66 protein-coding genes (2 of these 66 cut by a window edge) are annotated in these 55,100 nt (G+C 36.6%); 46 read left to right on the top strand and 20 right to left on the bottom strand.

Annotated features, from left to right (window positions below):
* The 3 genes from ACQ4QH_RS00240 to ACQ4QH_RS00250 all read left to right on the top strand — a co-directional run.
* On the top strand, positions 1-110 hold the final stretch of the coding sequence (locus ACQ4QH_RS00240; RefSeq protein ID WP_439818833.1) for a FusB/FusC family EF-G-binding protein. Its footprint begins 535 nt before the window's first position; the window shows 110 of its 645 coding nt (coding positions 536-645); its start codon lies beyond the left edge, outside the window; it ends in the stop codon at positions 108-110.
* Between the two features lie 386 nt (positions 111-496).
* Positions 497-1,405 (top strand): phosphatase PAP2 family protein, encoded by a 909-nt coding sequence (locus tag ACQ4QH_RS00245; protein ID WP_439818834.1) that lies wholly within the window; start codon positions 497-499, stop codon positions 1,403-1,405.
* Positions 1,406-1,648: 243 nt separating this feature from the next.
* Complete coding sequence (locus ACQ4QH_RS00250) at positions 1,649-1,924, top strand: hypothetical protein (RefSeq protein ID WP_439818835.1); 276 nt, start codon at positions 1,649-1,651, stop codon at positions 1,922-1,924.
* A gap of 140 nt (positions 1,925-2,064) precedes the next feature.
* On the opposite strand, the gene ACQ4QH_RS00255 is transcribed toward ACQ4QH_RS00250, so the two are convergent.
* On the bottom strand, positions 2,065-3,399 hold the full coding sequence (locus ACQ4QH_RS00255; protein WP_439818095.1) for an ISL3 family transposase: 1,335 nt from the start codon (positions 3,397-3,399) through the stop codon (positions 2,065-2,067).
* A gap of 273 nt (positions 3,400-3,672) precedes the next feature.
* Between ACQ4QH_RS00255 and ACQ4QH_RS00260 the strand changes: the two genes are divergently transcribed.
* The 3 genes from ACQ4QH_RS00260 to ACQ4QH_RS00270 all read left to right on the top strand — a co-directional run bounded on the left by ACQ4QH_RS00260 (position 3,673) and on the right by ACQ4QH_RS00270 (position 5,320).
* Positions 3,673-4,440 carry a threonine/serine exporter family protein gene (locus ACQ4QH_RS00260; protein WP_439818836.1) on the top strand — a complete coding sequence of 256 codons (768 nt, stop codon included), beginning with the start codon at positions 3,673-3,675 and terminating at the stop codon, positions 4,438-4,440.
* Positions 4,441-4,896, top strand: coding sequence for a threonine/serine exporter family protein (locus ACQ4QH_RS00265; protein ID WP_439818837.1), 456 nt, complete (start codon positions 4,441-4,443; stop codon positions 4,894-4,896).
* A 67-nt stretch (positions 4,897-4,963) separates the two neighbouring features.
* Positions 4,964-5,320: a DoxX family protein gene (locus tag ACQ4QH_RS00270; RefSeq protein ID WP_439818838.1), complete on the top strand. Its 357-nt coding sequence runs from the start codon at positions 4,964-4,966 to the stop codon at positions 5,318-5,320.
* A 68-nt stretch (positions 5,321-5,388) separates the two neighbouring features.
* Here ACQ4QH_RS00270 and ACQ4QH_RS00275 read toward each other — a convergent pair whose 3' ends face one another.
* On the bottom strand, positions 5,389-6,066 hold the full coding sequence (locus ACQ4QH_RS00275; protein WP_439818839.1) for a DUF554 domain-containing protein: 678 nt from the start codon (positions 6,064-6,066) through the stop codon (positions 5,389-5,391).
* A 118-nt stretch (positions 6,067-6,184) separates the two neighbouring features.
* Positions 6,185-6,463, bottom strand: a complete 279-nt coding sequence (locus ACQ4QH_RS00280) for a PspC domain-containing protein (RefSeq protein ID WP_002829206.1) — start codon at positions 6,461-6,463, stop codon at positions 6,185-6,187.
* Positions 6,464-6,581: 118 nt separating this feature from the next.
* On the opposite strand from ACQ4QH_RS00280, the gene ACQ4QH_RS00285 reads away from it, so the two are divergent.
* From ACQ4QH_RS00285 to ACQ4QH_RS00300, 4 genes are read left to right on the top strand one after another with little or no spacing between them, the layout of a single operon-like run.
* Positions 6,582-6,905: a PadR family transcriptional regulator gene (locus ACQ4QH_RS00285; RefSeq protein ID WP_002829205.1), complete on the top strand. Its 324-nt coding sequence runs from the start codon at positions 6,582-6,584 to the stop codon at positions 6,903-6,905.
* On the top strand, positions 6,895-7,530 hold the full coding sequence (locus tag ACQ4QH_RS00290) for a DUF1700 domain-containing protein (protein WP_439818840.1): 636 nt from the start codon (positions 6,895-6,897) through the stop codon (positions 7,528-7,530). The genes ACQ4QH_RS00285 and ACQ4QH_RS00290 overlap by 11 nt, the downstream gene beginning before the upstream one ends.
* On the top strand, positions 7,523-8,464 hold the full coding sequence (locus ACQ4QH_RS00295) for a DUF4097 family beta strand repeat-containing protein (RefSeq protein ID WP_439818841.1): 942 nt from the start codon (positions 7,523-7,525) through the stop codon (positions 8,462-8,464). Before ACQ4QH_RS00290 ends, ACQ4QH_RS00295 begins: the two co-directional genes overlap by 8 nt.
* Positions 8,465-8,483: 19 nt before the next feature.
* The gene (locus ACQ4QH_RS00300; RefSeq protein ID WP_439818842.1) at positions 8,484-9,047 is read left to right on the top strand and encodes a DNA-3-methyladenine glycosylase I; all 564 of its coding nucleotides are present in this window, start codon (positions 8,484-8,486) and stop codon (positions 9,045-9,047) included.
* Between the two features lie 257 nt (positions 9,048-9,304).
* Here ACQ4QH_RS00300 and ACQ4QH_RS00305 read toward each other — a convergent pair whose 3' ends face one another.
* Positions 9,305-10,204, bottom strand: a complete 900-nt coding sequence (locus ACQ4QH_RS00305) for a YihY/virulence factor BrkB family protein (protein ID WP_439818843.1) — start codon at positions 10,202-10,204, stop codon at positions 9,305-9,307.
* Positions 10,205-10,377: 173 nt separating this feature from the next.
* Between ACQ4QH_RS00305 and ACQ4QH_RS00310 the strand changes: the two genes are divergently transcribed.
* From ACQ4QH_RS00310 to ACQ4QH_RS00325, 4 genes are all read left to right on the top strand, one after another.
* Positions 10,378-10,776, top strand: coding sequence for a LysM peptidoglycan-binding domain-containing protein (locus ACQ4QH_RS00310; protein ID WP_439818844.1), 399 nt, complete (start codon positions 10,378-10,380; stop codon positions 10,774-10,776).
* Between the two features lie 269 nt (positions 10,777-11,045).
* Positions 11,046-12,431: an MFS transporter gene (locus ACQ4QH_RS00315; RefSeq protein WP_439818845.1), complete on the top strand. Its 1,386-nt coding sequence runs from the start codon at positions 11,046-11,048 to the stop codon at positions 12,429-12,431.
* An 81-nt stretch (positions 12,432-12,512) separates the two neighbouring features.
* Positions 12,513-12,962, top strand: coding sequence for a GNAT family N-acetyltransferase (locus tag ACQ4QH_RS00320; RefSeq protein ID WP_439818846.1), 450 nt, complete (start codon positions 12,513-12,515; stop codon positions 12,960-12,962).
* A gap of 69 nt (positions 12,963-13,031) precedes the next feature.
* The gene (locus ACQ4QH_RS00325; protein WP_439818847.1) at positions 13,032-13,277 is read left to right on the top strand and encodes a DUF5671 domain-containing protein; all 246 of its coding nucleotides are present in this window, start codon (positions 13,032-13,034) and stop codon (positions 13,275-13,277) included.
* 154 nt (positions 13,278-13,431) lie between these two features.
* Here ACQ4QH_RS00325 and ACQ4QH_RS00330 read toward each other — a convergent pair whose 3' ends face one another.
* Both ACQ4QH_RS00330 and ACQ4QH_RS00335 read right to left on the bottom strand, forming a co-directional pair.
* The gene (locus ACQ4QH_RS00330) at positions 13,432-14,763 is read right to left on the bottom strand and encodes a dihydrolipoyl dehydrogenase family protein (RefSeq protein ID WP_439818848.1); all 1,332 of its coding nucleotides are present in this window, start codon (positions 14,761-14,763) and stop codon (positions 13,432-13,434) included.
* A 98-nt stretch (positions 14,764-14,861) separates the two neighbouring features.
* On the bottom strand, positions 14,862-15,539 hold the full coding sequence (locus tag ACQ4QH_RS00335) for an HXXEE domain-containing protein (RefSeq protein ID WP_439818849.1): 678 nt from the start codon (positions 15,537-15,539) through the stop codon (positions 14,862-14,864).
* Positions 15,540-15,671: 132 nt separating this feature from the next.
* On the opposite strand from ACQ4QH_RS00335, the gene ACQ4QH_RS00340 reads away from it, so the two are divergent.
* The 3 genes from ACQ4QH_RS00340 to ACQ4QH_RS00350 are packed head-to-tail and all read left to right on the top strand — an operon-like array spanning position 15,672 to position 17,241.
* Positions 15,672-16,241 (top strand): TetR/AcrR family transcriptional regulator, encoded by a 570-nt coding sequence (locus ACQ4QH_RS00340; RefSeq protein WP_439818850.1) that lies wholly within the window; start codon positions 15,672-15,674, stop codon positions 16,239-16,241.
* 27 nt (positions 16,242-16,268) lie between these two features.
* On the top strand, positions 16,269-16,769 hold the full coding sequence (locus tag ACQ4QH_RS00345) for a YbaK/EbsC family protein (protein WP_439818851.1): 501 nt from the start codon (positions 16,269-16,271) through the stop codon (positions 16,767-16,769).
* A 4-nt stretch (positions 16,770-16,773) separates the two neighbouring features.
* Positions 16,774-17,241 carry a GNAT family N-acetyltransferase gene (locus ACQ4QH_RS00350; protein WP_439818852.1) on the top strand — a complete coding sequence of 156 codons (468 nt, stop codon included), beginning with the start codon at positions 16,774-16,776 and terminating at the stop codon, positions 17,239-17,241.
* Here ACQ4QH_RS00350 and ACQ4QH_RS00355 read toward each other — a convergent pair whose 3' ends face one another.
* A complete protein-coding gene (locus ACQ4QH_RS00355) occupies positions 17,242-18,144 on the bottom strand; it encodes a DMT family transporter (RefSeq protein WP_439818853.1) in 903 nt (300 codons plus the stop codon).
* Positions 18,145-18,437: 293 nt separating this feature from the next.
* Here ACQ4QH_RS00355 and ACQ4QH_RS00360 point away from each other — a divergent pair, with 293 nt between their 5' ends.
* The 9 genes from ACQ4QH_RS00360 (at position 18,438) to ACQ4QH_RS00400 (ending at position 27,103) form a co-directional block, all read left to right on the top strand.
* Positions 18,438-19,463: an ABC transporter ATP-binding protein gene (locus ACQ4QH_RS00360; protein ID WP_439818854.1), complete on the top strand. Its 1,026-nt coding sequence runs from the start codon at positions 18,438-18,440 to the stop codon at positions 19,461-19,463.
* Positions 19,460-20,407 carry an ABC transporter ATP-binding protein gene (locus ACQ4QH_RS00365; RefSeq protein WP_259703877.1) on the top strand — a complete coding sequence of 316 codons (948 nt, stop codon included), beginning with the start codon at positions 19,460-19,462 and terminating at the stop codon, positions 20,405-20,407. Before ACQ4QH_RS00360 ends, ACQ4QH_RS00365 begins: the two co-directional genes overlap by 4 nt.
* A 6-nt stretch (positions 20,408-20,413) precedes the next feature.
* Complete coding sequence (locus tag ACQ4QH_RS00370; protein WP_131473990.1) at positions 20,414-21,370, top strand: ABC transporter permease; 957 nt, start codon at positions 20,414-20,416, stop codon at positions 21,368-21,370.
* Between the two features lie 16 nt (positions 21,371-21,386).
* Complete coding sequence (locus tag ACQ4QH_RS00375) at positions 21,387-22,331, top strand: ABC transporter permease (RefSeq protein WP_439818855.1); 945 nt, start codon at positions 21,387-21,389, stop codon at positions 22,329-22,331.
* Positions 22,332-22,448: 117 nt separating this feature from the next.
* Positions 22,449-24,254 carry an oligopeptide ABC transporter substrate-binding protein gene (locus ACQ4QH_RS00380; RefSeq protein ID WP_439818856.1) on the top strand — a complete coding sequence of 602 codons (1,806 nt, stop codon included), beginning with the start codon at positions 22,449-22,451 and terminating at the stop codon, positions 24,252-24,254.
* Between the two features lie 254 nt (positions 24,255-24,508).
* Positions 24,509-25,321 carry an alpha/beta hydrolase gene (locus ACQ4QH_RS00385; RefSeq protein ID WP_439818857.1) on the top strand — a complete coding sequence of 271 codons (813 nt, stop codon included), beginning with the start codon at positions 24,509-24,511 and terminating at the stop codon, positions 25,319-25,321.
* Between the two features lie 45 nt (positions 25,322-25,366).
* Positions 25,367-25,609 (top strand): single-stranded DNA-binding protein, encoded by a 243-nt coding sequence (locus tag ACQ4QH_RS00390; protein WP_439818858.1) that lies wholly within the window; start codon positions 25,367-25,369, stop codon positions 25,607-25,609.
* Between the two features lie 128 nt (positions 25,610-25,737).
* Positions 25,738-26,409, top strand: coding sequence for a type 1 glutamine amidotransferase (locus ACQ4QH_RS00395; protein ID WP_131473986.1), 672 nt, complete (start codon positions 25,738-25,740; stop codon positions 26,407-26,409).
* Positions 26,410-26,458: 49 nt separating this feature from the next.
* The gene (locus ACQ4QH_RS00400; RefSeq protein WP_439818859.1) at positions 26,459-27,103 is read left to right on the top strand and encodes a GDSL-type esterase/lipase family protein; all 645 of its coding nucleotides are present in this window, start codon (positions 26,459-26,461) and stop codon (positions 27,101-27,103) included.
* Positions 27,104-27,211: 108 nt separating this feature from the next.
* On the opposite strand, the gene ACQ4QH_RS00405 is transcribed toward ACQ4QH_RS00400, so the two are convergent.
* A complete protein-coding gene (locus ACQ4QH_RS00405) occupies positions 27,212-27,649 on the bottom strand; it encodes a MerR family transcriptional regulator (RefSeq protein WP_439818860.1) in 438 nt (145 codons plus the stop codon).
* Positions 27,650-27,798: 149 nt separating this feature from the next.
* On the opposite strand from ACQ4QH_RS00405, the gene ACQ4QH_RS00410 reads away from it, so the two are divergent.
* From ACQ4QH_RS00410 to ACQ4QH_RS00425, 4 genes are read left to right on the top strand one after another with little or no spacing between them, the layout of a single operon-like run.
* On the top strand, positions 27,799-28,179 hold the full coding sequence (locus ACQ4QH_RS00410) for a DUF2255 family protein (RefSeq protein ID WP_439818861.1): 381 nt from the start codon (positions 27,799-27,801) through the stop codon (positions 28,177-28,179).
* A 33-nt stretch (positions 28,180-28,212) separates the two neighbouring features.
* Positions 28,213-28,536 (top strand): carboxymuconolactone decarboxylase family protein, encoded by a 324-nt coding sequence (locus ACQ4QH_RS00415; RefSeq protein WP_131473983.1) that lies wholly within the window; start codon positions 28,213-28,215, stop codon positions 28,534-28,536.
* Between the two features lie 24 nt (positions 28,537-28,560).
* Positions 28,561-28,971 carry a cupin domain-containing protein gene (locus ACQ4QH_RS00420; RefSeq protein ID WP_439818862.1) on the top strand — a complete coding sequence of 137 codons (411 nt, stop codon included), beginning with the start codon at positions 28,561-28,563 and terminating at the stop codon, positions 28,969-28,971.
* 36 nt (positions 28,972-29,007) lie between these two features.
* Positions 29,008-29,871, top strand: a complete 864-nt coding sequence (locus ACQ4QH_RS00425) for an aldo/keto reductase (protein ID WP_439818863.1) — start codon at positions 29,008-29,010, stop codon at positions 29,869-29,871.
* A 132-nt stretch (positions 29,872-30,003) separates the two neighbouring features.
* On the opposite strand, the gene ACQ4QH_RS00430 is transcribed toward ACQ4QH_RS00425, so the two are convergent.
* Positions 30,004-30,543: a TetR/AcrR family transcriptional regulator gene (locus tag ACQ4QH_RS00430; RefSeq protein WP_439818864.1), complete on the bottom strand. Its 540-nt coding sequence runs from the start codon at positions 30,541-30,543 to the stop codon at positions 30,004-30,006.
* A gap of 141 nt (positions 30,544-30,684) precedes the next feature.
* Here ACQ4QH_RS00430 and ACQ4QH_RS00435 point away from each other — a divergent pair, with 141 nt between their 5' ends.
* The gene (locus ACQ4QH_RS00435) at positions 30,685-32,166 is read left to right on the top strand and encodes a DHA2 family efflux MFS transporter permease subunit (protein ID WP_439818865.1); all 1,482 of its coding nucleotides are present in this window, start codon (positions 30,685-30,687) and stop codon (positions 32,164-32,166) included.
* Positions 32,166-32,699, top strand: a complete 534-nt coding sequence (locus tag ACQ4QH_RS00440) for a DUF4811 domain-containing protein (RefSeq protein ID WP_439818866.1) — start codon at positions 32,166-32,168, stop codon at positions 32,697-32,699. Before ACQ4QH_RS00435 ends, ACQ4QH_RS00440 begins: the two co-directional genes overlap by 1 nt.
* 87 nt (positions 32,700-32,786) lie before the next feature.
* On the opposite strand, the gene ACQ4QH_RS00445 is transcribed toward ACQ4QH_RS00440, so the two are convergent.
* Positions 32,787-33,158, bottom strand: coding sequence for a hypothetical protein (locus ACQ4QH_RS00445; RefSeq protein ID WP_439818867.1), 372 nt, complete (start codon positions 33,156-33,158; stop codon positions 32,787-32,789).
* A 40-nt stretch (positions 33,159-33,198) separates the two neighbouring features.
* Positions 33,199-34,185, bottom strand: coding sequence for a lipocalin-like domain-containing protein (locus tag ACQ4QH_RS00450; protein ID WP_439818868.1), 987 nt, complete (start codon positions 34,183-34,185; stop codon positions 33,199-33,201).
* A 162-nt stretch (positions 34,186-34,347) separates the two neighbouring features.
* Here ACQ4QH_RS00450 and ACQ4QH_RS00455 point away from each other — a divergent pair, with 162 nt between their 5' ends.
* Positions 34,348-34,917 (top strand): TetR/AcrR family transcriptional regulator, encoded by a 570-nt coding sequence (locus ACQ4QH_RS00455; protein ID WP_439818869.1) that lies wholly within the window; start codon positions 34,348-34,350, stop codon positions 34,915-34,917.
* 53 nt (positions 34,918-34,970) lie between these two features.
* On the opposite strand, the gene ACQ4QH_RS00460 is transcribed toward ACQ4QH_RS00455, so the two are convergent.
* From ACQ4QH_RS00460 to ACQ4QH_RS00475, 4 genes are all read right to left on the bottom strand, one after another.
* The gene (locus ACQ4QH_RS00460) at positions 34,971-35,993 is read right to left on the bottom strand and encodes a branched-chain amino acid aminotransferase (RefSeq protein WP_408068651.1); all 1,023 of its coding nucleotides are present in this window, start codon (positions 35,991-35,993) and stop codon (positions 34,971-34,973) included.
* 49 nt (positions 35,994-36,042) lie between these two features.
* Positions 36,043-37,062 carry a ketopantoate reductase family protein gene (locus tag ACQ4QH_RS00465; protein WP_439818870.1) on the bottom strand — a complete coding sequence of 340 codons (1,020 nt, stop codon included), beginning with the start codon at positions 37,060-37,062 and terminating at the stop codon, positions 36,043-36,045.
* Between the two features lie 525 nt (positions 37,063-37,587).
* On the bottom strand, positions 37,588-38,157 hold the full coding sequence (locus ACQ4QH_RS00470) for a TIGR00730 family Rossman fold protein (RefSeq protein ID WP_439818871.1): 570 nt from the start codon (positions 38,155-38,157) through the stop codon (positions 37,588-37,590).
* 22 nt (positions 38,158-38,179) lie between these two features.
* The gene (locus ACQ4QH_RS00475) at positions 38,180-38,740 is read right to left on the bottom strand and encodes a TetR/AcrR family transcriptional regulator (RefSeq protein WP_439818872.1); all 561 of its coding nucleotides are present in this window, start codon (positions 38,738-38,740) and stop codon (positions 38,180-38,182) included.
* A 172-nt stretch (positions 38,741-38,912) separates the two neighbouring features.
* Between ACQ4QH_RS00475 and ACQ4QH_RS00480 the strand changes: the two genes are divergently transcribed.
* Genes ACQ4QH_RS00480 through ACQ4QH_RS00490 form a run of 3 tightly spaced genes read left to right on the top strand, consistent with a single transcriptional unit; the run spans position 38,913 to position 41,758 of the window.
* Positions 38,913-39,914, top strand: a complete 1,002-nt coding sequence (locus ACQ4QH_RS00480) for an NADP-dependent oxidoreductase (RefSeq protein ID WP_439818873.1) — start codon at positions 38,913-38,915, stop codon at positions 39,912-39,914.
* A gap of 15 nt (positions 39,915-39,929) precedes the next feature.
* Positions 39,930-40,676, top strand: a complete 747-nt coding sequence (locus ACQ4QH_RS00485) for an SDR family NAD(P)-dependent oxidoreductase (RefSeq protein WP_439818874.1) — start codon at positions 39,930-39,932, stop codon at positions 40,674-40,676.
* A gap of 20 nt (positions 40,677-40,696) precedes the next feature.
* On the top strand, positions 40,697-41,758 hold the full coding sequence (locus ACQ4QH_RS00490; RefSeq protein ID WP_439818875.1) for an alkene reductase: 1,062 nt from the start codon (positions 40,697-40,699) through the stop codon (positions 41,756-41,758).
* A 102-nt stretch (positions 41,759-41,860) separates the two neighbouring features.
* Here ACQ4QH_RS00490 and spxB read toward each other — a convergent pair whose 3' ends face one another.
* Both spxB and ACQ4QH_RS00500 read right to left on the bottom strand, forming a co-directional pair.
* Positions 41,861-43,612, bottom strand: a complete 1,752-nt coding sequence (spxB, locus tag ACQ4QH_RS00495) for a pyruvate oxidase (protein WP_439818876.1) — start codon at positions 43,610-43,612, stop codon at positions 41,861-41,863.
* Positions 43,613-43,835: 223 nt separating this feature from the next.
* Positions 43,836-44,300, bottom strand: a complete 465-nt coding sequence (locus tag ACQ4QH_RS00500; RefSeq protein ID WP_439818877.1) for an Rrf2 family transcriptional regulator — start codon at positions 44,298-44,300, stop codon at positions 43,836-43,838.
* A gap of 128 nt (positions 44,301-44,428) precedes the next feature.
* On the opposite strand from ACQ4QH_RS00500, the gene ACQ4QH_RS00505 reads away from it, so the two are divergent.
* Positions 44,429-45,286 (top strand): NmrA family NAD(P)-binding protein, encoded by an 858-nt coding sequence (locus tag ACQ4QH_RS00505; RefSeq protein WP_439818878.1) that lies wholly within the window; start codon positions 44,429-44,431, stop codon positions 45,284-45,286.
* Positions 45,287-45,527: 241 nt separating this feature from the next.
* The gene (locus ACQ4QH_RS00510) at positions 45,528-46,211 is read left to right on the top strand and encodes a B3/B4 domain-containing protein (protein WP_439818879.1); all 684 of its coding nucleotides are present in this window, start codon (positions 45,528-45,530) and stop codon (positions 46,209-46,211) included.
* An 82-nt stretch (positions 46,212-46,293) separates the two neighbouring features.
* Here ACQ4QH_RS00510 and ACQ4QH_RS00515 read toward each other — a convergent pair whose 3' ends face one another.
* Entirely contained in the window at positions 46,294-46,791 is a 498-nt protein-coding gene (locus tag ACQ4QH_RS00515; RefSeq protein WP_439818880.1) for a GNAT family N-acetyltransferase, read from the bottom strand.
* A gap of 187 nt (positions 46,792-46,978) precedes the next feature.
* Between ACQ4QH_RS00515 and ACQ4QH_RS00520 the strand changes: the two genes are divergently transcribed.
* The 4 genes from ACQ4QH_RS00520 (at position 46,979) to ACQ4QH_RS00535 (ending at position 49,838) form a co-directional block, all read left to right on the top strand.
* Complete coding sequence (locus tag ACQ4QH_RS00520; protein WP_439818881.1) at positions 46,979-47,791, top strand: HAD family hydrolase; 813 nt, start codon at positions 46,979-46,981, stop codon at positions 47,789-47,791.
* Positions 47,792-47,810: 19 nt separating this feature from the next.
* On the top strand, positions 47,811-48,764 hold the full coding sequence (locus ACQ4QH_RS00525) for a LacI family DNA-binding transcriptional regulator (RefSeq protein WP_439818882.1): 954 nt from the start codon (positions 47,811-47,813) through the stop codon (positions 48,762-48,764).
* A 76-nt stretch (positions 48,765-48,840) separates the two neighbouring features.
* Positions 48,841-49,323, top strand: a complete 483-nt coding sequence (locus ACQ4QH_RS00530) for a YbaK/EbsC family protein (RefSeq protein WP_439818883.1) — start codon at positions 48,841-48,843, stop codon at positions 49,321-49,323.
* Positions 49,324-49,355: 32 nt separating this feature from the next.
* The gene (locus tag ACQ4QH_RS00535; protein WP_439818884.1) at positions 49,356-49,838 is read left to right on the top strand and encodes a GNAT family N-acetyltransferase; all 483 of its coding nucleotides are present in this window, start codon (positions 49,356-49,358) and stop codon (positions 49,836-49,838) included.
* A gap of 65 nt (positions 49,839-49,903) precedes the next feature.
* Here the strand turns inward: ACQ4QH_RS00535 and ACQ4QH_RS00540 are convergent, their stop codons facing one another.
* Positions 49,904-50,512, bottom strand: a complete 609-nt coding sequence (locus ACQ4QH_RS00540; RefSeq protein WP_439818885.1) for a TetR/AcrR family transcriptional regulator — start codon at positions 50,510-50,512, stop codon at positions 49,904-49,906.
* A gap of 124 nt (positions 50,513-50,636) precedes the next feature.
* Between ACQ4QH_RS00540 and ACQ4QH_RS00545 the strand changes: the two genes are divergently transcribed.
* The 4 genes from ACQ4QH_RS00545 to ACQ4QH_RS00560 all read left to right on the top strand — a co-directional run bounded on the left by ACQ4QH_RS00545 (position 50,637) and on the right by ACQ4QH_RS00560 (position 53,871).
* Positions 50,637-51,209, top strand: coding sequence for a cysteine hydrolase family protein (locus ACQ4QH_RS00545; protein ID WP_439818886.1), 573 nt, complete (start codon positions 50,637-50,639; stop codon positions 51,207-51,209).
* 62 nt (positions 51,210-51,271) lie between these two features.
* Positions 51,272-52,651 carry an MFS transporter gene (locus ACQ4QH_RS00550; RefSeq protein WP_439818887.1) on the top strand — a complete coding sequence of 460 codons (1,380 nt, stop codon included), beginning with the start codon at positions 51,272-51,274 and terminating at the stop codon, positions 52,649-52,651.
* Between the two features lie 120 nt (positions 52,652-52,771).
* Complete coding sequence (locus tag ACQ4QH_RS00555) at positions 52,772-53,221, top strand: DUF3290 family protein (protein WP_439818888.1); 450 nt, start codon at positions 52,772-52,774, stop codon at positions 53,219-53,221.
* A gap of 2 nt (positions 53,222-53,223) precedes the next feature.
* Complete coding sequence (locus ACQ4QH_RS00560; protein ID WP_439818889.1) at positions 53,224-53,871, top strand: DUF421 domain-containing protein; 648 nt, start codon at positions 53,224-53,226, stop codon at positions 53,869-53,871.
* On the opposite strand, the gene ACQ4QH_RS00565 is transcribed toward ACQ4QH_RS00560, so the two are convergent.
* Positions 53,856-55,100: the 3' portion of an oligosaccharide flippase family protein gene (locus tag ACQ4QH_RS00565; protein WP_439818890.1), read on the bottom strand. Its footprint extends 180 nt past the window's final position; only the last 1,245 of its 1,425 coding nucleotides appear in the window; its start codon lies beyond the right edge, outside the window; it ends in the stop codon at positions 53,856-53,858. The genes ACQ4QH_RS00560 and ACQ4QH_RS00565 overlap by 16 nt on opposite strands.

The following is a 55,100-nucleotide window of genomic DNA, read 5'->3' on the forward strand; positions in this document are numbered from 1 at the left end:
GGTATACAAAGAAGGGCAATTATATTTGTGTAGATAGTTCACAATGTAACCGTAATTTACATGAACGAGCTTTCTTTGATGAATTTGTGACGACAATAAAAAAACAGTAAAAGTGATATTTTATAGGAGAGAGCGAGACAACAGTCGTTTTGAAGTCGGTGTGACACGTGATTTGCGCCATTTTGGTCCGAAGCAAAGCGAAGGACGGGAATGGCGTAAATTGCGTTACATTGAGGCTTCAGACTTTTGGAACGCATTTATGCTATAAAAATCACAGGCTTATAAACTATACAATTTTAACAAGGAGAGGTTGGAGCATTTTATTTTGTTTCAATCTCTCTATTTTTATGAAGAAACTAATTTCAAAATACTTAAATTCATGTTTTCAATGAAACCTTTACATAACGCTTACGTAAAATCGGTTAATTCGTTACCTTAAAATTTTACGATTGACTTGTATAGGTGGTTTTCTTTGAACGTGAAAGGAGTATGTTGTATGTCAGTGGCTAGACAAAAGCAATTTTTTGGAATCAGTGTCATCATTTGTTTTGTTCTTTTATTTATTGCAGCATTTTCAGACTTACAGATTAGCAATACTTTTATCAATTATAATAGTGTATTTGGTACCATTTTTCAGAGTTTTGGTGAATTTCCACAGTATTTAATTTTTGTTGTTAGTGGACAAATTGCTGTTGCTTACGCATTAAAAGTACAAGAATCAATTCTTTTTAAAGGATTTTTGACAGTTGGCGGACTAGCATTATCGGGTTGGCAATTAAAACAGTATCTTAACGAAGTTGAAAGTTATCTTTTGTCAGTACAGTCGAACAGTGATCATCACAAAGCAATCGGTCTTGCAAATAGTGATAGTGCGACAACTGCTCTCAGTGTTGGTAAGGCTTATGGTATCTGGATCATTATTTTTATTGTTTTAACTTTGGCTTTGCAATATTGGTTTAATCGTCTTGAGTTAATGCGAATCAAACAATTATTAGTGATTGCTATTTTTGCTTCATTAACGGTGTGGTTTTCTTTGCAAGTTAATTTAGGATTAAAAGAAATATGGGGGCGGGTTCGTCCTTATGAGTTGAATAAAAGTCAAAGCAACTATACTAATTGGTTAACTATTAATGGTGTTAATGGCCATATGTCATTTCCTTCAGGACACACACAGGCGGCAACATTACTGATTGTTCTTTCTTGGTTTTTCCAAGGTAAGACGCAAAAGACATGGTGGATTATTGGGATTGTTTATGGCGCATTGATGGGAGTTGCGCGTGTAATTATTGGCGCCCATTTTATGGGGGATGTCGTTGCTTCGTTCTTTATCACAGCAACAATTATCTATATCTTTCGGCTTCTTTATTATCAGTATGTGGTTAAAGGACAAACGTTAGAAGAGTAAAACAAAAGTCGTCTTGAAGCCGGTTTGTAATACGTTTATGCTATAAAACTTATCGGCCGATAGCTAATACAATTTTGGCTAAAAAGAGTAGAATATCTTCTTTTGTCTTAACATCGGATCACACGAATTTTCCATGTTTTGCATATGTTAGATCAGACAAATAATAGAAATTGCGTTACAATCAACATCGAAGTTGAAGTAGAGTATTAACAATACTAATCGCAATCAGATATGGGTGGTAGTATGCTTAGACAAGATCTCAGACAATATTTATTAAAATTTGTGGTTAAACATCCAAAATTAACTGTTGATGAAGGTCGTATAATTAGTGAAGCAACTGATCGGTTGCAACATCAAAAACGCTCGCAAGAAAAAGAAATGATTGATATAATCAGGGTCTTACGAGGCCTATCTTATCAGCAGCAATTATCACAGGATGGGTGGCAGCTTCTGACAAAATTGCAACGCAAACAATGGATTTGGGGAATTGTTAATACATTTCAGTTCTTGGGTCATTAACAGTTTTTGTTGCAAAGCAATTCTGCTACTGAGTTCATATTATAAAATTAATTTTTAGGGCTCTATGTCAAATAGCGTGAAAAATCGTAAAATCGATCTAAAGAGTTTGTGAAATATAGCTTGTGAATCTGATGATTTTGTCAGACTCGCAAGCTTTTTTTAGTTAGTAGGTTCATAAAACTAGCGTTTATATGTTTGCGATTGAATAGTTGTAGACGTATTCTGAAAAAATAATTCAATGAATTACCATAGCCATATGCCGTACGGCCAATTTGTTTAATGCGACGATTAATGCCTTCAATACGTCCGTTAGAAGGTGTTTGTAAAAAGGCATTTCTGATACTTTTTAGATTTTTCTTGTAGGTTAAAATCACCTGGTCCATTGCTGAGTGATTGGGCTTGTATTGCGATAAAATTACTGAAAATTCATCAAACGAACGAGATCGTTGCGCACGTAAGACGGCTTGGTATATTTTATAATCTTGTTTGAATTTTGGTGATAGACCAAAGATAAGTTGTAGAGCATCTTGTGGATATAGGTACTCATTAATTCCTTTGAACCATCGTGGTTGCGTTGTGTCTATCTTTGACTGGTCTGTAATAAAGAATTGCCAGTTAGATTTTAGTAGTTTATATACACGACTACGCTTATTATTAATTGTTCGTTGTAGTGTGATACGTGTGGATTGTACAGCCTTCATGGCTAATTGAATGATATGAAAACGATCAATGATAATTTGAGCGTTAGGAAACATCACCCGTAAGGGTGCGCTATAATTAGCGTTCATATCAGTAACGACGTATTGTACACGTTGACGATTAGATAGGTCGTAGTTAGATAAATACCTACGAATATCTATACTGGTACGGGTTGGAAAAATCTCAATTAAATCACTCGTCGTGCCATTTATCATTTCAAAACCGTAATGATGCTTTGCATAGAGTACTTCATCAACACAAATGACCGTAGGTAATGATTTTGTATAATTCGTACGATATGCTTTAGCGGCATGATGCAGTAGTCGATTAACTTTGCTGTGTGATATATGCAAAATGTAAGCAATATCTTTTTCGGAAATATCACGTTTTGCTAAATCAATAATTTGATGTAACAATGGCCGTGAGATAGTTGAATTGGACATAAAATCTTTTGATTGTGCTATAAATGTGTTTTTACAACGTAGACATTGATAACGTTGCTTGGTTAACAATAAAATTTGTTGATAACCGTTTGCTGTGGGTAATTTGTATGATGCAGTATCGGTACCAGCCAGATAAAAATGTCCCGACAATAAGAAACCACATTGCGGACAATGCTCTGGAACTGTCGTTAACGTTGCGCGATAGCGTAAGATTTGGTGTTGATCATGACCTATGGTCATTAATTCATTAAAATCACCGTTATCAGAAATTAAAAATTTAATGTTTTTGTCTGTTAAACCAACTGAATTTAGGATAGAATCATTAATGGACATCAATAAATACCTCGTATCTGTTTTTTTCGTCGATTACATTTTACGCCGGTATATTATTGGTGTCTTTTTATATTTGTGAAAAAGGCGAAATAAAAAGCGTGAAATTTTTAGTTTCACGCTAGAAAGTATAGAGCCATTTTTAGTGGGTTGGAGTAGTTTATGCTGTTCTGGCCCTTTTTGTTTGTGTAGTTCTTCCAAAAGTAAAACTAGGTATAAAATACGATTTCTATGTGATATTATTTATTTACTAAATGGGTTTGTGGGGAAACAAATATGATTGAGAAACGTGTGAATAGTATCATTGATGTTTGTGGTTTGGTTGCAAAAATATTGCTTGAAAGTGGTGCAGAGACCACACGAGTAGAGTCAACAATTGCGTATATTGGTCAAGCAGCAGGCATAAATCTTAACTGTCATGCCACAATGACAGCAATATTTATCAGTACTGAAAGTGGCTCAACAACCCATCTTGTTAAGCCAAATGTATCGAGTTTTAATCTACAAAAGGTGGATGAAATAAATACGTTGTCTCGTCAATTTTCTGCTCATGAGATTGATTTTAATGAGTTAGAACGTAAGGTACATATCATTGATCATAAGGTAATTGATTTTACTTGGACTCAGAAAATTATTGGCGCTGGTTTTGTGTCAGTTGCGCCAATGCTGTTATTCAAAGCTTCTTGGACTGATCTTGCATTAGCATTCTTCGTTGGTATTTTAGGATATCTTGCTTCACAGTGGGGTAGTGCACACTCAACGGCACCTTATCTAAGTGCCATTGTTGGCGGTTTGGTTATCAGTTTATTAGCAACTTTATTACAAAACTTTGGTATTGCAGATAGTGCTGCCAATATTATGATCAGTTCGCTGATGCCGTTAGTCCCAGGTGTACCATTAACAAATTCATTACGAGAAATTATTGATCGAGACATTTTATCTGGTCTTGTTCGTGGTGTGGATGCAATTATGATTGCTGGTTCAATTGGGATTGGTGCCATTGTTGGTAGCTTTGTTGCCCACATGTTGATAGGAGGCCTTTAAATGGAACTTGTCTTAGGATTTATTTTTAGTTTTTTATCAACAGTTGGTTTCGGCATTATTACTAATGTACCCCGACGTGTCTTATTTTTAGCAGGTATAACCGGTGCGTGTGGCTGGACAGTTTATTTACTGACAGTTCAAGTAACAGGTAATATCATTCTACAAAATTTTTTGGCGGCGCTAACCATCGGTTTACTGGGTAATGTATCTGCCATTCTGACCAAAGCACCTGTAAATATGATGTACGTGCCTGGGTTGGTTTCACTCGTGCCAGGCATTGTCATTTATACGAGTCTAAAAGAATTTACGTTAGGTCATTATCTTAGTGCTGGACGAAGTTTAATTAAAACACTGGTGATTGCTATGGCAATTGATATTGGTTTCGCAATTGCGGAGGCAACTTTTCGGCGCATTCGGCGCGTATTTTCGCGGGGTAGCAGGAAAAGTAACTATTAAATCAGTACTTGCTTAGTTCTATATAATCCGTTATACTTACTTATAGTAAGTATAATAGGAGAAGCATATGAATATTTTTTTGTGGGTCGTACAAGTTTTAATTGCAATTATTTTCTTAATGTCAGGTTTTCAAAAAACTTTTCAATTCAGCACTAAGGGAGAAGAATTGAAAAAGATGGATCACCTTGATTCAGAATCATTTATAAAATTTATTGGAACAGCTGAACTTTTAGGTGCGCTTGGTCTTATTTTACCCTTAGCACTTAACATTCTGCCATTTTTAACACCACTAGCAGCAATTGGTTTAGCCATTATCATGGTTGGAGCAGCATTTACACACGGTCGTTACAAGGAATGGTCAGGGGTAGGATTTGTTAGTTTATTAACAATTTTGCTAATTATTATTGCTGTTTTCCGTTTCTAATAAACAACTACTAAAAAAGCTAAGCCAGAAAAATTTTGGCTTAGCTTTTTCGTTAAAATAATTTGCAATCAAATAAAGTGCATGAGGGCTAACACCACTGGTGGAACCAACAACGCAGGTAGTAGATTCAGTGTATTGATCTTTTTGATTTCTAGTACGCTTAAACCGGAAGCTAAAATCAATATACCACCAATAATTGTGAGCTCATTTAATAGGGTGGTGCTCAATGCCGTTTGGAATAGTAAAGCTAAGAGATACAGTCCACCTTGCCAACAAAATAAAACGACAGCAGCCCACATGATACCAAGACCAAAGGTAGCACTTAAGACAATTGAAGTAATAAAGTCTAAGCCCCCATTGGTCAACAGGAAGGTATAGTCATGCTGCAAGGCAGCTTTGATTGGACCTAAAATAGAGAGTGACCCAAAACAATAAAGTAAAATGGCTGTTGCTAGTCCAGTGGATAAGTCGCTGTTCGTAAATTTTTGAATGGTTTGGTCAAATCGAGCCTGAATATTAATGGCTGTCCCGATAATACCACCAATCGCCAAGCTGATAATAAAAAGTACAGGTAATGTACTTTGATCTAATGGTTTAATGACTGCGTGAATACCAATCACAATAGCAGACAGTCCAATGGCTTGCATTAACACAGTATGGTAGGCGGGTCTAATATATTTTTTGGTTAAACTACCGATTAGACTCCCTAGGATAATCATGGCCACATTAAAAAAAGTACCAAACATAGGTTTTGCTCCTTGATGTACAAATTATTAACACATTTTAAGCATAAAGGGGATGGAACGCCCATTGTCCCATCCCTTTAAAACGCTATTATTTCATTTAACTGAAGTAAGTCTGTTTTTAGATTTGGTCATCTTCATCAGGAGTAACGTCACGGCGCTTTTCTTCAGCATCTTCATCGAATCGATACTTATATTGGTGGGTATTTGGTGAATCGGGCATGATTACGACGGCAACAATGTAGATGAAAACAAATGGGAAGAACCCAGTAAAAATCGTCGCTGCAGCAAAGATTAAACGAACTAGTGAAGCATCTAAGTCAAAGTATTCTGACACACCTCCAAGGACACCACTTAGTACACGGTCGTTTGATTTTGTTAATTTCTTATCTTTAGCCATTGTATTTCTCACTTTCTCATAGAATATCGTGGGAATTAAAACACTTTACAGACAAGTTTCGATTCCCTATACTTGTATTATATTATATGACTTATAGTATTGTAAAGGAAGTTGAATTATGACAATGCAATTATCAAGTGACCTAATGGATGGGTTGGTATTGGCGCTACTTTCTAAAGAAGATTTATATGGTTACTCACTGACAAAACAAGTTCAGGAGCGCTTTGCAGTGTCGGAGTCAACAATGTATCCTGTTTTGCGTCGTTTAAAAAAACGTGATTGGGTAACAACATATGATGAACCTTTTGAAGGTCGTAATCGTCGATATTACAGTATCTCCGACTTGGGTTATAAAGAAATGACACGTATTCAAGATGAGTGGCGTGACTTTAGTCGTAAAATTAATGATTTGATGTTAGAGGGAGACGCTAATGGAAAATAGTATTTATTTTACGCAGGTTAAAGTCTATTTAAGCCAATTGACAGTGGACGAACAGGAAGATGTTATTCGTTTTTATCAGGAATATGCTGCAGATGCGCAGTTATCTGGCGAGCGTTTAATTTCAGAACTAGGAACACCCAAACAGCTGGCACGCCGTATTTTGGTTGACTATTCATTGCGCCTTGAAGAGGACGATATACATAATGCACAAGAACATGCAAGTACACGTCAAGATCGCCAAAATTGGATCAAACAAGAATTTAACTTAATCAGTATTGTTTTAGAAGGACTATTAACATCAATTGTCTGGTTACCTGCCATGTTGCTAATTCTAGTTTGTTTATTCGCGACAATCGGCGTTGCGGCAATTGTTATCGTGGCACTAATTTATTATCTATTGACGGGATTATTTCAAATCATTGGTGGCTTGGCAATCATGCCTAGTAATTGGGCCACCGGTTTATATCAAGGTGGTATCGGATTAATTATTGTCGGGCTACAGTTTGTTGCCTGGCCTGTCGGAGTAACCATTATTCGCACAGTCTTTAGAGCATTGATGCGTTTTGTTAAATATGTTGGGCGTCGATTCTCACATAAGGGTAAAGAGGTAACACATCATGCATAAAGGTTTTCGATTTGTTTTAACTGGATTCATTGTGATTTCTTTTGGTGTCATCATTATGATTGTTGGTCTGGCACATGGTGGTCAAAATAATTTAGGATGGCATAGTGGCCATTTTGAGGTTTCACAAATTAAATCTGTGCATCATTACGTAAAATCAGTGACTAAGATTGATGTAGAAACAGCAAATGTACCAGTTACTTTTCAAACAGGAACGCAACAAAGTATTGAAATTAAGGGACGCATCACCAATCCTAATTTTTTACATGTCAAACGAAATGGTAAGCAACTAAAGATTCGCTATGTACCTAATCAAGAAAAGGGTTATGAAGTGGGTTTTGGGAAGCATGAGCCAGAAAAATTGATTATTAGTGTACCAAAGAATGAAAAATTAACGGAATATCGGCAGTCATCTATGTATGGTGCCATGAATATTGCAAACCTACATGCAAATCGTGTGACACTAACTGCAACAGCTGCTGATATCCAAATGAATGATACACAATTACAAAATCTGTCAGTTGCTGCTCATGATTCAAAGATGTCACTAAATAATTTACAAGCTAATCAGACAACAGTAAATAGCAGTGATAGTCATATCAATACAAATAATTCACAGTTCGGTCGTCTGATGTTATCTGCAGATAGTAGTAAAACGATTTTACAAAAAACGACGATTGATGCCAGTGCCATTCAGGTAAATAAGGGAAATGTTAAGCTGGTCAACAGTCAACTTACAGGTCATAATATTATGACGATTATGGATGGTTCATTAAAAGCTTCAGGGTTAACCAATATTGGTTTACAGATGCAGGCATCAGCTGGGCGGGTCAAAGTTTATGGTACAAATTACGGTAATAGTTATCTGAATAGTAGTCAATCATTTGAAAATCAATTTAATGTTGATGTTTCGGATGGCGATATAACGATTAAATAGTATTGTAGGGGGATTTGTGATGGCTTCAAAACGTTGTCAATGGGTCGATGAAAAAGATGCACTGATGGTGCAGTATCATGATACTGAATGGGGGCATCCAGAGCATCGAGACCAGATGTTGTTTGAGTTGCTAAGCTTAGAAACTTATCAAGCAGGTTTGAGCTGGCGAACAGTGTTACATAAACGACAAGCTTTCAGGGAGGCATTTGCAAATTATGATTTAGAACAAGTTGCACAGTATACGGAAGTAAAGATTGCGCAACTAATGCAAGATGCAACAATTATTCGCAACCGGCTAAAACTCCAAGCGACTGTTAATAATGCGCAAACGATTTTGGCACTGCAACAGACAGGTCAGAGTTTTGATCAATGGTTATGGGCATTTGTCGATAATCAGACCATTGACCATCATGTTATTAATTATCGAGAGGTACCAGCAAAGGATGATTTAGTAATATCAGTGTCTAAGGCAATGAAAAAATTAGGACTTAAATTTGTGGGTCCAGTCACCATCTACTCTTTTCTACAAGCAGCCGGATTAGTTAATGATCACGAGATGACATGTCCGTATCACACAAAATAATACAAAAAAAAGCACCAGCAACGTGGGATTACTGGTGCTTTTCTAATGCCATTACCGAAAGGGTATACAATAGCATTGACCATAAACACAAGAGTAAGAAATGTTTATGGATATATTTTAAGGAGTAGGTTGTAGGTCAGTTAGTCCTACGGCTAAGTCAATTGACTTAGTGTTATGAGTCTGTTGTACATATAGTCAAAGGGAATGCGATTCCTATTAACAATTACTAATATAGCGCATATTATCCGACAATACAACTATTTTTTGATATTTTTTCCTGAATTACGGAAAAATAGTTTTAATATGTACCAATTGCTGGCTCTATCGCTTGATCGTGGAGGAAATAATTCCTCTAAAATTGCTGTAATGATTGTACCGATCAATGAAGCTAAGGCGATAAAATTGATCCATAATAACAAAATAATAGCCGAACTTAAGGCTTGGTAAAAGGTAAAGGCTTGTGCTGCGATATTAACATACCACCCAAATGCTTTGGCAAGCCAAATAACAAGTGTGATTTGAATGATTGTACCAATAGAAATCCAAATAATTCGAGGTTTTTTTATTGGCAAAAGAGTGTTGAATAAAAATGCGCCAATAAATAATCCTAAAATAACGACTAAACGTTTTGCTGATTCAATTTGATAAACAATGTTGCCACTAATCGGTAAGGCTTCTAAAATATTTGATCCGACTGATGCAATAATTAATAAGACACCAATAATAGCCAAAATAATAATTAGCCAAAACATTGAAATGAAACGGTCAAAAATAGCGACACTGTTCGCTTGTACATTGTAAATACCATTTTGGGCAATTCGAATTGAAGAGACAACACGAGATAGGGACCAAAGCGTAATAATAATAGAAGCTGATAGAACCCCAACACCATTTTGGCTTAGAATCGATCGAATAATTGGTTCAATAAAAGTAAAGACGGATTCAGGAACAGCGGTCTGGGCATATTTTAATGCGGTATCAATTTTTAATCCTAAATACGGTAGTAAGGTTCCTAAGATTACGATTGCAGGGAATATTGATAGTAGTCCGAAGTAGGCAATCGATGAACTAGCTGTAATAATATCAACCCGAGAGGTCACGTCGATAATTGTCGCTACCAGTTTGTTATTCATAAGATTTTTAAAAAATTGTTTCACGACTTCAATTCTCCTGATAAAATTGACAATAATCATTTTATTTTAGCAAATAAATGGCTGGTTCGTACAATTAATTATTTTTAACCATCATATAAGTCAAAAATTATAAAATGAGTGCAAAATATTAATAGACATGTCACGCTATTCACAATAATTAACAAAGGTGAGAAAATATGAAATCAAGACGTCCTTCACGATTGAAATTTTGGGCATTTATCTTTATCGGTTATGTGCTGTTGTTTGCTATTGGTTTTACCGTGCCAGTTGCTTATGGCGCACTAACTAATAAAGATACCCAACAAACAGCTGCTTCAACTAGTTCTAGCAGCAGTAGTAAATCAAGTTCAACAACTGAAGCTGCATCATCATCAGATAGTGCTGTAGACAGTTCTACAAGTAGTAAAGCAACAACTTCTTCTAAAAAGAAGGTTACTGTACAACAAGGGGAAACGGGTTATGCAATTGCCACAAAATACGGGTTAACTGTTACGCAATTACAGAATTTAAACCCATCAGTTGATTTGGATAATCTAGAAGCTGGACAGACATTGAAGGTAAAAAGTTCTTCATAAATTTAATCATTTGCTGGAGATTGGAACAAAAGAAAATGTTCCAATTTTTTTTGCTAAAAATGTCTTAATGATGGACATGAAAGTTTGATGGCATCAACGTGTTCCAAAAGTCTGAAGCATCAATGTAACGTAATTTGCGCAAATTACGTTACACACCGGCTTCAAAATAACTTCTGTCTCGCACTTTTTTGTAACATAAATGATACTTACACGCTATAAAAAAATGTGCTTAAATGGAAATCAGGCACTTTAAATAAGTAGGAGGAGTTATGAACGAAGAAAAAGTTTCATCTAGAGTTATTTGGTCGATTGTCGCAACGGCAATCTTAGGTTTTTCGGGTATTTTAACAGAAACGTCAATGAACGTGACATTTCCAGAATTAATGCAACAGTTTCACCAATCAATGGGAATTGTCCAATGGTTAACAACAGCATATTTATTGGTCGTTGCGCTATTGATGTTAACATCAGCACATTTTAACGCCATTTTAAGTAAGCGACAAACCTATATGATTGGCTGGATTGCCTTTGTAGTGGGCGATATTATTGCAATTATTGCACCAAGTTTTTGGTTATTATTATTTGGCCGATTGATTATGGCAGTCGGAACAGGTTTTGCCTTACCACTAGTCTTTAATGTTATATTTACCAGTGTACCAATGTCACAGCTTGGTAAATATATGGGCTTTGGAACATTGATTATTTCCTTAGCACCAGCATTAGGACCAGTCTATGGAGGAGTTGTCACTTATACATTGGGTTGGCGAGCTATTTTTATGATTATTCTACCCGTGACAATTATTTCATTATTAATTGGTTGGTTTAATTTAGATAAGCAGAAGCCAACTTCAAAAAACAAATTTGCTTATGGGCAATTTATTTTAATTGGTATCTCATTAGTGTCGGCAATATTAGCATTAGGACAATTAGAATCTGGTAGAATAACCGTGATGATTGTTACTTTGGCCTTAGTAGCCGTTATTACGATGATTGGATTTATTCAAGTTGCAAAACGATCAACTAATCAATTAATTGATATCAGTGTTTTCCGTAGCAAGGCTTTGGTCATGGCATTATTAATTTATGCAACGTCCCAAGCCATTAACCTGGCCGTTAATTTTGCTTTACCACAGTATAGCCAATTAACGTTGGGGACAACAACGATGGTTGCAGGATTTATCCTAATGCCTGGTTCGTTATTAGGTTCAGCAGTTGCCCCAGTTTATGGTTCAATGTATGATCGTCTAGGAGCTAATAAACCATTAACATGGGGGTCACTTGGATTCCTAGTTATCATGATTATTTTCTCAGTGATGGCACCAAATATTGCGACAATTGGCTTAACGATTGTGTATGCTATATTCACTTTGACACGAAACTTAACGTTTAGTGTGGCGATGACTGCCGGTGTTGCTGAAGTTAAGCCACAACAATCCGGGGATGTTAATGCCATCTTTAATACGGTGCAACAATTCATCGGGGCAGTTGGAACAACTGTTGCGGCATTGTTTATCCAAACAACAGGGACAACAAAATCAGCAATCGCAATGCAGACAGCCACTGGGTTTAGTCATTTGATCTGGTTTAGCACAGTCATTGTTGCTATCAGTTTAATTTGGTTAGTGATTTACATGAGGACAAAGACAGCAAAATAGTTATAATTGAGCGACTATTATGGTTTACATATTGGTCGCTTTTTTGATATCGTACAAATGGATAAAAGAAGGAGGGAAATCATGATTAACTATAAAGTACTAAAGCAATCAAATATTGATCCTAATATTTGGGACAACTACCAACAGCAAGTCAATCACTTTGAGTGGGCAGGAGCAAAATTTATTGCTAAGAAAATGACCAAGCGAATGGGCAATGACGAAAGGGTAGTTATTGCACTAGATAAAGATCAAGTTGTGGGTGTTGGAGCGTTAGTCGATCAGGATATTGCCGATATCCCTGAATCTCCTTATTTTAGTACATTATATGTACTGCCAACTTATCGTAGTCAAAATATTGCTAGTCACATTGTTAAATTGGTGCTTAATGAAGCGCGGGTGCTTGGTTATCAAGAGATTTATGTCATGACACAATTGAAAGATTTTTATGAGAAGCTAGGGTTTCAATATCAAAAAATGATAACAGATTTTATGGATAGACAGATGAAATTGTACAGGAAACAATTAGCTTAAATGCATAATTTTTGATATTTGCTAGTTGTATCGATAGACTTGATGGTAATACCTGAGGAGGAAACTAGTATGAAATCCTTTAATTGGCAGAGCCTCTATTTTTATGCGGTGTGCTTTGTCTGCATTTGTGCTTTCATTATTGTTACCTTTAATTTGATTGACTCAATAATAAGTGTTTTTATCCGAATTAAGGGCTATAACAATTCAATGATGTACAATTGGCGCAGTATCCTGGAAAGTGTCATCTATATCGCAATTTTGGTGCCCATATACCTTTGGCATTGGCATAAAGCACAAGCATTATCAAATATATAACGATATTTAGTAATATAAGATTGAGACATATGTAGTCAATATATATTGAAAGGGGCAGTAATCTACCAATTTGATGAAGTTGGTAGGTTACTGCCCCTTAAAAGTATTTAAAAAGACGTCAAACTCAGTGTTTGTTGAATTTTCATAATTTATTTTATATTCTGCCTAAAAGATTATATGAAACATCAGGAAAACCAAAAATTATTTGTTCTAAGTCTGTCGTTGTTAATTCCTTATCAATTATAAATGTCAGAATATTAATCAAACCAGGTGCATCATTTCCGTATATTGAGGCACCCTTGACATGCTGTGTTGCTTTTTCATAGACCAAAGTTAGTTCAGCATCCATATTTCTTTTGGTATCATAACTACGACCGTATGGAACCTGCTTGATGTCATATCTATCAGAATTTTTTTGAGCATCTGAGATAGATAGACCAATCTCGGAAATACGTGGCAAAGTATAAACGGTATAAGGAACGGTTGGGTATGAGATTGGTGATTCATCACCCAAAAGTACCTTTGCAATGTAGTTTGATTCATATGTTGCGGTAGGTGTTAACTTTGGGATGCGCTTATCAATGACATCCCCACTCGCAAAAATATTCGGTTGTGCTGTTCGTAAATGATCATCAACAACAATACCCCTTGCACTGGTTTTAATTCCTAATTCTTCAAGACCAAGATCTTCAACATTCGCAATACGTCCCGTGCCGCCAAAAATATAATCTGCTTGCAATGTGCGACCAGAATTGGTTGTCACAAGATAAGTCTGATTTTGTTGTTCAATAAGTTTAATCGTTTCATTGAAATAGAAAGTGACACCTTCTTTTTGCAATTTATCAACGACTTTATCAACATATTTATCATAAAAATTTGTTAAAGGGTGTTCAGCAATATCAACGATTGTGACATCAACGCCAGCCTTAATCATCATTGAGGCTAATTCCATTGAGATTAATCCGGCGCCAATGAATATCATTGCATCAGGTAACTGTTCAAGATCCAGAAAGTCTTTACTATTATGAATAAACTCATTGCCAGGAATCGGGAGAGTTGAATCTCGCTGACCAGTCGCAATAACAATGTTTTCAGCGGTTATGGTTTCATCATTAACGTGAATAGTATGACTATCTACGAAACTACCATACCCTGGGTAAATTTTAATACCAGCCTTGGGAATAATTTGCCCCATTAATTTTGGGAATGCATCGATGACTTGGTGTTTATAGGCCATTAATTTATCCCACTCAAGTACTGGCGTGCCCTTAAGACCAGCTGCTTGAAAATTTTGAACATCTTCCAAAACTTGAAATGCACCATCTAATAGTAATTTAGCGTCACAACCATAATTTGTACAAGTACCACCAAGTTTGTCTCCTTCTACGAAAGCAACTTTTTTTCCTTGTTTAACTAATTTTAATGCGCCATGATTTGCAGCGTGGCCGGAACCAATGTAAATAACATCGTAATCATATGTTGTCATGAATAATTGCCTTTCTATCATCTTATGAATCATGATACCCGATAATCAACAGTGAACTTTATGGAAGAGTAACGCTGCTAACTTAATATTACTTTAACTTATTTTTCATTAGTAAATTTCTTGAAATAAAAACCTTCACGTGGTTCTTCATCATAAATATATGGCGTATCGCGATTTATAAAGCCAAAGGTTGGCCAAGCGAATCCAATGATAAAGTAGGCGATGAGACATCCAATGGCCCACCACCATTGATTGGCAACCATTAATGATGTCGAAACAAGTTCATGAATTAAAACGATGCTTAAGGGTGCAAAAAAAATCCAACTGGTAAAGCTACCAGGGAAATAAATGGTCTCTTTACCTTGGGTATGGTATCGTCTGAGGGCTAAAATACCGAACATGAAATGGCCTAATACTTCGATTATTGCAAAAAGGGCAAAGCACATGGCCATAGCAGGTGTGTAATGCCAATACAAAAATGGTCCAGCTAGGAACATAGCAAATATATCAACAAAGACGGCAGATAGACGGTTTCCAGGATAACGATCGGGTTGGTCAGAATTGAATAACATTTTATTAAATCCCCAAACAAAACCACCTGGGAAACGATATTCTTCTAATTGATGAAGACACATTGTAATGTAAAGTCCATAGGCTAAGCGATGATCAATACTTAATGAATCCCATTGAATTAATAACAGACAGCTGCTAAAAATGAATAGAATAATATCAACGTAAAAATGACTTAATAATAATCTCTGAATAAATTTTTGCATTTTAGTTTCTCCTTAATATAATGAAATTTAAAATAAAAATAGACATCGTGTTGTATAATCAGGATATATTAAGTCGAATTTACCATCAATAAACAATTTTTTTAAAAGTGTTGTATTGAAAGGACGTTGGAAATGAAAAAACAGCCTCAGATTACAGAAAAAACAAAGCAAAATTTTATCAATGCATTTTGCCAGTTATATTTACAAAAACCAATTGATAAAATTTCAATTAAAGATATAACCAGTTTGGCAGGTTATAATCGCAGTACGTTCTATCTATATTTTTCAGATATTTATACATTGCGACATTTTGTTGAAAATGACCTATTAGATTATGTACGTATTAACCTAGCCAAAATGGATGGCAATACTAATACCCAACAAAGTGTTTTAGAACGGCTTATTCGACTGTTTGAAATGAAAGAAATTGAATTAAAGGCTGTTTTGGGTGAATATGGTAGTTCTAATTTTTTGAGAAGATTGAAAAAAGAAGTAACATCAACAATTGAAATTGCCAGTAATTTTGTGCCAGGAGTTGATCCGAACAGCAACTATTTTTCATATCTTTTAGAATTTAATGTTTCCAATGCAATTTCATTATTTCAATTATGGTTGCAACGAGATAAGGACTTAACAAAAACAGAATTAGTCACTTTGTCATATCAACTTTATAATTATGGTGTGCAAGGCACTAAGGTATAAACGAAAACTTTGGCGGAGGGGGAGACGATGACTCTATCTACATACGAAGAAGCAATTGATTTTCTTAACCAAAATGATATTTCATATCACGAAGTCAAGCATGAGGCTGTTTGGACGATGGCAGAAGCCAACCAATTAGATTTGCCAAATGATGTTGTGATAAAAAATCTTTTCCTTAAGAAAAGAAAAACAAATGAATTTTTTCTCTGTATCGTTGTTGGGCAGAAGAAAGTTGACTTTAAAACATTGGCACCACAATTACAATTGAGTCGGAGTAAATTAGGCTTTGCAAACGAAATGGATTTGGCGGATGTTTTAGGTTTAAAACCAGGTTTTGTTACACCACTTGGCTTACCACATGATGTGCAAAATCAAGTGACTGTTTTGTTGGATAAAGAGTTACAAAAAGTCGATAGTATCGGTATCCATCCTAATAGTAATACAGCAACTGTTTTTGTCACGTATGAGGATTTATTAAAAATAATAAAACGTTCACAACATCAAATGATGGTTGTTGATTTAGATTAGGGGGATGATGATGGTTGAATTAAGGATAATGACCACGGATGAATTTCGAACATATCTACAGCAAGGTATGCGATCATATGCTGCAGAAAAGGTGAAGGCAGAAAAAATTTCTCTATCTGAGGCGACTACATTAGCCCAAAATGAATATCAAACATTACTACCAAATGGTCTAGAGACAGAGAAAAACTATTTTTATATGGTTGAAGAGGATAGTCAGGTTAAAGGATATATTTGGTTAGCGGCTTATCGTGGAAATGATGAGATTGCATTTGTTTATGATATTAATATTTATCCTGATTTCCAAAATCAAGGATTAGGGACGCAAACATTAGCATTAGCGACCGACAAAATGAAGCAATACGGTTATAAATATTTACGTTTACATGTATTTGGACACAATAAAAGAGCAATCCATGTTTATGAAAAACTAGGATTGCATGCAACGGATATTGTGATGGAGAAAGAAATTTAACTATGAATGATTATTTATTGGTTTTCTGGCAGATAATGCCTGTAGGAATGTGACACCAATAATTAATACACCGCCGAGTATTTGAACCAGACTAAATGGCGTGCCTAAGAATACCACTGCAAGGAATGTTGCAGTTAGCGGTTCAAAAGCACTGAGCATACTTGTTGTCGTGGGTTTTAAATAATTTAGACTGGATAGATAAAAGAGATAAGCAATGGCTGTTCCAAAAACAATGATGAAGATAATTTCTAGCCAAGAATTAAGCGAAAATGTTGGCATTGCATGAGACGTTAACAGTGGTAGGAAAGGAATACTGCCTAAAAGCATTGCCCAACCAGTTATTAATTCTGTTGCATAGCTTTTCAATAATTTACCGGGCAGAAGTGTATAAAATGCTTGGCTTAGCCCCGATAAAATTCCCCAAATAATAGCACTGATTGAAAGCGCTAGTTGGGTAACATTACCTTGTGTTACCAGCAAGAAAGTGCCGAAAAATGCCAGTAAGACAGACAGAATATCTGTGCGAGAAGGCCTTAAGCGCCAACGTATAATTAAAAATAGCAAAATAAAAATTGGCCCTAAGAATTGTAAAATCGTGCCAGTAGCAGCATTACCATATTTAATGGCCATAAAATAGGCTAGCTGTGAGGGAAGCATCCCAATAAATGAAAAAATGAGTAATTGACTGGCCATTTTAGGCGTCCGCCAAATGGTGAAAATATTTTGGTGCGTATGTAGGTAACTGTAAGTTAATAATAAAATACCAGCACATAGTAGTCGTATACCAGTTAACCAGTATGTTGAAAGACCCGTATCATGCAAAAGCACTTGTGCGCAAGTCCCAGATGCACCCCATAGTATGCCACCAGCGATGATAAAAAATAGTCCTTTATTTTTTGTCATAATCTACTCCAATCCTTCAAATTAAGGTTAGTATACTACAAAAAAATTGGGAAAATTAGAAAATTTCACATTAATTACAATGTAGATAAATGTATATCATTTTAAATGGCATCATATCAATAAATGCTGATATGATGCCTTTTTATGTACGCTAAATACGAATGTTTTATTGATAAATTACAATAAGATTAGAATAAAATTAAAAAACAACTTGCAGTATCAAGGCCATTTTATTATAATATTAAAAAATTATGATAAATTTAAGCAGAGGATGCTATGTGCAATGATATGAGGTGAGTAGATTGGTTGAAGACAATGTGTTGCTAGAACTAAATGATGTTTCAACATCTTTTAAAATTAGTGGGCAGTACTATGATGCGGTGTCGCACGTAAATTTAGAAGTAAAAAAGGATGAAATATTAGCAATTGTCGGTGAGTCTGGGTGTGGAAAGAGTACGTTGGCGACAACTGTTATGGGGTTGCATAATCCAGATGCAACCCATATTTCAGGGCAAGTCTTATTTAAAGGTCAGGATTTACTACAATTTGATGAGAACGGCTTAAATGAAGTACGTGGCGCTAAGATTGGGATGATTTTTCAAGATCCACTATCAGCTTTAAATCCTTTGAAGCGAATTGCGGACCAGATTAAGGAAGTATTGGATTATCATACGAAAATGACAGCTAAAGAGAAGCATGATCGTGTCATTGAATTGTTAGACCAAGTGGGCATTGTTAACCCCGAGCGAACAGCAAATCAATTTCCACATGAACTTTCTGGTGGTATGCGCCAGCGAGTAATCATTGCGATTGCGATTGCATGCAAGCCAGATATCATCATTGCGGATGAACCAACGACGGCATTGGATGTTACGATTCAGGCACAGATATTAGATGTTTTGCGGGGAATTCAACGTGAAAATCATGCGGGTATTATTTTGATTACTCATGATTTAGGGGTTGTAGCTGAAACGGCAGACGAAGTTGCGGTGATGTATGCAGGTGAAATTGTTGAACGTGGCACAACAGAACAAGTATTTGGTGACCCTCGGCACCCATACACAAGATCTTTGTTGCGTTCAATGCCACAAGGTAATCAAGATGTTGATAATGACGACTTGTATGTGATTCAAGGAAGTGTGCCATCAATTGAACGGATGCCTCAGTCAGGTGATCGTTTTGCTGCACGAATTCCGTGGATTTCAGCAGAGGCTCATGAAGAGAACCCAACGATGCATGAAATTGTATCCGGGCATCAGGTAAGATGCACGTGTTATAAAGAATTTTATTTTAAAAGCTTGGGGGAGAGTCGGGTATGAGTTTAATTGAAATCAAAAATTTAAAAGTCCATTACCCAATTCGTTCAGGTTTTTTGAATCGAGTGACCGATCAGGTTAAGGCTGTAGATGGGATCAATTTTAATATTGAGGCGGGTGAAACCTACGGATTAGTTGGTGAGTCTGGTTCAGGAAAATCAACAACGGGTAAGTCGGTTGTAGGTCTAGAAAATGTAACATCAGGATCAATCCTTTATGAAGGAGTCGATATTACAAAGGGCAGTGCCCGCCACAATATAAAATATAACCAGAATGTACAGATGATTTTCCAAGATTCGTTATCTAGTTTGAACCCGCGGAAAAGAGTGTTAGATATTATTGCTGAACCACTACGAAATTTCCAACACTTATCAGCTGAGGATGAAAAAATTCGTGTTTTGCAACTACTAGATACAGTTGGTTTAAATCCAGAGTCATTGTATAAGTATCCACATCAATTTTCAGGTGGGCAACGGCAACGTATTGGCATTGCACGTGCAGTGGCAACTAACCCAAAGCTAATTATTGCAGATGAGCCAGTATCTGCGTTGGATTTATCTGTACAAGCACAAGTTTTGAATTTCATGAAAAAAATTCAACGTGAATTTGGCATCTCTTATTTATTTATCTCACACGACTTAGGTGTGGTTCGTCATATGTGTCAGAATATTGCCATTATGAATAAAGGACGTTTGGTTGAAGTTGGGACACGTGAAGATATCTATGAACATCCGATGCACATTTATACCAAGCGGTTATTAGCAGCAATTCCAGAAGTTGATGTGGCACATCGTCAGGAAAGACAGCAGCAACGAAAAGAAATTGAGAAAATCTATCAAGAGCAATCAAACCAATATTATGATAAAGATGGCTTAGCGTATCCACTGATTCAAGTGTCACCAACGCACTTTGTCGCGTTGCCAGAAGAAAAGCTAGCAAAGGGGTGATGATTAATGTGGAAAACAATTTTTCGAAGAATTTTAATCATGATTCCCGAAGTCATTTTGTTAAGTATCTTGGTGTTTTTGTTAGCAAAGGCGATGCCGGGTGATCCATTTACAGGTTCAATCAATCCACGATCAAGTGCAACTCAAATTGAACATTTGAAACAGATTAATGGTCTCTATGACCCATGGTATCAACAGTATTGGAATTGGGTGGTTCATTTATTCCATGGTGACTTGGGGCAAAGTTATCAGTATCATGAGGCAGTTTCTAATTTGATTGGTGAACGAGCCATCAATACGTTGTGGTTATCACTATTTACCATGGTATTAACCTATTTGATTGCTCTGCCACTTGGTTTATACGCAGGAAAACATGAAGGTAAATTACCAGATACAATTATTCGTGTTTATACCTACGTGACTTACTGTATTCCATTTTTCGTTATTTTAGTTATTGGATTATGGATTTTTGGCTACGTATTAAATTGGTTTCCGACAACGGGATCGGTTTCCGCAAATGCTGAAGGGTTTGGAACATTAGGCTCACGCTTCTTTCATATTTTATTACCGGGATTGTTAGGGGCTTTATTTGGCACCGTGAATATTGTGCAGTATATGCGTTCAGAGGTTATTGACGCTAAGCATTCTGATTATGTTAGAACGGCGCGGTCAAAAGGAGTGCCAAGTAAAGCAATTTATCGGCACCATATTTTCCGTAATTCTCTTTTGCCAATTGCTGCGTTTGGTGGCTATTCAATTACTGGATTACTGAATGGATCGATTTTTACAGAAACAATCTTTTCTTATCCAGGTATGGGCATGTTATTTATTGATTCAATTAGCTACCGTGATTATACCGTTATTACGGCGCTAGTGTTGTTGTTTGGTATTTTGAATTTACTAGGAACATTATTATCAGATATTATTTTGAGCATTGTGGATCCACGGATTCGAATCAGTTAGAAAGGGGGCATATAAAATGGCATCAACGAGTAGAGTGGCTGAAATATCACCTCAAGAATTGCAACGTTTAACTGCTGAAGCCAAGCAAGAAGCGGCCCCTTCATCAACGAAGATTTTATGGAACGAATTTAAAGCGGATCGGCCAGCGTTAATAGCGTTGATTATTGTCGTTGGATTTATATTATTTGTTATGATTGCGCCGCTATTTATTAATAGTGACAAGATGATGACAACTAACATCATGGCATACTTAACGCCACCTGGACATGAAGGTTTCTTGTTAGGTGCAGATGCTAATGGTCGATCAATTGCGATGCAATTAATTGTTGGATCACGTAATTCGATTGGTATCGCGATTGGATTGACGGTTATTTCATCAACTTTTGGTATTGCTTGGGGATTAATCTCTGGGTATTTTGGTGGCTATATTGATTGGGGGATGCAACGTGTTTATGACTTCATGATGATGCTTCCTATGACTATGATGATTATTGTACTTGTTACCATTATCGATAACTATAATTCAGTCACACTGACATTAATATTCTCAGTATTTTATTGGATGGGCACATCACGATTGATTCGATCACGAACGCTGGCGGAAAGTAAGAAAGATTATGTATCTGCATCAATTACTTCTGGAACTAGTGCTTGGAAAATTATTTTTAGGGAAATCATGCCAAATATTTCTTCATTGATTATTGTTGATACGACTTTGTCATTTGCTGAGAATATTGGTGTTGAGACGGGACTATCATATTTGGGGTTTGGGTTGCCAACAAATATTCCGTCATTAGGTACTTTGATTGCGAATGCGAATGATCCCAATAATATTACGCAGTACTGGTGGACATGGTTACCAGCAGCAATCGAAATCATAATTTTGTGTCTGTCAATTAGTTATATCGGTCAAGTGATGAGCAGAGCTGCAAATGCATCACAACGTCGGGCGGCTAAATAACATATTATATGGATTTTTAAAATATTTAGGGTGGTGGTGCATCAGGTGGTAAATATTAATTAAATTTGTCGTTATATTAGGTAATTTCATGAGTTGAAAAAGAAATGGGGAAAACGTATGAATAAGACCAGTAAAAAATGGGCTGTATCATCAGCGGCTGTCTTGGCTGCCGTATCGTTAGCTACTTTCAGTATCGATAATACAACCACAGTTTCAGCGGCTACAAAAAAGGCAAAACTATCCGACACATTTAAGAATAATGCTAAGGAAAGTACAAAAGCAAATAATGACAGTACCCTAAAGGTGGCTGAGCCAAATGATTCACCCTTTAAGGGGATTTCAGAGCCAACATTAGCAGATAATCAAGAAGATTCTAACGTATTCAGTCCTGGTGGTAGTAGCAATTTGTTCAATGTGGATGATAATTTCAAAGTGGTTGATGGCGGGTTGGCTAATCAAAAACTAGATCGACAGAATAATACGGTGACGATTACTATTCGTGATAATGCCAAGTGGTCTGATGGCCAACCAGTTGTTGCCCGCGATGTTGAATACCCATATGAAATTATTGCTAATCCTAAGTCAACATCGTCACAATATTCAGCTGATTTTGAGCGAATTGAGGGTATGGCTGATTATCATTCAGGAAAAGCTTCAACGATTTCTGGTATCAGTTATCCTGACGGTGAAAATGGTAAGACTGTTGTTATTAAGTACAGTTCATTATCACCAAGCATGAAGTTTTCTGGCAATTCCTTTATTTGGGGTACTGTTGCACCTTACCATCTATACAAAGGGGTCGCTATTGATAAACTAGCAGCTTCTGACCAAGTTCGAAAGAATCCAGTCTTTGTTGGTCCATATAAGTTGGATAAGGTAGTTGAAGGAGAGTCAACTAGTTGGTCACCAAATAAGTACTATTGGGGCAAGGCACCAAAGATTAAGCACATCACGATCAATGTTGTTTCATCTAATAGTATTGATAAAGCCATCCAAACCAAAAAGTATGACTTTACCACACCAGCAGGTGTTATGCGTGGTACCAGCTATAAGAATCTGAAAAATCTTAAGAATTACAAGATTGTTGGTCATCCGGATCTAGGATACAACTATTTTGGATTTAACGTTGGTGAATATGACACAAAGAAACAAGTTAACGTGATGGATCCTAAGTCTAAGATGGCAAACAAGAATCTACGGCAAGCAATGATGTACGCGATCAATGAAGATGCCATAAATGAGAAATTCGGCAATGGTGTTAGATGGCGTGCCAAGACTTTGATTCCACCAATCTTTGATAAGTATTCTGACCAATCGGCTAAGGGCTTCCCATATAGTCCAAAGAAAGCAGCCAAGTTACTTGACAAGGCAGGTTATAAGAAAGATGGTAAGTGGCGTACACAACCAAATGGTAAGAAGTTAGTTATTTACTTCGGTGCTATGAAGGGTAGTTCTACAAGTCACGCAACTTATCAAGATTACTTGCAACGTTGGCGTAAACTTGGTTTGAATGTTAAGATGGCAACTGGTAAGGAAATGGAAATGAATAGTTTCTATGATACTTTGCAAAAGCCAAAGCAAAGCAAAATTGATATCTTTGCTGCTGCTTGGAGTTTGTCTTCTGAACCAACACCAACACAACTATATGGTGCAGATGCACCATTCAACATGGGCCACTTTGTCACGAAGAAAAATACACAATTAATTAACGACTTGAACAGTGAGAAGGCATGGGACGACAAATACCGTACTGATAAGTTCAAGGAGTGGCAAGACTACATGAATGATCAAGCTGCTTACGTTGCTTCAGATAATAGTTACCAATGGGTACCTGTTAATAAGCGTGTGAAAGGCTTTGATTTGAGTAATGGAAACAATTATTTCTGGAATAATCTGACATTGACTTCTTCAAAATTGAAGTAGAATAAATGAGCTAGAGATAGATATAAAAAAATAAAAAGTAAAGGAAGGACTTTGAAATTGTTTCAGGTTCTTCCTTGTTTTATTTAGTGGCAAATCATATAACATTATGTGTTAACTGCATTTAAGTATAATTAGTATCCTGATGTTAGGATACTGACTTCAAAGAAATACCTGAGAAATTTATAGAGAAATTGATCAAAATTGTTCAGGATATACCCGATAAATATTTTGGTTAGTACTAAGGGGAGGTTTAAATGCGCAATATGTTGATTGATAAACAAATAAAAACAATATTAGGAACATATAAAGTGTCTATCCGTAATGGGGAAAAGATGGTTGTTTTTTTAAGTGGGGCTGCTAGTTTCGATACTGAACAAACATTTCGACCAGTTATTAATTTATTACCAGAGAATATCGGTGTTTTTGCAATAGACTATATTAACTCTGGACTTAGTTCATTAGAAGTACGGTCATTTGAATTAATTCAAGAAGCAAAAATGATTGCAAATTTAATTAAGAGGCAGCAAGCAAAACAAATTATTCTTGTTGGACATAGTTTAGGAGGACTATATGCATTACATATAGTGCAGCAACTTGAGAATGTGATTGGATTTGTAGGGATAGAGCCTTTAAATCGTGAATCTGTGTTAAATCCACCCCATGGGTTTGCATACCGAAAGATTGAGGCAGAGGTTGCTAAATTAAGTGAAAAGGATAAAATACAATTGGTTAAAGATAGAGTATATGAAAACTTTTCTAAATCTTTAGCTGATGAAATTTGGCAGACACATTTATTAGATGAAGCAAGGGGAAATGAAATTATAGAAGAGAAACATAGAGAAAATTGGGTTGAGACAATAACCCAATATTCTGAAATAATGTTCCCAAAAACATTACCAAGTATATTAATTTCGCAATCATTTCGTGCTAACGAATACCGACGTTCAGAATACTATACAGATAACTCTGTTGTAATACCGGCAGGAGACTTTCATCAAATTCACTGGGAACATCCAGATATTGTCGCAAGGGCAATAAAAACAATACTTGGCAATGAAGTTCTATAATAACACCAAAGGCAGTATGACGATTCGTTATTAGGGGAGGATGTTATGAAAGAAAATATGAAACCAATTTTTGATGTTTTTGATGCTAATCTAAAAAAGATTGATGCCGGTGAAAAGTTCTCGTTGCCAAGTTTGTATGGTGAGTCAGATTGGGACCAATTGTATATTGGGGACAAAGTGATGGCTGGCAATCAGTTTTTGCGGCAAGTACGGCAGGGGCATTATCCAGGTGTTAAAGAGTTACCCAAAGATAAGCAACGTGGACGACGTCAGTATCAGAAAAAATAGTTACACGTTCAGTATTGGCATGTTAGCTAGTTAAAAGTATTGTTATAATTAATCAATATTACGGGTAGTTGCAGGCGAAACCCATATCAAATTGCCGGTGACACTTTTTGGGTGTGGAAAGGTTTTTTATGCGAATAAATATATTGCAACATACGCCTAACGAAGGTCCTGGTTCGATTTTGGACTGGGCACAAGCAAAGGGTCATCAAACATTTATCTATCATCCCTATCAATTTGGTTACTTACCAACGGTTGATGAAACCGATTTGTTAGTTATTTTGGGTGGACCAATGAGTCCAAATGATGATTTGTTATGGATCAAACAGGAACGGGAACTCATTCAGGAGTTGTTAGATAAAGACGTACCAATGTTGGGTGCCTGTTATGGCGCACAACAAATTGCTAAGACGCTAGGCTATGCAATTTCAAAGGCACCAGCCAAGGAAGTTGGCTGGGCGCCAGTGTATCGACAGAGTCAAATTATCCCCGACATCCCCGAAAAATTAGTGGCATTACATTGGCATGAAGAAATGTTCGAAGTGCCTAAAGAGGCTGAATTACTGTTTTCTAGTGATGCAGTTAAAAACCAAGGGTTTGTGATGAACCATCGGGTAGTGGGACTACAATTTCATTTTGAACCACTAGCTGATAATGTTCGTGAGATGGTGGTTAATGACTTTCCATATATTCAGGGATCAATTTTTAACCAGACAGCGGATGATATCTTAGAGACACCGGTTCCTGATATTAATAAAGCGGTCATGTTTAAAATTTTAGATTTTATTACGGCTGATAAGTAAATATCTAGTCATTGGGGAAAGTATGATTTATTGAAAAGAGGGTTTTCAAGTGGGGAAAAAAGAAGCGGTAGCACAATTACAGCAGCGGGAAATGGACGTTTTAAGGAAATATGTCAAAGCAAATAAATCGGCATTGCCAGACCAGATTGTCTGTGCAGGTTCTTCTCTAATGGAGATGTTTCCAATCGAAAAGATGCAACAAAACTTAGAGTTAAAACAAAAAATTTATAATCGTGGTGTTAGCGGGACGACGACACAGTTTTTATTACAACATATTGATGAATTAGTACTCGATTTACAACCTGCTAAAATTTTTATTAACATAGGTAGTAATGATATTGATTTTGGTATTTCAGAAAAAACGTTCATTGGTAATTATGAAAGAATCTTACAAACCTTTCAGCAAAAATTGCCACAAACAACGGTTTATATTATGGCTTACTATCCCATGAACCCAACAATACAAGCAGCTAAGAGTAATAATCAAAACAGCGCTAGAAGTAATGAGCGTTTAGCGCAAGCAAGTCAGCAGGTCGCACAACTTGCTGATAAATTTGGCTATGAATTTATCAACGTTAATGATGGGTTGGCTGACGAAAATGGTGATTTGTTACCAAAATTAACCTTTGATGGTGTGCACATGTTTTCAGATGGTTATGAAATCGTCTTAAAGAATATGTACCAATATTTGTGAAATATTGTTGAACTTAATAAATGAAGGACCTCGCAAGTGTTAGATTTTTATGTCTGACACTTGCGAGGTCCTTTTAGCATATAATAACTTCTATTTCCTGTTTTTAAATTATTCATGATGACCCAAAGCTTGCAAATATTCTGCAAAATTCTCATCTTCAGAAATGATGCCAGTTTGCTTTGCTTCATACCAGTTAATTTTATCGTTTAAAATTTGGAGGTGGTGTTGAATTTCTGAAAACTCGCTTAGAAAATTGTGTTTAGCTGTTTTTAAAAGTTCAAGTCGTTGCGGAATGGTGTTGTCTCCTTGTTCACGCCACAGAATATATTGCTTGAGTTCTTTAATACTAAGGCCAGTTCCTTTTAAATGATTCAAAAATTTAAGCCAACTCACATCTTCTTCAGTATAGTAACGCCGTCCATTTGGATACCGTTGTGGTTTAATCAATCCTTCATTTTCATAGTATCTTAATGTGGAAGTGGGCAAATTAAACTTACGACTAAATTCCCCAATATTATATTTTTTACTATTAGAAAAGTCATTCATTTTAGAATCCCCTTATAGATTTTTTAAAGTTAGGTTTAATAATGATTATACAAAAATAGTTTTAAATTTAACAATAATCGTTTTAATTGACTTAAAGTGTGCTTTAAGTAGTATGCTGTATTTGAGAAATTAGACTGGGGGAAAGATAAATGACTAAGCAATGGACAGTAGAACAATTAGATGCATTCGTAAGTGCTGATGACATGCACGTTTCACCATTTTACGCAGATGGGAAAACTTATGGTACACCAACTTGGGTTTGGTCGGTTGTCGTTGATCATGATTTATATGTACGAGCATACAATGGTCAAAATTCAAGATGGTATCAGTCAGCTATGACACAACAAGCCGGTAAGATCAGGTTAGCAGGTAAAGAGTTTGAAACAGTGTTTATAAATGCAGCTGGAGACAGTTTGTTAGATGCAAAAATTAGTGCTGCATATCAGGCGAAGTATCAAGGTAGTCCCTATTTACCACCTATGTTAGAGAAGGATTCTGTCAGTGCAACAGTTAAAATTTTACCTAGATAATTTAATGATTTCTTTTAAGCGGAGGATTTTTTAATGGCTAAGAAACAAACGGCTGGACAAGAACAATTAGGTACTTTTGCACCACAATTTGCGCACTTGAATGATGATGTTTTATTTGGTGAAGTGTGGAGCAAAGAAGATGAGCTAACTGCACATGATCGTTCATTAGTAACGATTTCAGCTTTGATTGCTATGGGGAATACTGAGCAGTTAGTCGCGCACTTACAAATCGGAAAAAATAACGGTATAACGCAGAAAGAAATTGTCGCTGAAATTACTCATTTAGCTTTTTATGTAGGTTGGCCCAAAGCTTGGTCAGCTTTTAATCGAGCAAAAGAAGTTTGGCCAGAAAAATAATTTTTTCTAAAAAAGGAGAGAAAAATGACAACTAAAAAAGTTGAACAACCTGGGGTATTTGCGACTGGGCCAAAGAATGATGCTTACGCCCAATACTTTATTGGTCAGAGCTATAACAATGCATTAGTAACTCCTGGAAAAGATGTTAGTGTGCCTGTGGGTAATGTAACATTTGAGCCTGGTTGTCGTAATAACTGGCATATTCATCATAACGGTAGTCAAATTTTATTGGTAACTGGTGGTGAAGGTTGGTATCAAGAGGCAGGAAAACAAGCACAACGATTAAAACCAGGTGATGTTGTAATTGCCCATGATGGTATCAAACATTGGCATGGAGCGACTAAGGATTCTTGGTTTAGCCATTTAGCAATTACTACAGGCACCTCAGAATGGTTAGAACCAGTGACAGATAAGGAATATTCTGCATTATCTTAAGTTGATAGCAATTAGTTGAACAAGAAAGGTAAACGGATGACAATCTTAAATGAACAATATACATTGAATAATGGTGTCAAAATCCCTAAATTAGGTTTTGGTACCTGGTTGATTGATAATGATGAGGTAGCTACAGCAGTGCAACAAGCAGCACAAATCGGTTATCGTCACTTTGATACTGCCCAAGCTTATGGTAATGAGCAAGGTGTTGGTGCAGGGTTAAAGGCGACCGGAATTAGTCGAGATGAGTTATTTGTGACGACTAAGGTTCAAGCTGAATTTAAAGATTATGTAACTGCCAAAAAATCAATTGATGAATCGTTACAAAAACTAGAATTAGATTATGCAGATTTAATATTGATTCATGCTCCCGAGCCTTGGGCTGAATTTCATGGTAAAAACCAATATTTTGAAGAAAACTTGTCAGTATGGCGTGCGATGGAAGAGGCACTTCAAGCAGGAAAGGTACGGGCAATTGGTGTTTCTAATTTTTTGCAAACGGATCTAGCGAACGTTTTAGAAAATGGATCAGTTAAACCTGCAGTTAATCAATTATTAACGCATATTGGGAACACTTCTTTTGATTTACTGGAACAAGCAAAAAAACATGATATTTTAGTTGAAGCTTATTCACCAGTAGCACATGGTGAAATTTTACAAAATGAACAGATTCAACGAATGGCTCATAAATATAAGGTTTCTGTCCCACAATTGGCTATTCGTTATTGCTTGGAATTGGGAACATTGCCTTTACCAAAGAGCGCAAATTTAACGCATATTGCTAATAATGCGGCTGTTGATTTTAAAATATCCGCAGCGGATATGACGATTTTAAAAGAACTACCACAAGTTAAAGATTATGGTAATTCAAGTGATTTTCCTGTATTCAGCGGTAAATAATTTACTAGTCATATAAATAAGCTGGGCAACAGAGTGCAACAAATCATTCAATCTTTTATGGGGCATCGGACTACTGACATTGCTAAGTTGGTAGTCTGATGTCTCTTTTTATACTGTTGTGGTTTTTATTCTTTATGCTAATACACCATTTTTTAAGTAATACAAAGTAATTTTTGCCATTTCATTAGGAGATTCTTTAGCTCCAGATAGTAGCCATTCTGAAATGATACTAAACATAGTACCAATTACTACGTTTAGTCGATATCGTTCGGGTGAGTTAGCTGACATATCACCAACAGCGTCTATAATCTGATCAGAAAGTAGCTGGTAAAAATAATCTGATAAACCATTTTTTAACAGTAACGTGATACGCTCTTTCTCGGCGTAAATTAATTCAAAGCTTTCTTGTACACCGGGTAAATCATTTTGTTTGTCATGTAGTGGATTACCTTGTAAGGGGTATTGACGATCACGTTGCAAATCTTGGAAATAATAGACAAGAATATCTTCTATCTGATCAAAATTACGATAGTAACTAGCGCGAGCAACATTGGCTGATTGGATAAGGTCCGTAATTTTAATACTAGAAAAAGATTTCTCTTTTAAAAGTGAAAAAAGGCCATCAACAATTTGATCTTTAACACGTAAATTTTCTTGTTGGCTGTGATTCATTATTTGCTCCTATGAGACATGTTTTATGATTTTGTGTCACTGATACATATTGTATCACACTTATTTGAGTGTTATGATGTAAAACATCGATTGAGACATTATGTATCAATGGAAAATAGGATGAAGTTGAGGAGAGAAGAGATGAAAGTAGATCAACATGGCAAGTCATATAATCGCACGGTTGTATTGATTGTAATGATGATTGCGGCAATGTCAGGTGGGTTAATGCAAACCTCATTAGGAACAGCGTTACCAACTTTAATGAATGCATTTAACATTGATTTAGCAACCGCGCAACAAGCAACAACATGGTTCTTATTGATGAATGGAATCATGGTGCCACTATCAGCGTATTTCGCCAATCGTTTTTCAACAAAGTATTTGCATATTATTGCATATGGATTATTGACCGTAGGGGTACTAATGAGTATGTTCACCCCAGAAGATGCAAACTATTGGTGGCTATTTGTAGCTGGTCGAATTGTTGCAGCAATCGCTGTTGGTGTGATGCTACCCTTGTTACAAGTAGTTATTATCAATATGTATGAACCACAAGAACGTGGTGTTGCAATGGGGTTAATGGGATTGGTTGTCGGAATGGCACCGGCATTTGGACCAACATTAACTGGATTAATTTTGAATAAAGACCATACCTTTTTAGGGTTAACAATAACAAACGACTGGCGTTCAATTTTTATTTTGCCATTAATTTTGATTATTATTGCGACAGTATTATCACCATTCTTTATTAGAGATGTTTTGAAAAATCGTCCTGTGAAGTTAGATTTGTTTTCAATTATTACTTCGACCATCGGATTTGGTTTGTTCTTGTGGGGCTTTACCAATGTCAGCTCAGATGGTTGGGGAGATTTAGGAAGCGTTATTACGCCAATCGTCGTTGGTATTATCATTTTAATTATTTTTGGAATACGTCAATTAAAGTTATCTGAACCATTCTTGGACATCCGTGTTTACTTGAACAAAAACTTTACGATTCCAACAATTGGTTTGTTATTAATTTCAATGGCGATGTATGGTGTTGAGATGATGTTACCAACGTATCTACAAAATGTGCGTGGTCTCACACCATTAGATTCAGGGTTAACACTTTTGTGGGGAGCTTTGTTTATGGGACTTATGAGTCCTATTGCAGGTGCGCTCTATAATCGAGTAGGCATTAAACGACTATCTTTTGTTGGTTTCTTTATCTTACTATTAGGTACACTACCGTTTATTTTCTTATCTGAACAAACACCAACCATTATTATTACTGTGTTATATGCTTTACGAATGGTAGGAATCGCTTTGCTGATGATGCCATTAACAACGGCAGCGATGAGTGCTTTGCCTGATGCGAAAGCAGCTGATGCAACGGCAGCCAATAATACGTTACGTCAAGTATCAAGTTCAGTCGTTGTTGCTCTGATGACATCAGTTGTTCAAAGTGTTATTAATAACAACACACCAAATGATAGCATGAAGAAGACAGCACCATTGCAGTATGCAAAGAAAGTATTAGATGCATCTTTGGATGGCTTCCAATGGGCATTTATTATTAGTCTAGCATTTGCAGTCATTGGGTTAATATTTGTCATCTTTATGCAAAGCGAAAAGGAGGATTAATGATGATTCTTTGGATTATTGTAATATTGATGGTGTTAACAATTGTTAGCTTGTTATTAATTAAAAATAAGGGGTTACGCTATGGGTTAGGTGGTCTGTTTGCCATTTTACTAATTGCTTCTGTTGCGGCCCTGTCTGCCAATATGTCTAATCATTTTGGTATGGAAAAAGTGACACAAACAAAAACGAAAGCAATCTATTCGGCAGCGCCAGCTAATGTGCCAGTTGGGATGCTGATGGCCAAAAAGATTGAACAGGACCATTACGTTCTGGTCTATAAAGATGCAGCGACTGATAAAAAAGCAACCGCACATTTTGCACCAGATAAAGATGATATGCTAAATAGTCTTAAAAAGACAGCTTCGTTTAAAAAAGTGGATACCAAGCAGGCACAATTAATAACAAGGACAACCAAGTGGCAGTATTCATCTGATTTTACAAAATGGTTATTTAAAATGAAAGAAGACAATCATTTAGTTCGTGTGAAATATACAGTTAAAGTGCCATTAAATTGGCAAGTTATTGCGAAGTAAATGACGTGTTAGCTAAATAAAGAGGAGGTAAGAAGAATCTATGGATTCTTCTTACCTCCTCTATTTTTTATTTAATAACGATGATGATTACCGACCTTGATCATCTACACGTAAAGTTGGCACTTCCGTCCAGTGATCAATGGCATTGCCAATAAAGCCTTCATGATAAGAAACAACTTGAGCCATTAGTCTTTGACCTTCTTTGTTATCGTCATCATGAGAAGCTTTATAAAGAGATTGAATATAATCGTCGTAGTCTTCAAACTTATCTACGAACATCCAGTATTCTTTTTCAGGATCTTCCTCATCAGGCATGGTATAGGTGCGTGTTGAAGAATAATGATAAATTTCTGGATGAGCACTTTCATAATCATAAAATTCACGCATTGTACGTTCAATTGCTTCATGATCTGATTTTTTAGCTCTAAAACGACCAATTCCAAGATTTTCAATTGCCATAAAAGTTCCCTCGTTTCTTAAATATAATTTTAGTTAGTAATTAGTAAATTTCTTTGATTTGTGGATCACCAACAATTTCGCCACAACCACGACCAGTTACTTCTTCACCGTTATAGGTTCCTTGAATGTGAGTGACACTTTCAATTCGATGGAATCCTTCGAAAGTTTCTTGTCCTTGGAAATCAATAGTAATCTTCAACTTTGCATTCACGCTAGGAATAGTTACATTCCAGCCAGATGGCCAATTGATGTTACTCTTTGAACTCGTCCAGATACCAAACATATTCTCTGAGATAGGATCAACATCAGCAATCGTGTGACTACCATCAGCATGCAAGATATCGGCCCAACTATGTTCCTGTTTACCAGTAGCACTCCAAACGGCTACTACCTCACCCTTAGAAAGGGGCATTGATATCCAAATCCAACGTGTATCACCAGATGCTAGGGTTGAAGCGTCTGCTACGGGGAACCATTGTCGATCAAACCAGCCATTTCCAGTCACTGGATAGTTTTTACCATCGACAGTAACGATACCTGTAATGTCCATTCTTGGGAATCCATATTCATAGGTGGTTAGCTTGTTGTCAATCAATGGGAAACTTCCGGTACCGTTATAAGCAATAGTTGGTCCTTGGCGCTTTAATTTCAAATCAAATGAATCGCCAGCATCTGTTTTTCCTTGAGCTGCCATTGTCGTTGCATCTGCAGACCACTTTAAATTATCACTTGAAACTTTAAAACCTTGGCCGACAGTTTCGTAATCAGCCTCTTTAGCTTCATCAAGTAAATAGCGACTAGTAGAAATGTCAGCAATCGCAATTGTACTTGTACCAGATAGAGTAGGTTTTTTGATGTAGTGGACGAGTATACCGAATTCTCGATCTTCAGCTTCAAGAGTGGCACAAATGAACCATGAATCTCCCATCATGCCGACTTGAGGTTGTAAATCTCCAATTGGATCAATAAACATTGGTCGATTTGGACGTTCGATGTTATCTGGTTTTGCTTGAAAATTTGTTCCCATTATATATTTCCCCCTTAATTCAAAAGAACTAATAGATATTGTCATTTTATTTGTGTCATCAGATGTTTTTTTACTTTAATGTCGCACCTAATATACTGTTATAATATCATTAGATATTTTTTAAAAAACCAGCAATTTTGCTAATCTGTTGGAGGGGATGTAATGGTCAGACCTAAAAAAAGTGAAAATGAGAATCCAGTCCGTAGTCGTATTGGACAAGAGTTCTGGAAACTATTGCGAAACAAACCTTTAGCACAGATTACAGTAAGTGAACTGGTAAAAAAAGCTGAATGTAATCGAGCAACTTTTTATTACTATTTCGATAATGTGGATGATTTAGCTTGGAAGATGCTTAAGGAAAGCATACCTGTTGAACTAACTAAAATAGCCCAGGCTTATTTTACTGGTGAAATTGAAAATGTCACCATAGATCCAGAAACAATGCATGTCATTGAGCGCTTAAGTGTCTTAATTGGTAAGGACGGGTCATCGGAACTTGCTAATCTTGCTGCGGATGCGCTAAAGAAAGTGTGGAGCAAAGAATTCTTAACAGAAGGAAATAAAAATGATGAAGAACTTTCGTATATGTTTGATTTTATGGCAAGTGGGATTATTGGCATAATTAGTCGATATGGTAGATCATCAGATACGGTGCGACTGAAAGAAAGCCTATTACTGATTAATACGCTCTTTTCAAAAACATCATTGGATTTTATTGCATCTAAAAAATAAATCAAAAACGACTGAGCTCATTATGAGTCCAGTCGTTTTTGATAACGATATAATTAATCAATAGTTTGTGTCCAGTTGTATGGATCAGGACGATCACCATATTGGATACCAACTAATTCGTTGTACAATTTTGTTGTTGCAGGTCCAGCCTCAGTTTCACTGTAGAAAACATGCTTCTTACCATCATAAGTTAATGAACCAACAGGTGAAATAACTGCAGCTGTTCCCATAGCACCAGCTTCAGTAAATTGATCGATCTCATCAAAAGGTACTGGGCGTTCAACCGGATCTAATCCTTGATCTTTTGCCAATTGTAGTAGAGAACGCTTGGTAATAGAAGGTAAAATCGATTCTGACTTAGGGGTTACAAATTGACCTTCTTTAGTGATACCAAAGAAGTTAGCACCACCAAATTCATCAACATACTTGTGTTCACGAGGGTCTAAGAATAGGCAATCAGCATAACCTTCTTGATGAGCCTTTGCTGAAGAGAATAAGCTACTTGCATAGTTTCCTGAGGTCTTTGCTTGACCGGTACCAGCGTGTGAAGCACGGTCATACTCACTCACAGTATATGGGGCAGGATTTAGACCATTTACATAAGCACCAACTGGTGTTGCATAAATATGGAAAGTGTATTCAGTTGCTGGTGATACACCAACTACGCTACTTGTTCCGATCATAAATGGCCGTAGGTAGAGAGAGCCACCTGTACCATATGGTGGAATAAATTCTTCATTAGCCTTAACAACTTGCTTAACGGCATCGACAAAAGCATCGACTGGATAAGGAACCATCATCATACGTTCAGCAGAATCAACCATACGTTCAGCATTCAATTCAGGACGGAATAGATTGATCTTACCATCCTTACGACGATAAGCTTTTAGACCTTCAAAAACTTCTTGGCCATAGTGGAGCACTTCGGCAGCAACTGATAATTCGACGGTTGAACGAGTCGTTAATTCACCTTGTTGCCACTCACCATCTTTGTACTTTGCCTCAAAGTCATAGGGCAAATCGTGATATTCAAATCCTAAATTGTTCCAATCCAAGTTTTCAACTTTTTCTTTCATGATATATTCTCCTCACGATAATAAATTGATTGATTAAATTGTAATATGTTTACTGTGAAACGGCAGCAACTTTTTGCTCATGAGCTTTATCATCTTCAATGACCTGATTAATAAAGCCATTGACATCAAACTTATCCGTAAATTCAGTGAGATGCACCAGATGACGTAAGAAATTGTGGGTAGATGCTTCGTAATTATACTTTTTGCCTAAATCATAGATATAGCCATTGATATAATCCACTTCGGTTTCACGACCATTTGATAAATCCTGATACATCGAAGGGAAGTGCAAGGGATTACCAGTCTGACTAACAGTAACCACTTGCTGCCATTCTTCTTGGCGTGAGGTTAATAATTTAATGCCAGCACGTTCACAAACATCATAGGCTTCGTCAATTAACTGGACCGATAAAGCACGTGTTGTTGGTGCCTGGATGAATTCACCCATACGGACTTTAAACATTGTGCAAAGCGTGTTGACCACTGAGTTGAAAACAACTTTGGCCATTAACGTACCATTAAAATTGGTTGTTAACGTTGGATTCATACCTGCTGCTTTAAAATCAGCGACCACTTGCTGGGTGACATCATCTGGTTGTTCGGTTTGATTCGCAAAATTCACTGATCCAGCGCCTTTTTGACCAATGAAATCCACATCGCCTGCTTTGTTTAGCACGGTACCAATCATGGCTGTGCCACCAATGACATGCTCAGCAGAGAAGTATTGGTTCAGTTTTTCAATATGTCCCATGCCATTCATGCAAGTTAAAGCATAGTGTTTGTCATTAAAGAAATGTTCACAACGATCCAAAAGTTCTGCTAGCATATACTGCTTGGTAAAGACAATCAGAATCTCTGCGCGGCCGTCATATTCTTCGGGAGAGTATACGTTGATTGGTACGAGATGTTTATTTTGCCCGTCACGGGAGACATAGACGCCATGCTGTGACCGAATGGTACTGACTTGTTTATCCCATGTATCTACAAAATCTACTTCAAAACCGGCTTCTTGTAGTAAGACGCCAAATCGCAATCCCATTGCACCTGATCCTAATACTGCATATTTCATTCTGATTGCCTTCTTTCTTCGACTGATTAGCCATAAAAATTGGACAAATTATCCATATGAGGCGTCTGTCTTATTATTATGGCTAAATAGATGACTGATTGTCGGATTATTATTTATTAAATGACTAATATCGGATTCTATAAGACATCACCTCCCAAAATTTACAAATTATTATGAAAAAAGCCCTTAACTTTGACCAAATTTCTGGTTAAAGTTAAGGGCGCATTAGCACGGTACCACCTTAATTGTTTTAAAAACATCTCACGTACAGCAAAAACACTATACGTTCACACGGTAATGGGTGTCCCCAATGCTGTTTAATAATCAATTGATGTTCACAACATAGCTGAGAGATGATCATTATCAATTTTTGTGTATCACTTTTCACCAAACAGCGACTCTCTAAACACAGCGAAAGATAAAATTCTCCTTATTGCTTTTTAATCATAATTTAATTTAATAAGAGATTAACGCGTTAGGGGATACTTTGTCAACTACATTTGAAAAATAAATTTATTTTGTTTGTTATTTGATATATGTTCTGATTTTTGGCGGTTGATAATCTGCAATAAACTTAAAAATTTCATCTAGTGAGTCGGAAAAAAGTAGTTTTTCACGATCTTCAACTGTTAGGAAACCTTTCTCAGTCATATTATCAAACATTGTTTGCAAAGGATCATAATAGCCATTGACATTGAAAAAAATACAAGGGTTGGCATTATCTCCGATGCGCGCCCACGAAAAAGCCTCAGAAATTTCTTCGAGTGTACCAGGACCACCTGGTAGCGCAATACAAGCATCAGATAATGATAGCATCATCGCCTTGCGGGTTGCCATATCATCTACAATCTTCAGATTCGTTAGTCTAGAGAATGCAGCACTACGTTCATAGAGTTCTTTTGGCATAATGCCTTGCACTGTGCCACCAGCATCTAAAACTTCGTTGGCTAAGAGGCCCATCAAACCAACACCGCCACCACCATATACAAGTTCAAGATCGTGACCGGCTAAATAATGTGCCAGTGTAACAGTGGCCGTTTGATAAGCTTGGTCATTTCCTGTGGCAGCACCACAGTATACTGCAATTCGTTTCATTTTTAGTGACCATCCTTGTTTATTACTCTATAGTTGTTAAACCCTTGCTAATGAGTTGCCATAATAACTCGAAACGTGGCTGATAGTCTGGTAAATGCCAGGTTTCTTTAAAATTAGGTAAGGTAAAAACGGAAAAGGCAGATAGAATAGCTTCAGCTTTTTCAAAATTAGAATCATTATACCCCATGATTTGATTAATCATTTTATAGGCGCTTGTTAGGACTTCATGTAATGCAAGCGGATTGTTGTCAACATAATAAGTGTTGAGCATAAACATTTGTGGGTCATTATTGTAGGCATTCTTTTTAGCGTTAACGAATGCCCAAAGCCAATCATGTAATTCCGCTTGTTTGTTTTGCTGCTTGTTGGGGGTGAAGTGCACATTGTTAATGATTGTTTGTTCAAACCAATCGGCTGCAACTGCCTCCCATAAAGCTTGTTTGTTTTTAAAATGTTTGTAAATAGCGGCATGAGTAATACCAAGTTCATTAGCAATTTTAGATAGCGGTACTTCAGCAGTGTTTGTTTCTTTAATCAGACGCTTAGCGGTGGTAATGATTATTTTATTAGTTATTCGTTCCACGGAATTGTCCTCCAATCATTTGTTTTTCATAAAATCTTCTTTATTTTAGCACGCAAAAATTTTAGTTACAATATTTGACTAATGTAACTTTGTGCATTACACTGTGGGTGTTGGTTACAAAAATATAAAAAAGTAACCATAATAACGTGAACATAGTAAAGGAGGGTAACGTATGAAGGCAGCACAATTGTCAAAATATGATAAAAATTTCAAGTTAGACGTGAATAACGTTGCCATACCAACAATAAAACCGAATGAAGTATTAGTAAGAGTCAAAATGGCAGCAGTTAATCCACTTGAAACATTAATTGGCACTGGCAGCATTAAGCTCATTCAAGATTATGACATGCCTGTGACCATGGGAAATGAATTAACAGGGATTATTGAGAATGTCGGCGAGACAGTTGCTAATTTTAAAAAGGGGGATGCAATTTACACACGGTTGCCCTCAAATAAAATCGGGGCTTTTGCAGAATATGTAGCCATTGACAGTGCGGCAGTTGCACGGTTACCAAAAAATCTGGATTTTAGTACCGGAGCGGCGGCTGCCTTGACTGGCTTAACAGCATATCAAGGCCTTCACGAAGAATTAGATGCAAAATCTGGTGAGACAGTATTCATTCCTGGTGGGTCTGGCTCGTTTGGTCAAATGGCAATACCAATCGCTAAGGATATGGGATTAACAGTCATTATTAGTGGAAATGAAGAAGCAAAACATCGCACTTTAGCTATAGGAGCAGACCAATACTTAAATTTTCGTACGGAGAACTATTGGGAAATACTAGCCAATGTTGATTATGTCATTGATACGCTAGGGCCAAGTGAATTTGACCATGAATTGTCAATCATTAAACCAGGCGGTCGATTATTGTCATTAAGGACAGGTCCTAATAAACGGTTTGCAATTGATCACGGTATTACGGGTGTTAAGAAGGGCTTGTTCACCTTAGCAGGTGCAAATTTTGATCGAAAGGCTAAAGCAGCGAATGTGCAGTACCATTTCATTTTTGTTAGAAGTGATGGTGCGCAATTAGCAAAAATTACAAACATTATTGAAAAAAATAATATTGTGCCAGCGATTGATTCTCGGAATTTTTCGTTGAATGAAATTAATAAGGCACTCGATTTAGTTAATCGTGGAAAAACGACTGGAAAAGTTCTAATCAAATTTTAAAAGGAGATAACATTCATGGTGAATCGTTTAGCAAATAAAGTTGCAATTGTGACAGGTGGTATTTCAGGAATTGGTAAGGCCATCGCAACAGACTTTTTGGCTGAAGGGGCAACAGTGGTCATTACTGGTCGGAGAGAAACGCTTGGTCAGCAAGTTGCTGAAGAATTAAGTCAACAAGGTAAAGTTATTTACTTAAAGCAAGATGTTAGTCGAGAAGCGGACTGGCAAAAGGTTGTTGAGACAACGTTAGCTAATTTTGGTCATTGGGATATTTTAGTGAATAACGCAGGAATTGGTGGTGCTAATAAGCTCATCGCCGATACTAGTTTGGCAGAGTGGCAACAAGTCATGAACATTAATTTAACAGGAAACTTCATTGGTGTACGTGAAGCCTTAAATAGAATGACCAGTGGTAGTATTATCAACGTGTCTTCCGTCTTAGGGATTATTACACCAATGCCAGGTGTTGGTAGTTACGCTGCTTCTAAAGCAGGAACCCGTTTATTGACAAAAGCAGCCGCTGTTGAGGCAGTGAAAACAGGAAAACCAATCCGTGTAAACTCTGTCCATCCTGGACTGGTCAGCACAGACATTGTTTCTGATGATATTAAAACGGCACTACAAGCATCTGATGATGTTATTCCGGCCATTGGAAAGCCCGCAGATATTGCAAAGGCGGTCACATACCTTGCGTCGGATGAATCAGCGTATACAACTGGTTCGGAGATTGTATTGGATGGTGGGACTTTAGCCGGTCGATAATAACGAAGGAGGCAGAATCAATGACAGATTTATGGACATCAGTTCAGATTGGTGACATAACGTTGAAAAATCGTTTGGTTATGGCACCAATGACAAGAAGTCGGGCTTTCAACAATGGCGTACCTGGACCGCTTGCGCCTGAGTATTATGCCCAGCGTGCAACCATGGGATTAATTATTTCAGAAGGAACACAACCTTCTCCTGAAGGCCAAGGATATACGAATACGCCAGGTATTTATACACACGAACAAATAGATGGTTGGAAAAAAGTAACGCAAGCTGTCCATAATCAGGGCGGGAAAATATTTATTCAGTTGATGCACGTTGGTCGTATTGCGCATCCAGATAATTTGCCAAATCATGAACAGGCAGTTGCTCCTTCGGCAATTGCACCAGGTGAGCAAATTTTTACAAAACAGGGAATGCAAGATATTCCTGTGCCACATGAATTGACAAAAAGGGAGATTGATAAAACAATTGATGATTATCGTCAGGCAGCCGCTGCAGCGATTGCGGCAGGTGCGGATGGTGTTGAAATTCATGGCGCTAATGGATATTTAATTCATCAGTTCTTGGGCAAAAATTCAAACCAACGTACAGATGAGTATGGTGGTTCAATAGAAAATCGGATTCGTTTCGCGATTGAGGTGACGAAGGCTGTTGTTCAAGAAATTGGGCCTGAACGTACAGGATTCCGTATTTCACCATTAAATTTATTAGGTGGTGTTAACGAAGGTGAACAAGTATCTGAGTTGTACCATGAGCTAGTTAGTCAGCTGAACGCATTTGATTTAGCATATTTGCATATGATGCACGTTGGTCATGAAGATATTTTAAAGCAAGTTCGGACTGATTGGCATGGACCATTAATGGTTAATCGTGCTAATCGACCATTAGAAAAGTTAACCATTGATTTGGATAATCGGATAGCAGATCTTGTTTCAGTTGGTAATTATGCATTGGCTAATCCAGATTTGGTAAAAAGATTAAAGGAGGGGCTACTTCTTAATCGACCTAATCCGGAGACGATTTATGTGAATAATGGTGCCATTGGTTATACGGATTATCCAACTGCTGAATAGTGGGTTGTATGACGTGAGTGAAGATAAACCCCCTGTCAAAATTGATTGACAGGGGGTTTATCTTGTTATATTAAGCATACAAAATTGATTTGATACGATTAATTATTTTTCAACGTGGTACTTTTCTAAAAAGTGACTAATGGGGGTCAAACCAGCTGCATGATACTTTTCAATGAAGGCATCAACATAGGCTTGATCAAAGTTTTCATTAGGTTCTAGAGCCAATTGCTCAACTGGTAATGGTCGTAAATTAGAAATCTTAACATCAATCACGACGGGGCCTTGTGCTGCTTTTGCTTCATCAAAGGCGTGCTTTAGTTCTGATAATGTACGCACTTCATAACCTTTGGCACCTAAAGCAGTGGCAGCATCCCCGAAGTTCGCATCAATTAAATCGACACCGGAATGTGGTTGCTGACTATCATCTTGTTCGCCTTCAATAAATCCTAATGATTCATTGGTTAAGACAACATTGATAATTGATTGGTTGTATTTTACTTGTGTGAGAATGTCTTGCATATTCATTGTAAAGCCACCGTCACCATTAATTGAGAATACTTGGCGATCTGGGTATGAAGCTTTTGCCCCAATGGCAGTTGGCACTGCGTAGCCCATTGTGGCATACCAGGCCGACGTCGTAATTTTTTGTGTTGGCCGCATCTTTAATAGTCGATAACTATCGATGGTTACATTACCAACATCGACTGAAAAGATAGCATTATCATCGGCAATGCGGTTGATTTGTGCGAATACAGTATCCACCGCTAATGGTGTTTCATTTTGGTCCTCGAACTGGGTTAACCAGTTATTCCAATTCTGTTTATCAGCAACTAATGCATCATAGTATGGGCGTGATGTCACGGTATCACTAACTTTGATTAATGACTGCAAGGTTGTTTTTGCATCCGCTAAGATACCAACGTCTACTTTGTGACGCTTGCCCATGTTTGATGGCTTGATATCAACTTGAATAAATTTTGCCTTTGGATCAGCAAAGAATGATAGGTAGGGCATGTTGGTTCCAATGAACAAAATTGCATCAGCGTTTGAAATTGCATCAACACCAGGTTTTGTTGCGACACGACCAGCGCTCAACATGTAAGCCTTGTATGAATTATCAATGACTCCCTTGGCCAGAGCAGATGACATTAATGGAATCTGCAACTTTTTCGAGAATTCTTGCAATTCAGTACTAGCATCTTTAGCACCCAATCCAAAGTAGATCAATGGCCGTTTTGCATTGGTTAGAATATCAACAGCTTGTGCAACAGCTGTTTCGTCGGGTAATGGATAGTTATCTGTCAATGTAAAAGTATCAGCAGTTGATTCAAAAGTATCATCAATTTCGGTCCAGCCAAGATCCTTTGGAATTGTTACCACTGCAACGCCTGAATTTTCATAGGCTTTACGAATTGCTTGATCAACGACGGCTGGTAGTTGTTCAGCTGTCATGACGGTTCGATTATAAACAGAAACGTCCTCAAAAATTGGATTTTCGTTCAATTCTTGAAAGTAGTCGGTATTCATTGTGGCTGTCGGAACTTGTCCAACGAGTGCTAGCACTGGTGCATGATCATGCTTGGCATCATATAGTCCATTGAGTAGGTGGACAGCACCAGGTCCAGCTGAGCCAAATGTCACACCAATTTTACCAGTTAATTTCGCTTCCCCAGATGCAGCAATGGCACCGGTTTCTTCATGACGTACTTGGATGTACTTAATTGTATCTTGACGATTGTGAATTGCATTCATCGTTGAATCAAATGATCCACCTGGTAGACCAAATAGATGGTCAACATGCCAGTCTTCTAACACTTTTAACATGGCGTCTGCTGCATTAATTTTTTTGCTCATTTAACATAACCCCCTATGATTCTATGAGAACAACGGAACTTCACCATCACTATAATACGCTTACTAAAAAGAAACAAATAAAAAGCGTCTACATTTGATATAAAGTACAGTAGCACCTGTATAATATCGTAAGCTTAATGTTTGTTTCAGTGATTAAGGCATATTTAGTTATTTTGTTAGTCTTTTAAAGTCATGACTGGAACAGCACCATAGTTACACAGGTCTATAAAAATTCAGCAACAAATTTTTTGTTCATCGGATTTTTGGCTAGCTCTGCTTGACTAATTTTTTGTAGAACACTACCTAAAGAAATTTGTTTCATTTTTTCTTCTACGACTTGCTGTAATAAGAAATACTCGTCAGACAGTACATCTTGAATGTTGCCACCAACAACGCATTTTGGTTCCGTATTGGTATCTATCTGGAAAATCTGTGCATGATCCAAGCTTTGATAAATATCAAAGAACGAAATATCATAGGGGTCTTTAACTAAGTATGGTTTTGGTATGCCATTAGTTGTTTTGATGAGGTCAGCATCACGTAACTGACACATTATTTTACGCACATTACTTGGATTAGTTTGAATACTTGCAGCTATATCAGTACTTGATAATTGATTTGATTCCTGAAAAATAGCGATATAAGCAAGAATATGGACAGCATCACTAAATTGTACAGAATGTTTCATGTGAATTACCTCGGTATTGGTTAGTTTTAGAAACGAAGATTGACCAACTTCACTCAATGCTTTATTATAAACCTGTATAAAATAAAAATACAGGTGTTGTTGATCAAGATTAGAAAGGGTGTATCATCATGACTATTTTAGTAACTGGTGCAACAGGAAACTATGGTTCTGTTGCCTTAGATGAATTAAAAACATTGGTACCACAAGAAGATATTTTTGCTTTAGCGAGAAGCGAGGAAAAGGCAGCTACTCTTCGTGATAAAGGTTTCCAGGTTAGAATTGCAACTTATGATGATCCTGAGTCCTTAGAGAAGGCATTTTCAGGTATTGATAGATTGTTATTTGTTTCAAGTAGTGAAGTTGGATCACGTAAGACACAACATCAACATGTTGTTGATGCAGCCAAAAATGCAGGTGTGTCATATATTGCCTATACAAGTTTTAACAAGGCTGACACATCAACAAGTCCATTAGCTGAAGAACATGCTTATACCGAACAAGCTATTCTTGCATCAGGCATCGCCCATACGTTTTTACGTAATAACTGGTACATTGAAAATGATTTGCCAGTTATTGAAGCAGCATTGAAGACTGGTAAGCTTGTACATGCAGGTGGTGATGGCAAGGCAGGTTGGGTGCTACGTAGTGAGCTGGCTAAGTTAGGTGCTCGCGCAGTATCTGGTAAGTTCGATTTCCCAAGCATTTTAGAAGCTGGGAACCCATTGATTACCTATAAACAACTAGCAGAAGTGGTTGAGTCTGTTACAGGGGCTAAACTAGACGTTGTTGATGCAGATGTGGATACAGCTTCACAATTTTTGCAAGATAATGCCGGTATGCCACAAAACTTTGCTGATATGATGGCTGGATCACAGTCAGTTGTGAAAAGCGGTAGCCTAGCGGTTGAACCGGGTGATATTGCACACTATCTTGGTCGACCATTCCTTACCGTAAAAGAATCATTACAGCAATTATTAAGTAAATAATTGTTAGGCATCAAGCTACCGACGTCAGATCGGTGACTTGGTGCTTTTTTTAAATCATTACGGTATTTAAACGCAAAAAATTTAATCAAACGCCGCGAATTATTTGCAAATTAAGATAAATGCGTTAGAGTAATTAGCAAATAAGTTTCATAGCTGTAATATCAGCTGGGCTTTTTAAGGTTATGTTGACCTTTTTTCGACCGTAATGATACTGTTTGTTTGATTCAAAGGGGGATTGTTCATGCAACTTAATTTAGATCCTAAAGTGACAGATTTGGGAGTCGTTATCGATGGTGTAGAGATTTCGGGTGTTGATAATTCGCATTATTCGCCAGAACTCTCGAATTATATTAATGAGGAAGTGACAAAGGTTTTAGCAGACTTAGATGCTGATAAGATAAAAAGTAGTCCAATTATTCAAGGTTTTTTCGATCTTCATAAGCGTATTCACCTACCTAAACGAAATAACCGACCTTCACCAGAAACATTATTGAAATTAATTTTAAAAAGAGGTGAACTTTTCCCAATTAATCCAGTTGTCGATTTATATAATGTCATTTCAATTAAGAGTCAGCTTGCACTCGGCGCACACGATATTGAGCATATTGTTGGGGATGTTAATTTGCGAATAACTAATGGCGATGAAAAATTTGTGCCAATTGGTGCTAACAATGAACCACAAGCCATTAAGGCAGGAGAGTATGGTTATATTGACGATGATAATGAAGTTATTTGTCATCTAGAAACACGCCAAGTTGAGAAAACTAAAATAACGCCAGCAACGAACCATATTTTCTACATTGTACAAGGCAATACAGCAACATCCCAAGAATATGTCGATCAAGTTGCTAACGAGTTACTAGCAGCCACGACAAAATATTTAGGTGGTCAAGGGAAGTTATTGACCAATCAGCCACTGCAGTAGTTTAAGGGGGCATTAGTCTACCAATTTAAAATTGGCGAATTAATGCCCCTTTTTGCATGTAATCGTAATCGTTACTGTATAGTTAATCAAAATGTTTACCTAATATTGCTAAGTCTAAATGTTGACCATCAATTTCTGCAACTTCAGGTAATAAGCCCCACTGTTCAAAACCTTGTTTTTTAAACAGCGCCATACTAGGAATATTTTGTTTGAAAACGTAGGCGACAATATTTTGTAAATCACGTTGTTTGAGTTGGGTTGACAAAAATTGAATGGTTTGAGTACCCATATTTTTACCACGGATATTTTCGTCAATATAAATACTGATTTCAGCAGTATGTTGATAGGCAGCACGACCATAAAATGCTTCGAGACTACACCAACCGATTGCCTGGTCATCGTCAGCGATAATCCAGATTGGATATTTTTCATGTGATGACGCATCAAACCACTTTTCACGATCTGATACTGAAATTGGGGCTAAATCGGCAGTCACATTTTTAAGTTTGATTACTTGATTATAAATGGTTACTATTTTTGGCAAATCGTTCTTTGTCGCAAATCTAAAGTTTATGGTCATCGTATAATTCCTCGTTGTCTGCAAGATATATTCCAGTATAGAGCGTTGCTAAAAATAATAAAGCATGACGTGATGAATCATTTCAGGATTGTAAATAATAAAATTGTTTTGTTGCTTTTTAACATGAAGATGATTTTATAAGTTAAAATAAATGCAAGAATGAAACGAATCTGGGGGGATAAGTTGAATGATCAAACAAATTTTTTTGGATATGGATGGGACCTTATTGAATGATCAAGGACTGATTACAAAAAATACAATTACAGCAATCAAAAATTCACAAATACCAGTTACATTGGTGTCAGCAAGAGCACCACAAGAAATGTTATTTGCGATTCGTGATTTGGCATTAGATGCACCACAAGTGGCCTTTAATGGTGGGTTGATTTATCAAATGAATGGTACGGATATGCAAGTATTACAAGCGTATCCAATTGAACAGGTGGTCAGCGTCAAATTAATCAATTGGTTAGCTAGTACGTATCCGAAGGTTAGTCTGAGTTACTACACGCAGGATAGTTGGTTAGTTGATCATGTTTCAGCAGCGATAGATCGCGAAATATTATTTACGGGAATGAAACCGCAATACTCAGATTTGTCAGAGGTCACGCAGTATAGTCAGACTGGTATTTTTAAAATTATGTTGATTGATTTGAGTGAAACACAATTAGAATTTATGCAACAAGCAATTCTGAATTTAGAGTTACCAGGTATTAATGTGCAACAATCAGATGCTAGTCACTTGGAAATCACCAGTGATATCGCGGAAAAAGCATTTGGCGTCTCATATATTATTGCTCGTGAACAATTATCACAGGTAGACACAGCCGCATTTGGGGATGGACAAAATGATTTGTCAATGTTTTATGGGGTCGGGACGTCAATTGCGATGGGAAATGCACCAACGAACGTCAAACAATCCGCAAATTATGTGACGAAAACTAATACAGCTGAAGGTGTTGCTTACGGCATTGAAAAGTTCTTATTAAATCAACCGTAATGGGTGTGAGGGGGAGAGTATGGCTAATATTAAGGATATTGCGCGACTGTCAGGGTATTCCGTGGCAACCGTCTCACGATACATAAATAAAAATGGCTATGTTTCAGAGAAAGCCGCAAAAGCGATCCAACGAGTAGTTGAAAGTACGGATTATGTGCCAAACACGATTGCTCGTGATTTGAGCACTGGGCAAACGAAAACAATTGGTGTTGTCGTGCCTTTTTTGGAATATTCTTATTTCTCACAATTATTTGCAAGCATTGCCAAAGCTGCATTTAATGCAGGATACAGTGTGATTGCTCTAAAATCAAATTATGATTCTAAATTAGAAAGACAGTATTTAGAACAATTGCATCAAAAAAAATACGATGGGCTGATATTTACATCGCATACATTATCGCTCAAAACGATGCTGTTGTATAAAAAATACGGGCCGATTGTATGCTGTCGAAATCTTGGCGATGTGCCAATTGCCTCGACATATGCAGTTCGTAATAAAACATATTTAGAAGTGTTCGATCTCGTAAAAAAAGAAAACTTTCAACGTGTGGCGATGACTTTGAATCGAGATTATGGTTATAGTCCAACAACGCGAGCCACGATTGATTGTTACGAGCAAGTATTCCATCAGAAACCAAAACCAGAGTATATAGTGACAAGCATTTTGGGATTTACAGATGGCTATCATGCCGCAGAGCATTATCTATCATTACCTGAATTACCAGATTTTATTTTTACGAATGGTGACAACATTGCAGCTGGTATTTACCAGTGCTACCGTGACCATGACCAACCAGTACCCGCAATGATTGGTCAAGAAGATGAGGTCGCCAGTCGCTTAATGAACATATCAACGATTGATCATCACTATGAAGAGGTTGGTGAAAACGCAGTAAATTTGGTCATTAGTAAAAGAATTGCACATATGCCAGTAGCATCTGAGTTAATTTTGCGAACAGGTCAGACAATTTAAGTGAGAGCTTTTTATTTTACTAATGAGTCCATGTGTTCTAAACTAGCTGAATATTTGAAGGTAAGGGGATGATTAGGTGTCTTTTGAAAGTGTTAGTCAGTATTTTGATCAAGTCGGTTTGGGAAATCGGGTAAAGCATTTTGATGAATCTAGTGCAACAGTATTAGAGGCAGCACATGCTTTAGATTGTGAACCAGAACATATTGCTAAGACGATGTCTTTTTTGGTGGATGATGAACCGGTACTAATCGTGATGGCGGGGGATGCCAAGGTAGATAATAAAAAATTCAAGCAAGAGTTTCATAAGCGACCTAAAATGATTCATAGTGATGAGGTTGAAAGTTATATTGGGCATGCCCCAGGTGGTGTATGTCCGTTTATGACAAACGATGGTGTTGGTGTATTTTTAGACAACTCATTAAAACGTTTTGAAGTTGTGTATCCTGCTGCAGGGGATGACCATAGTGCAGTTGAATTATCATTATCTGAGTTGAACAACTATACACATGCTGATCATTGGGTAGATGTCTGTAAGGGTTGGCAAAATGAAGCGATTTAAAATTAAATGATTTTAGCTATTGGAGAGCATAGATGATAATGATTCGACCTATTCAAAAAAGTGATGATCCATATTTGAAAAACTTAGTTCAGGAATCTTTAAAAGCTTATCAATTAGATATACCAGGTACAGTTTATTTTGATCCGGAACTAGCACATCTCAGTGACTTTTATAAACTGAAATCTGCTCGTCAGTACTTTGTTGCCATTAATGACTATCAAGAAGTGGTAGGTGGCGCTGGGATTGCTGAGTATGATGTGCAGAATAAGGTTGCTGAATTACAAAAATTGTACATTGATAAAAAAGCACAGGGTCATCATCTAAGCTATCAATTATTGGATCAAGCGTTTCGTTTTGCCAAAGAATTTGGTTATCAGCAGGTTTATCTTGAGACGCATCATAACCTTGAAACAGCAATTCATGTTTATAAAACGTACGGATTTACAGAGCTGACTAAGCCTTTAAAAGAAGCTGAACATTCAGAAATGGATCATTTCTTTGTTATGTCAGTATAAAATGAATATAGTTAAAGCCACTAATCAACCGATTGCAAATGGGAGATTGGTGGCTTTAACTATATCTATACTTTGTTGATAATTAATAGATTATATAACTGCTCTGCAATTTGTTCTGGTGAATATTCGCGAACAGATCGTTGAAAAGTATAATATTCATGACTTAAGGCAGTAATTAACAAATCAGCGCAGAAAACTGCATCGACTTTAGCGGTTGATCCATATAAGTCGTCAAGTAACGGTACCAAAATATCATGTAGACGACCAAAAATAGGCCCATTAAGTTTAACTTCTAGTGAATTAATCTTGGGCGTTCCTTCAACACCAGTCAATAACTGTGCTTTTTTTTCACGAAACTGGATAAATAAAAACAGCACGTGTTTCAATTGTTCTGCAGTTTTATCAGAATGATTGGTGGTTAAATAATTATCAATATCTTCAAATAATTTTTTTATATTATCGTGTATTAGTGCCCAGCATAAATCACTTTTATTTTGAAATCGTCGATAGAGTGTACCAACACCCACTTTAGCCGCTGTAGCTATTTGATTCATACTAGTTTTTTCAACACCATATTGATCAAATAGAGTTATTGCAGCTGCTAAAATACGTGCGCGATTTTCAGCAGCATCTTTACGCTCGCTAACGGGGTGATTGACTGTTTTATCTGACATGAACTAACTCCTATTTTTATTTAGTAATCCAATTTTACTTGACATAATTCAATTTAAGATTACAATTTCATTTATAAGTGGAATACATTCCGTTTAACAAAAAGATTGGAAGTGAATAAATTTAATGGTAAATAAAGATAACCAAACAGCTTTGTTGGTAATGGATGTTCAAAAATGGAACATTACAGATAAACACAAAGATGTCGTACGTCACATGCAGCAAGCTATTCAGCATGCTCGTGAACTCGGTCAAACAATTATTTGGGTCCAACTAGCCTTTGGTGCAAATTATCCAGAATTAAATCCACAAAATAAATTTTTTTCAATGATTTCACCTGAAAGCCATATGACTAAGTTGGATGAGCAAACCCAACCACACCCAGAATTAGTGCCCCAAGCTAATGACTATATCGTCAACAAGTACCGTGTGAGTGCTTTTGCAGGTAGTAATCTAGAAAGTATTTTAAAGGCACAGTCGATTAACCATCTTATTTTGTGTGGCATTTCTACCAGTGGGGTAGTTTTGTCAACATTGACTGAGGCTTCGGATAAAGATTATCAATTGTCAGTATTGCATGATGCTTGTTTTGATAAAAATGCATCCGTTCATGATGTTTTGGTTCATGACGTATTTTCAAGACATGCTGATGTTTTGTCAGTGGGTGAATGGGTAGCGCAATCTACCAAACAACCTTAATCATATTATTGAATTAAAAGAATACTAGGTCAACCATTGATATCAATAATATGTATGAGAAGGTGAAAGTTATTTTAAAAAAAGAATCAAAAATATTTAGTTGGCAATTTTTGATGCCCTTAATGTTGGCATCTTCACTGAATCCATTGAATAGTTCGATGATTGCGACTGCATTACCTAAAATTTCAGTGTCTTTAGGTATTTCTGCAGGAACTGCCACAGTGTTAGTCAGTGCTTTGTATGTTGTTAGTGCAGTCGCACAACCAACTTTTGGTAAATTAGCAGAAATACTCGGACCACGCAAGGTGTTACTAACAGGTGTCTGTTTTGCAGCCATTGGTGGTTTGATAGGTGGTGCAATTGCTACTTTTCCAAGTTTATTAGTTGCTAGAGTTTTGATTGGTTTAGGAACATCGGCAGGTTATCCGTCCGCAATGTTTATGATTACACAACGTGCAAATCATGAGAATATAACAGTACCAGGAAGTGTTTTGGGTGGTCTGCAAATCGCTTCTATGGCAACGTCTACTTTAGGATTACCATTAGGCGGACTTTTAGTTGGTTGGTTAGGTTGGACATCAATTTTTTATATTAATTTGCCAGCCGTATTGATTATCTTAGCTTCTGCTTATTTTTGGTTGCCCAAAGACAAACAAACTCATATTCATGATAAGAAACAATTAATGCAAGAAATTGATATCATTGGGATTATTTTGTTTGCCTTAACAATTGTCAGCTGGTTACTGTGGTTGTTTGTTTTGCCACAAATTAATTTTTGGCTACTAATTTTTGCAGTTATTTTTACTGTTGTTTTAGTCATTTGGGAACGTAAAGCTGCAACGCCATTCTTCGACGTTAAGTTCTTACAAAATCATACAAATGTCGTCCTTACGTTGATTAGAATATTGATACTGGCGATGTGTGTTTATACCGTTATGTATGGCGTAAGTCAGTGGCTAGAGGCAGTACACGCCTTTTCTTCAGAGTTGACCGGATTGCTTTTGTTGCCAATGAGCGCAGTGTCAGCATTAGTCGTGTTACCATTAGCCGCACGTAATCTTGTGCGGACTTCGTTGGTTATTTCGGTTTCTGCCGCAATTGTTGGCGCTGTTGGCCTATTGATTTTTAATGTAGCGACACCAATTTGGGTGATTATTCTGATAACGAGTATTTTTGGAATTGTTATGGGGACGATGTCACAAGGTAATCAAATGGCATTATACCTGCAAGTACCACCAAGAATGATGGGAACAGCCTCTGGTCTATTACGTACGTTTACTTATATTGGATCGATCGTCTCGTCTTCACTAATTAATATTGGTTTTCATGATGGGGCGACAACAGCCGGATTACATCTTATCGCTATACTAATGGTTATCGTTAGTCTAATTGCGACAGTTATAACCATCGCAGATAAATCTTTGCGAACTATTGATAATTAAATACTACTTTGATGCATCATATTGGCGTTCAGTCACCAATTTTGATGCATTTTTTAGTGTAGAATGAATAAATAGTATGCCGTCGGTTTCTGGGTGAAAATTAATTATAAGGAGTGGAAAATGACATTTTATACTTATCAGTATTTATTAGATCATCAGACAAAATTTCCATATTTAAGAATTGCAATTATTGTGATTTTAGCCACAACATTCATTGTTCTATTGACACGTTATTTTTCAAATAAGGGTGATATTAAATATAAAGACCTAGCTGTTATTGTTGGGACGTTGATGGTACTAACTGTTGCTATCCAATTTAATGACTACACAAATTTTAAAACAACTAGTCAACAAAGTGGTCAAGAAGTGTCACTTGTCAAAAGTGTGGCTAGGAAACTACAAGTAAAACCACAAAAACTAAGTGTCAACAACCTACAAACTGGGTTGGGTGACATCCTTATACGTAGTTCCAAAGGATATTATCGAATTATTTTTAATAATGATAATTCAGAATATGCTTTAGAAAAAATTAAGCTCAAAGCAGGCGATATCAACGTTAAAGGGGATTAAATATGTTTTCATATTCAGATATTTTTTTGAAGCTAGTCATTGGATTCGTTTTTATCACATTATTGATTAAATTTAGTGGTAAAGGTAGTTTAGCACCAACTTCACCATTAGATCAGTTACAAAACTATGTTCTTGGTGGCATTATCGGTGGCATATTATATAATCAAGCAATTTCGGTCGCACAATTTGTGGTTGTTTTGTCAATCTGGGCATTATTGATGTTGACCACACGGTATTTGAAAATACACATCCATGCTGTCGGTAAGTTCATTGATGGCGAGCCCATGACGATCATCTATAATGGTAAATTATTAGTTAAAAATTGTATTCAAGCAAATCTATCAGCAAAAGAAATCGATTTTAAATTACGATCAGCAGGTGTATTAGATATCAGTCAGGTTAAACGAGCAATTTTAGAACAAAATGGTAGTATTACGATTCTTAGTAAATACGATGAAGATGTTCGTTTTCCAGTAATTATTGATGGCAAAGTTGATACGGATGTTTTACAAGTTATGGATAAAGATCAACAATGGTTAGACCATGAATTAGATGGACAAGGTATTGTTGATATTAAGGATGTTTATATGGCAAAATACCGTCATCATAAATGGGAAATTGCTACGTATGGTAGTCAAGACGAAGTGTAGTTATTTAGAATGTATCTTTTGAGAGTTTTGATGAATAAAACCAGGATAAGGAATATATAGATAATCACGCCAACCATCATTTTCAATATAAAATGCCAAATTGAAAATGATAAAAGTTGGTTAACATATAATAAGATCATGAACATGATTATTGCTGCACTTAGGATTTTTGAGCTATCAAGAAGCATTTGCTGAATGTCTAAATGCTTTCTGACAGTATAAAATTGATAACTTGTTACAGCGACTTCAGCCATAATCGTGGCGTAGACAACACCAATATCACGGAATATAAGTATGAAAGGATAGACTAGTAGCAAGTTAACAAATGCACCAATAGTAACTGAGTAAAAATATTGTTTCATTCTTTGGGTTGGAATTAGAAATTGAATACCTATTACATTACTCCAACTGATAATAATAATTAGTATTGTATCGATGGAAATAAAGCAGTCTATACCAGAGAACTTATTAGAAAAGAATAGCAGAGAGAAATCTTTTGAAAGTGCAAGCATACCTAGAGATATTGGCAAACATAGGAAGTTGGTTATTAAAAAGCTGGTGTTTATTATCTTTTTAATTTGCTCAAATTTTTGATGTGCGTATAGATAATTTATTCTTGGAATTAATACAGTGCCCGACGCTGTTATAAAGGTAATTAATACTTTTGTAATTCGATCTGCATTTTCAAAATAAGCAACAGCAGAAATGTTGTTTGTTATTCCCAGTATTGTTTTATTAATAGAAACATACAGAGGAATAACCATTTCAGGTAATAACAATAAAATGGCTGGTTTAATATGTCTTAAAAAATTACTTTTTTGTATGTGGGGTTTTTCCAGTTCATTTTTTAAAGATGGAAAGAGTAATAGATTGCAAATAAGAGATGTCAAAGAAATAATGTAAATGTATGTTAATAGATCCGTTGTATCTTTTACTAAGACAAATATGCAAACTGCTGAGGCAATGCGAATCAGAAAATTACGCATGATAATTAATTTAAATTTTTCTAATCCCTGAAAGAACCAAGACGTATCAAGAGTGATTGCAATAATTTGAAGTGACTGTGCAAAGTAGTAAATTCTATATATGTTCTTGGTGTACGTAGTAAAAATAAAAAACAAGATGATAACAAATGCTGAAATTAGTAATCTTAACAATAACAGCTCCCAAAAAATTTGGGATTTTAGATACTTATTTTGTCTATTTGCAGATATTTGTTGGCAGCCATA

Origin of the sequence: Weissella paramesenteroides, assembly GCF_051903945.1 — a bacterium.
GTDB lineage: Bacteria > Bacillota > Bacilli > Lactobacillales > Lactobacillaceae > Weissella > Weissella paramesenteroides_A.

What these genes read in the sequence shown, in the direction of transcription:
- ACQ4QH_RS00560 (WP_439818889.1), top strand. Translation starts at nt 53,224, where the DNA reads ATGTTTTCATATTCAGATATTTTTTTGAAGCTAGTCATTGGATTCGTT.
- ACQ4QH_RS00490 (WP_439818875.1), top strand. Translation starts at nt 40,697, where the DNA reads ATGACAGATTTATGGACATCAGTTCAGATTGGTGACATAACGTTGAAA.
- ACQ4QH_RS00245 (WP_439818834.1), top strand. Translation starts at nt 497, where the DNA reads ATGTCAGTGGCTAGACAAAAGCAATTTTTTGGAATCAGTGTCATCATT.
- ACQ4QH_RS00310 (WP_439818844.1), top strand. Translation starts at nt 10,378, where the DNA reads ATGAAATCAAGACGTCCTTCACGATTGAAATTTTGGGCATTTATCTTT.
- ACQ4QH_RS00325 (WP_439818847.1), top strand. Translation starts at nt 13,032, where the DNA reads ATGAAATCCTTTAATTGGCAGAGCCTCTATTTTTATGCGGTGTGCTTT.
- ACQ4QH_RS00420 (WP_439818862.1), top strand. Translation starts at nt 28,561, where the DNA reads ATGACAACTAAAAAAGTTGAACAACCTGGGGTATTTGCGACTGGGCCA.
- ACQ4QH_RS00505 (WP_439818878.1), top strand. Translation starts at nt 44,429, where the DNA reads ATGACTATTTTAGTAACTGGTGCAACAGGAAACTATGGTTCTGTTGCC.
- ACQ4QH_RS00525 (WP_439818882.1), top strand. Translation starts at nt 47,811, where the DNA reads ATGGCTAATATTAAGGATATTGCGCGACTGTCAGGGTATTCCGTGGCA.
- ACQ4QH_RS00415 (WP_131473983.1), top strand. Translation starts at nt 28,213, where the DNA reads ATGGCTAAGAAACAAACGGCTGGACAAGAACAATTAGGTACTTTTGCA.
- ACQ4QH_RS00375 (WP_439818855.1), top strand. Translation starts at nt 21,387, where the DNA reads ATGGCATCAACGAGTAGAGTGGCTGAAATATCACCTCAAGAATTGCAA.
- ACQ4QH_RS00340 (WP_439818850.1), top strand. Translation starts at nt 15,672, where the DNA reads ATGAAAAAACAGCCTCAGATTACAGAAAAAACAAAGCAAAATTTTATC.
- ACQ4QH_RS00545 (WP_439818886.1), top strand. Translation starts at nt 50,637, where the DNA reads ATGGTAAATAAAGATAACCAAACAGCTTTGTTGGTAATGGATGTTCAA.
- ACQ4QH_RS00540 (WP_439818885.1), bottom strand. Translation starts at nt 50,512, where the DNA reads ATGTCAGATAAAACAGTCAATCACCCCGTTAGCGAGCGTAAAGATGCT.
- ACQ4QH_RS00335 (WP_439818849.1), bottom strand. Translation starts at nt 15,539, where the DNA reads ATGCAAAAATTTATTCAGAGATTATTATTAAGTCATTTTTACGTTGAT.
- ACQ4QH_RS00315 (WP_439818845.1), top strand. Translation starts at nt 11,046, where the DNA reads ATGAACGAAGAAAAAGTTTCATCTAGAGTTATTTGGTCGATTGTCGCA.
- ACQ4QH_RS00440 (WP_439818866.1), top strand. Translation starts at nt 32,166, where the DNA reads ATGATGATTCTTTGGATTATTGTAATATTGATGGTGTTAACAATTGTT.
- ACQ4QH_RS00480 (WP_439818873.1), top strand. Translation starts at nt 38,913, where the DNA reads ATGAAGGCAGCACAATTGTCAAAATATGATAAAAATTTCAAGTTAGAC.
- ACQ4QH_RS00330 (WP_439818848.1), bottom strand. Translation starts at nt 14,763, where the DNA reads ATGACAACATATGATTACGATGTTATTTACATTGGTTCCGGCCACGCT.
- ACQ4QH_RS00350 (WP_439818852.1), top strand. Translation starts at nt 16,774, where the DNA reads ATGATGATGGTTGAATTAAGGATAATGACCACGGATGAATTTCGAACA.
- spxB (WP_439818876.1), bottom strand. Translation starts at nt 43,612, where the DNA reads ATGAGCAAAAAAATTAATGCAGCAGACGCCATGTTAAAAGTGTTAGAA.
- ACQ4QH_RS00380 (WP_439818856.1), top strand. Translation starts at nt 22,449, where the DNA reads ATGAATAAGACCAGTAAAAAATGGGCTGTATCATCAGCGGCTGTCTTG.
- ACQ4QH_RS00265 (WP_439818837.1), top strand. Translation starts at nt 4,441, where the DNA reads ATGGAACTTGTCTTAGGATTTATTTTTAGTTTTTTATCAACAGTTGGT.
- ACQ4QH_RS00395 (WP_131473986.1), top strand. Translation starts at nt 25,738, where the DNA reads ATGCGAATAAATATATTGCAACATACGCCTAACGAAGGTCCTGGTTCG.
- ACQ4QH_RS00430 (WP_439818864.1), bottom strand. Translation starts at nt 30,543, where the DNA reads ATGAATCACAGCCAACAAGAAAATTTACGTGTTAAAGATCAAATTGTT.
- ACQ4QH_RS00300 (WP_439818842.1), top strand. Translation starts at nt 8,484, where the DNA reads ATGGCTTCAAAACGTTGTCAATGGGTCGATGAAAAAGATGCACTGATG.
- ACQ4QH_RS00295 (WP_439818841.1), top strand. Translation starts at nt 7,523, where the DNA reads ATGCATAAAGGTTTTCGATTTGTTTTAACTGGATTCATTGTGATTTCT.
- ACQ4QH_RS00450 (WP_439818868.1), bottom strand. Translation starts at nt 34,185, where the DNA reads ATGGGAACAAATTTTCAAGCAAAACCAGATAACATCGAACGTCCAAAT.
- ACQ4QH_RS00255 (WP_439818095.1), bottom strand. Translation starts at nt 3,399, where the DNA reads ATGTCCATTAATGATTCTATCCTAAATTCAGTTGGTTTAACAGACAAA.
- ACQ4QH_RS00260 (WP_439818836.1), top strand. Translation starts at nt 3,673, where the DNA reads ATGATTGAGAAACGTGTGAATAGTATCATTGATGTTTGTGGTTTGGTT.
- ACQ4QH_RS00465 (WP_439818870.1), bottom strand. Translation starts at nt 37,062, where the DNA reads ATGAAATATGCAGTATTAGGATCAGGTGCAATGGGATTGCGATTTGGC.
- ACQ4QH_RS00425 (WP_439818863.1), top strand. Translation starts at nt 29,008, where the DNA reads ATGACAATCTTAAATGAACAATATACATTGAATAATGGTGTCAAAATC.
- ACQ4QH_RS00445 (WP_439818867.1), bottom strand. Translation starts at nt 33,158, where the DNA reads ATGGCAATTGAAAATCTTGGAATTGGTCGTTTTAGAGCTAAAAAATCA.
- ACQ4QH_RS00320 (WP_439818846.1), top strand. Translation starts at nt 12,513, where the DNA reads ATGATTAACTATAAAGTACTAAAGCAATCAAATATTGATCCTAATATT.
- ACQ4QH_RS00345 (WP_439818851.1), top strand. Translation starts at nt 16,269, where the DNA reads ATGACTCTATCTACATACGAAGAAGCAATTGATTTTCTTAACCAAAAT.
- ACQ4QH_RS00455 (WP_439818869.1), top strand. Translation starts at nt 34,348, where the DNA reads ATGGTCAGACCTAAAAAAAGTGAAAATGAGAATCCAGTCCGTAGTCGT.
- ACQ4QH_RS00275 (WP_439818839.1), bottom strand. Translation starts at nt 6,066, where the DNA reads ATGTTTGGTACTTTTTTTAATGTGGCCATGATTATCCTAGGGAGTCTA.
- ACQ4QH_RS00410 (WP_439818861.1), top strand. Translation starts at nt 27,799, where the DNA reads ATGACTAAGCAATGGACAGTAGAACAATTAGATGCATTCGTAAGTGCT.
- ACQ4QH_RS00500 (WP_439818877.1), bottom strand. Translation starts at nt 44,300, where the DNA reads ATGAAACATTCTGTACAATTTAGTGATGCTGTCCATATTCTTGCTTAT.
- ACQ4QH_RS00535 (WP_439818884.1), top strand. Translation starts at nt 49,356, where the DNA reads ATGATAATGATTCGACCTATTCAAAAAAGTGATGATCCATATTTGAAA.
- ACQ4QH_RS00555 (WP_439818888.1), top strand. Translation starts at nt 52,772, where the DNA reads ATGACATTTTATACTTATCAGTATTTATTAGATCATCAGACAAAATTT.
- ACQ4QH_RS00280 (WP_002829206.1), bottom strand. Translation starts at nt 6,463, where the DNA reads ATGGCTAAAGATAAGAAATTAACAAAATCAAACGACCGTGTACTAAGT.
- ACQ4QH_RS00405 (WP_439818860.1), bottom strand. Translation starts at nt 27,649, where the DNA reads ATGAATGACTTTTCTAATAGTAAAAAATATAATATTGGGGAATTTAGT.
- ACQ4QH_RS00510 (WP_439818879.1), top strand. Translation starts at nt 45,528, where the DNA reads ATGCAACTTAATTTAGATCCTAAAGTGACAGATTTGGGAGTCGTTATC.
- ACQ4QH_RS00250 (WP_439818835.1), top strand. Translation starts at nt 1,649, where the DNA reads ATGCTTAGACAAGATCTCAGACAATATTTATTAAAATTTGTGGTTAAA.
- ACQ4QH_RS00390 (WP_439818858.1), top strand. Translation starts at nt 25,367, where the DNA reads ATGAAAGAAAATATGAAACCAATTTTTGATGTTTTTGATGCTAATCTA.
- ACQ4QH_RS00370 (WP_131473990.1), top strand. Translation starts at nt 20,414, where the DNA reads ATGTGGAAAACAATTTTTCGAAGAATTTTAATCATGATTCCCGAAGTC.
- ACQ4QH_RS00435 (WP_439818865.1), top strand. Translation starts at nt 30,685, where the DNA reads ATGAAAGTAGATCAACATGGCAAGTCATATAATCGCACGGTTGTATTG.
- ACQ4QH_RS00485 (WP_439818874.1), top strand. Translation starts at nt 39,930, where the DNA reads ATGGTGAATCGTTTAGCAAATAAAGTTGCAATTGTGACAGGTGGTATT.
- ACQ4QH_RS00515 (WP_439818880.1), bottom strand. Translation starts at nt 46,791, where the DNA reads ATGACCATAAACTTTAGATTTGCGACAAAGAACGATTTGCCAAAAATA.
- ACQ4QH_RS00290 (WP_439818840.1), top strand. Translation starts at nt 6,895, where the DNA reads ATGGAAAATAGTATTTATTTTACGCAGGTTAAAGTCTATTTAAGCCAA.
- ACQ4QH_RS00365 (WP_259703877.1), top strand. Translation starts at nt 19,460, where the DNA reads ATGAGTTTAATTGAAATCAAAAATTTAAAAGTCCATTACCCAATTCGT.
- ACQ4QH_RS00285 (WP_002829205.1), top strand. Translation starts at nt 6,582, where the DNA reads ATGACAATGCAATTATCAAGTGACCTAATGGATGGGTTGGTATTGGCG.
- ACQ4QH_RS00355 (WP_439818853.1), bottom strand. Translation starts at nt 18,144, where the DNA reads ATGACAAAAAATAAAGGACTATTTTTTATCATCGCTGGTGGCATACTA.
- ACQ4QH_RS00385 (WP_439818857.1), top strand. Translation starts at nt 24,509, where the DNA reads ATGCGCAATATGTTGATTGATAAACAAATAAAAACAATATTAGGAACA.
- ACQ4QH_RS00470 (WP_439818871.1), bottom strand. Translation starts at nt 38,157, where the DNA reads ATGAAACGAATTGCAGTATACTGTGGTGCTGCCACAGGAAATGACCAA.
- ACQ4QH_RS00460 (WP_408068651.1), bottom strand. Translation starts at nt 35,993, where the DNA reads ATGAAAGAAAAAGTTGAAAACTTGGATTGGAACAATTTAGGATTTGAA.
- ACQ4QH_RS00520 (WP_439818881.1), top strand. Translation starts at nt 46,979, where the DNA reads ATGATCAAACAAATTTTTTTGGATATGGATGGGACCTTATTGAATGAT.
- ACQ4QH_RS00270 (WP_439818838.1), top strand. Translation starts at nt 4,964, where the DNA reads ATGAATATTTTTTTGTGGGTCGTACAAGTTTTAATTGCAATTATTTTC.